The sequence below is a fragment of the Streptomyces roseus genome, from assembly GCF_001044425.1.
GTDB lineage: Bacteria > Actinomycetota > Actinomycetes > Streptomycetales > Streptomycetaceae > Streptomyces > Streptomyces roseus.
Genome location: NZ_LFML01000039.1, coordinates 1 through 55,044 on the forward strand (window position 1 = coordinate 1; position 55,044 = coordinate 55,044).

Below are 55,044 nucleotides of genomic sequence, written 5' to 3' on the forward strand. Positions count from 1 at the left end.
GGGGCCGGGGCGGCGGCCGGAGCGGCACCGGCGGCGCCGATGACGGCCAGGACGGCGCCGACCTCGGCGGTCTCGTCCTCGTTGATCCGGATCTCCAGCAGGGTGCCGGCGACCGGAGCGGGGATCTCGGTGTCGACCTTGTCCGTGGAGACCTCGAGCAGCGGCTCGTCGGCCTCGACGGACTCGCCGACCTGCTTCAGCCAGCGGGTGACGGTGCCCTCGGTGACGCTCTCGCCCAGGGCGGGGAGGACGACGTCGGTGCCCTCGGCCGAACCGCCGCCGGCGGCCGCGTCAGCGGTCGGCGCCGGGGCCTCGGCACCGGCCGGGACCTCGGGGGACGGGGTGGCCTGCGGTGCCTCGGCGGCCGGAGCCGCGGGGGCCTCGGCGGCCGGAACCTCGGCGGCGACCGTCTCGGCCTCGGCGGCAGCCGGCGCGCCGGAGCCGTCGTCGATGACGGCCAGCTCGGCGCCGACCTCGACGGTCTCGTCCTCGGCGACCTTGATGGACGCCAGGACGCCGGAGACGGGGGAGGGGATCTCGGTGTCGACCTTGTCGGTCGAGACCTCGAGCAGCGGCTCGTCGGCCTCGACGCGCTCGCCCTCGGCCTTCAGCCAGCGGGTGACAGTTCCCTCGGTGACGCTCTCGCCGAGCGCCGGAAGGGTTACGGAAACCGACATGGTTTCAGTTGCTCCTTACGAAAGTGCGGAAGTGGTCGTCGCGCCCGTGACTGTGGATTAGTCGTGGGAGTGAAGCGGCTTGCCGGCCAGGGCCAGGTGGGCCTCGCCGAGCGCTTCGTTCTGGGTCGGGTGCGCGTGGATGAGCTGCGCGACCTCGGCCGGCAGGGCTTCCCAGTTGTAGATCAGCTGGGCCTCGCCGACCTGCTCGCCCATCCGGTCACCGACCATGTGGACGCCGACCACGGCACCGTCCTTGACCTGGACGAGCTTGATCTCGCCCGCGGTCTTCAGGATCTTGCTCTTGCCGTTGCCCGCCAGGTTGTACTTCAGGGCCACGACCTTGTCCGCGCCGTAGATCTCCTTGGCCTTGGCCTCGGTGATGCCGACCGAGGCGACCTCGGGGTGGCAGTACGTGACGCGCGGAACACCGTCGTAGTCGATCGGGACGGTCTTCAGACCGGCCAGGCGCTCCGCGACGAGGATGCCCTCGGCGAAGCCGACGTGCGCGAGCTGCAGGGTCGGGACGAGGTCGCCGACGGCCGAGATCGTCGGCACGTTGGTCTGCATGTACTCGTCGACCAGGACGTAGCCGCGGTCCATCGCGACGCCCTGCTCCTCGTAGCCCAGGCCCTGGGAGACCGGGCCGCGGCCGACGGCGACCAGCAGCACCTCGGCCTCGAAGGTCTTGCCGTCCGCGAGGGTGACCCGGACACCGTTCTCGGTGTACTCGGCCTTGTCGAAGAAGGTGCCGAGGTTGAACTTGATGCCGCGCTTGCGGAACGCCCGCTCCAGCAGCTTCGAGCTGTTCTCGTCCTCGACCGGGACGAGGTGCTTGAGGCCCTCGATCACGGTGATGTCGGAGCCGAAGGACTTCCACGCCGAGGCGAACTCGACGCCGATGACGCCGCCGCCCAGGACGATGGCCGACTCGGGGACGCGGTCCAGGACCAGCGCGTGGTCCGAGGAGATGATGCGGTTGCCGTCGATGTTCAGGCCCGGCAGCGACTTCGGCACGGAGCCGGTCGCCAGCAGGACGTGGCGGCCCTGGATGCGCTGGCCGTTCACGTCGACGGAGGTCGGCGAGGAAAGGCGGCCCTCACCCTCGATGTACGTCACCTTGCGGGAGGCGACCAGGCCCTGCAGGCCCTTGTAGAGCCCCGAGATGACCTCGTCCTTGTACTTCTGCACACCCGCGATGTCGATGCCCTCGAAGGTGGCCTTCACGCCGAACTGGGCGGCTTCGCGCGCCTGGTCCGCGATCTCGCCCGCGTGGAGCAGCGCCTTCGTGGGGATGCAGCCGTTGTGCAGGCAGGTGCCGCCGAGCTTGTTCTTCTCGATCAGGGCAACGTCCAGACCCAGCTGGGATGCGCGCAGAGCCGCGGCGTAACCGCCACTGCCACCGCCGAGGATCACTAGGTCGAAAACGGTGCTGGCGTCGTTCGCCACGTCACGTCCTCCATGCATGTGCGCCGGGCACCGGTCCTCTGTGACCGGGCGGCGGCTGGTAATCGGCCGCTAGTTGTTCGGCCCTGTGGTGGGGGCCCTGTCCTGCCGAGAACCCATCTTCGCATTTGTCGGGGGAACGCGGGACGCCGGGCCCAGGATGTGGCAGGTCGTTCTGCCCGGAGCAAGGGTTACCAGTGCGTAGAAACCTACGGATTTCGTTGTCGGTGAACATGCCTCAAGCCTTGGTCGAGTATCCGGCCAAGGCTTGAGGCAGATCACAGTCGCCGCTCCGCGGCTGTGTCAGGGTCGCGTCAGCCCAGGTCGCCGGTGGCCGTGCGCTCGGCCAGCCGCACCAGGGTGCGCACGGCGGAGCCGGTGCCGCCCTTGGGGGTGTAGCCGTACGGGGCGCCCTCGTGGAAGGCCGGGCCCGCGATGTCGAGGTGCGCCCAGGTGATGCCCTCGCCGACGAACTCCTGGAGGAAGAGGCCGGCCACCAGGCCGCCGCCCATCCGGACACCCATGTTGGCGATGTCGGCGGTGGGGGAGTCCATGGTCTTGCGCAGGTCCTCGGGGAGCGGCATCGGCCACGAGGCCTCGCCGACCTCCTCGGCGATCTCGTGGATCGAGGTGCGGAAGGCGTCGTCGTTCGCCATGATCCCGAAGGTGCGGTCGCCCAGCGCCAGCACCATCGCGCCGGTCAGGGTGGCGACGTCGACGATCGCGTCCGGGTTCTCCTCGGAGGCCTTGGTCAGGGCGTCGCCCAGGACCAGGCGGCCCTCGGCGTCGGTGTTCAGGACCTCGACGGTCTTGCCGCTGTACATGCGCAGCACGTCGCCGGGCTTGGTGGCCGAGCCGGACGGCATGTTCTCGGCGAGCGCGAGCCAGCCGGTGACGTTGATCGGGAGGCCCAGCTTGGCCACGGCGACGACGGAGGCGAACACGGCGGCGGCGCCGGACATGTCGCACTTCATCGTCTCGTTGTGGCCGGCCGGCTTGAGGGAGATGCCGCCCGAGTCGTAGGTGATGCCCTTGCCGACGAAGGCGAGGTGCTTCTCCGCGTCGGGGTGGGTGTAGGCGATCTTGACCAGGCGCGGCGGGTTCTCCGAGCCCTTGCCGACGCCCATGATCCCGCCGTAGCCGCCCTTGGTCAGCGCCTTCTCGTCCAGGACCTGGACCTTGATCCCGTGCTCCTTGGCGGTCGCGGACGCGACGGCGGCGAAGGCCTCGGGGGTGAGGTCGTTCGGCGGGGTGTTGATCAGGTCGCGGGCGACGTTGACCTCGGTCGCGACGACCGAGGCGCGCTCGGCGGCGGCCTTGTGCTCCTTGTCGCGCGGCTTGGCGCCCAGCAGGACCACCTCGGCGAGCGGCCGCTTGGGGCCGCCGTTCTTCTCGGCACCCTTGCCGGCCTTCTTCTCGCCGCCCTGGTAGACGGTGAAGGCGTACGCGCCCAGCAGCGCGCCCTCGGCGACGGCGGTGACGGCGGAGGCGTCCTCCAGCGGGAGCGCGAAGGCGGCCTTCTTGGCGCCGTGCAGCGCGCGGGCGGCGGCGCCGGCGGCGCGGCGCAGGGCCTCCTCGTCGAACGACTCGTCCTTCTCGGGGACCGGGCCCAGCCCGACCGCCAGCACGACCGGGACCTTCAGGCCGTCCGGCGCCGGCAGCTTGGTGGTCTCGCCTTCGGCGCCCGAGGCACCGAGTGCGTCGAGCACGGCGGCGAGCTTTCCGTCGTACGCCTTGTCCACGGCCTCGGCGCCCGCGGCGACGACCGGGCCCTTGGGGCCCTTGGCCACGCCGACCACGAGGGCGTCGGCGCGCAGCGTCGCCGCGCCGGCAGTGCTGAGAGTCAGAGCAGTCACGGTGGTGAAGTCTCGCTTCCGTTTGTGTTGTGGGCCGAGTGGGTGGTCGGCCATCCGCAGCGATCGTATTCCGGCCCGGCGCCCGCCAGAAATGAGCCTACGCGTACGGGCTCGCCCGCACGCCAATCGAAGGTTTGGCAAGTTGTTCGATCAAGACGCCGGGAGATTCACCCATCCGTGGTTTCCGCACCAGGTTTGCCCCTTCGACCTGACGAGGTCCGAGAGACTCGACCCACTCTCGCAAGGGGACGCGGGGTCCCTTTGCATGATTTCCACAGAGCCTCCTCGGCCCGGCCGACCGCCACAGGGCCGTAGTCGAGTGATGCCTGCGGGGGGAAAGGCCGAAATGGTCAACAAGAACCGGATGAACAGGGCTGCCGCCGCGATGGGGGTGGCAGCGCTGATCTCCGTGGCACTGCCCGCCGCGACCGCGCACGCGGCCGTGACACCGCGCATCGACCTGAAGGTGCTCGTCGTCGACGACGGCGGCAGCTCGGTCGACGCCATCACCTCGGAGCTCCGGGACACCGGAGTCCCGTACACCCGGGTGCTCCTGGGCAGCACGGGCCGCCCGGTGATCAACGCCGGGTTCCTCGCCGACACCGTCGACGGCCGGCCGCGCGCCAAGTACCAGGGCGTCGTGCTGCCGAACGAGAACCCGTTCGGCGAGGGCTCGGCCGAGATGGCCGCGCTCAGCGCGTACGAGACGGCGTACGGGATCCGCCAGGTCGACGCGTACACCTGGGCCCACCCGGGCGTCGGGCTGGAGTACACCGACAACGGCGGCTACAGCGGGCAGCTCGACGGCACGCAGGCCGCCGTCACCGCCGCCGGCAAGGCGGGCCCCTTCAACTACCTCGGCGGCCAGGTCGCCTTCGAGGACAACTCCGCCCTGGTCCCCGAGAGCTACGGGTTCATGGGCAAGCCGAGGGCCGGCTACACCAGCTACCTCGACGCACCCGTCGCCGGCGGACGGGCCTCGCTCGTCGGCGAGTACGCCCACGACGGGCGCAGCGAACTCGTCGTCACCTTCGGCTACAACCAGTACCAGCAGCAGTTCCGGCTGCTCGCCCGCGGCATCGTCGACTGGCTCACCCAGGGGATCCACCTCGGCCAGGAGCGCAACTACTTCGCGGTCCACGTCGACGACGTCTTCGCCCCGGACGCCCGCTGGAGCAAGGAGCTCAACTGCACGCCCGGCGACTACGCCTGCCCGGGCGGCGAGGGCAAGGAGAGCACCATCCGGATGTCCGCCGCCGACGCCCAGTACGCGGCGCAGTGGCAGACGGCCAAGAACTTCAAACTCGACCTCCTCTTCAACGCGGGAGCGGGCGAGGAGTGGAAGGCCCAGAACGGCGGAACGGACGCCCTCACCGCGCAGCTCATCGCCGACCGGGCCACATACCGCTGGATGAACCACACGTACTCGCACCCCTTCCTCGGCTGCGTCCAGAACACCGCCGTCGTCCCGTGGACCTGTACGAAGAACGCGGCGGGCGCCGTCAACTGGATGAGCCGGGCCGACATCTCCGCCCAGATCCGCGACAACAACAACTGGGCCGCCTCCAAGGGCATCACCACCGACCGCACCGAACTCGTCACCGGCGAGCACTCCGGGCTCAAGACCCTGCCGCAGCAGCCCCAGGACAACCCCAACCTGGCGGGCGCCCTCGCCGACAACGGGGTCAAGTGGGCGGGCAGCGACAGCTCGCGCGAGCCCGCGCAGCGCGCCGTCGGCTCCGCCCTGACCGTCCCCCGCTACCCGATGAACGTGTACTACAACACGGGCACCAACGCGGAGATGGCCGACGAGTACAACTGGATCTACACCAGCCGCGCCGCCGGCGGCAGCGGGGTCTGCGAGGACAACCCCGCCACCTCCACCTGCCTCCCGGCGCCGCTCGACACCGCCACCGGCTACCTGGACTACATCGTCCCCGCCGAGGCGCGCACGGCCCTGCGCCACGTCCTGGCCAACGACCCGCGCCCGCACTACGTCCACCAGTCCAACCTCGCCGAGGACCGAACCCTCTACCCGGTGCTCAACCAGGTCCTCGACACCTACCGCACGCTCTACGCGCCCAGCGCCCCGATCGTGAACCAGAGCATGAAGGACACCGGCGTCGAGCTCAGCCGCCGCGCCGCCTGGGACAAGGCCGTCGCCGACAACCAGGTCACCGCCTACCGCATCGGCAAGGACGTCACCGTCAAGGCACCCTCCGGCGTCCTCGCCCCGGTGACCGCACCCACCGGCACCAAGAAGCAGCTCCTGCTGGGCGCCGCAGACTTCGGCACCGCCTACGCGGGCACCCGCTCGGCGTGGACCTCGCCCGAGCTGATGCAGAGCGCGGTCACGCTCAAGCTGCCCAGCTGACCCGCCTTCAGGCCGACCGCGGCCGGCTTCGACACCCGGTACCACCTGCGCCGGCGCTCCACCACACGGGCGCCGGCCCCTTTTCCGTCCTGGGGGGACACAGCACATGAGTCATGGGCGTCACGTCACCATGCTCACCGAAGGCACCTATCCGCACGTCCACGGGGGAGTCAGCACCTGGTGCGACCAGCTGGTACGCGGGATGCCGGAGGTCGACTTCAACGTCATAGCCCTGACCGGCTCCGGGCGCGAGCCGGTCACCTGGGAGCTGCCCCGCAACGTCTACCGGCACACCGCCGTCCCGCTCTGGGGGCCGGTTCCCGGCCGCGGCCGCCGCTCGGCCCTGCGGGGCAAGGCCCACCGCCGGTTCACGGCAACGTACGAAACCTTCCTGCTCTCCCTGCTCGATCCCACCCATGGCGGCTTCAGTGAAGCCCTGCACGAACTCGCCGTCCTGGCCCGGGCCGGCCGCCTCGCCCCGGCCCTGCGCTCCGAAACGGTCCTGCGCCTGCTGATGGACGTGTGGACCCGGCCCGGCTTCCCCACCGCCGCGGCCGAGCCCACCGTCCACGACGCGCTCACCGCCACCGACCTGATCGAGCACGCGCTGCGGCCGCTGGCCGTGCGCATCCCGCCCGACAGCGTCGCGCACGCGGTCAGCAGCGGACTCGCCACCCTGCCGGCGCTCGCCGCCAAGTACCTCGACAAGGTGCCCTTCCTCCTCACCGAGCACGGCATCTACCTGCGCGAGCGCTACCTCGGCTACCGCACCGCCGCGCAGCGCTGGCCCGTCAAGGCCCTGCTGCTCGGCTTCTACCGGGAGCTCAACACCGAGGGCTACCGGCAGGCCGACCTCATCACCCCGTGCAACCAGTACAACCGCCGCTGGGAGGAGCGCGGCGGCGCCGCCCCCGACCGCATCCGCACGGTCTACAACGGCGTCGACCCGTACGCCTTCCCCGACGCGGGACCCGAACCCGAGGTGCCCACCCTCAGCTGGTGCGGGCGCATCGACCCGATCAAGGACCTCGAAACCCTCATCCGGGCCTACGCGTTCATGCGCGAGGAGCTGCCCGCCCTGCGGCTGCGCCTGTTCGGCCCGGTCCCGGCCGGCTGCGAGGAGTACAGGATCCGCCTGGAGGAGCTCGGCGCCGAACTCGGCGTGGCCGACGGGATCTCCTACGAGGGTCGCGTCTCGGACGTCGCCCAGGCCTACGCGGCGGGGAGCCTCGTCATGCTCTCCAGCATCAGCGAGGGCTTCCCGTTCAGCATCATCGAGGCCATGTCCTGCGGGCGCACCACCGTCTCCACCGACGTCGGCGGGGTGCGCGAGGCGGTCGGCGACACCGGGCTCGTGGTCCCGCCGCGCGAACCGCAGACGATGGCCGGCGCCGCCCTCGCCCTGCTCCGCGACCCCGAACGCCGCGCCGAACTGGGCCGCCGCTCCCGCAAACGGGTCGTCGAGAAGTTCACCCTCCACCAGTCCGTGGACGGCTTCCGCCACATCTACCGCGAACTCGCCGGCCAGCCCGTCCTGCCGGTCCGCCCCGGCGACGACTGGACGCAGCGGCTCGCCGACCCCTGGTACCGCGAACTCGCCGCCGACGGGAGCCTGTGGTGAGCGGATCCCTGTGGCTGCGCGTCCCCGGCGGGGACACCCTCCCCGCCATCCCCCGGCCCCGTCACGGCGGGCCGGGGGACCCCGGCCCGGCCGGCGACCCGATGGACCAACTCGCCGAACGCCTCGACACCTTGATCGCGGCGGCCGTCCACCCCGACGAGATCGCCGCCGTGCTCGAATCCGACGGGATGACCGACGAGCACATCCGCCTCACCTACGGGCGCCACGACTCCTTCGGCCTCGCCGAGGAGCTGTACGCCCGGGTGCCCCGCGCCTTCCCGGAACCGGAGCACGTCCCCGACCCCTGGAAGGTCTCCCTCACCGCCTGCCTGCTGCGCGGGGTGGTCTTCGCGCTGCCCGGCCTCGCCTACGTCCTGGGCGCCCCCCTGCTGGAGGGCCCCAAGGACCGGCTCGGGCTCCCCGCCGGGACGCTGACCCTGCTCGCCGGGGCGCTCATCGGCTGGGTGTGGGACCAGACCCTGTCCCACCGCGCCTACACCTGGCTGGGCCTCGGAGACCGGGCCGCCGCCGGGCGGACCCTGCTCGCCGGGGCCCCCGTGGGGGCCCTGCTCGGCATCGCCGCCGCGCTGACCGTGCCCGGCGGGCCGCCGTTCAGCTACGCCTTCGCCGCCGGCCAGGCCCTGTACGTCGGCGCCGCCACCGTACTGCTGGTCCTCGGCCGGGAGCGGGTGCTGCTCGCCGCGCTCGGCCCGATGGCCGCGGGGGCGGTGCTCGCGCTCTTCACCGAGGTGCCCGTGCCCGTACGGGTGGGCCTGCTCGCGGCGTCGCTGCTGGCCGCCTGCGCCCTCGCCGTACGGGAGCTGCCGGTGGCCGAGGGCCTGCGGACGGGGGTGCGCCGGATCCGGGGCTGGGGCGGACACCGGGCCGGGGAGGGCCCGGTGCGCTGGCGGATGCTGCGGGGCGCGGAGGAGGAGTACGGGCCGCGCGGACCCCGGATCGGGGACTCCGTGCCGTACGGGATGTTCGGCCTCGGCACCGGCCTGCTGGTGCTCTACGCCGCCCTGGGGGAGGTGCTCGCCGGAGGGCCCGCCGAGGCCGTCGCCGCCCCCTCGGCGGTGGCGCTCACCCTCAGCATGGGTCCCGCCGAATGGCTGCTCCACCGGTTCCGCAGCGGCAGCCTGTCCGGGCTGCGGGCGGCCCGCTCGCCCCGGCAGTTCTGGCTGCGGATGCTCGGGACGCTGGGCCGCTGCCTCGCCGCCTACCTGGCGGTACTGCTGGCCCTCGGGCTGGCCGGCACCCTGCTGTGGCCCGGAGCCCCCGGGCTGAGCGGGATCCGGGCCGCGACCCTGCTGCTGCTCGGCGCCGTGATGTGGACCGGGCTGCTCCTCCAGTCCTTCGGGGCGGTCCGGCCCGCGGCCGTGGTCTGCGCCTCGGCGGCGCTGGCGCAGAGCGTGGCGCTGCTGCTGGGGTGGGGGCAGCCGCGGCTGGTCCAGCTGGTGGTGGCGGGCGCGGCCGCGGCCGCGCTGGGCGCGCTCGTCTGCCTGCTGCTGGGCCGCGCGACGGCCCACCGCTGAGCCGATCGCCCCACCCAGACCACCCGACCCCGTACGAGAAGAAGGTCCCGATGCTGCTGGTGCCCCTCTACGAGCACCCCGCCGACCGGCCCGAGGACTGGGAGCGGCTCATCCGCTGCGCCGGCCGGCTGCACTCCGTGGTGCTCAATCCCGCCAGCGGGCCGGGCGAGGCCCCCGACCCGCGGTTCGCCGCCGTGGCGCAGCGGCTGCGCGACGCCGGGGTCCCCGTCCTCGGGTACACCGACACCGACTACGGGCGGCGCCCGCACCCCGCGGTGGTGCAGGACCTGCTGCGCCACCGCGACTGGTACGGCGCCGACGGGGCCTTCCTCGACCAGGCCTCCGCCGACCCGGCCCTGCTCCCGCACTACGGGCGGCTGGGGATCGCCGCCCGGGCCGCGGGCGCCCGTACCCTCGTCCTCAACCACGGGGTCCACCCGCACCCCGGCTACGCCGAACTCGCCGATCTGCTGGTCACTTTCGAGGGCCCCTGGGACGCCTACCGGGACGCGTCGGTGCCGGAGTGGACGGCCGACCACCCCGCCCAGCGGTTCTGCCACCTCGTGTACGCGGTCCCGCCGGGCGCGCCCGCCGCCGAGCTCGCCCGGCAGCGGGGGGCCGGGGTGCACTGCGCGGTCCCCGGGACCGGTGCCCACCCGTGGGGGTCCCTCCCGTACGCGCTGGAGGCCGCCGGATGAGCCGCCGGCCGCGCGGCGCGGTGCGCGGCGGGCGCGCCCTGTCGCTCGCCGTACTGCTCCTGCTGGCCGCCTGCACCACCCAGGGGCCGGACGAGCCGGACGACGTGGCGCCCGCCCCGCCGCCGGGGCAGCGCTGGCGGCCCGCGCCCGAGGTCAGCTGGCAGTGGCAGCTCAGCGGGAAGCTGGACACCTCCGTGAAGGCTGCGGTGTACGACGTCGACGGGTTCAACACCACCAAGGAGCAGGTCTCCGCGCTGGAGGAGGCCGGCCGGCGCACCATCTGCTACCTGTCCACCGGCGCCTGGGAGGAGTTCCGCCCGGACGCCGGGGACTTCCCCGAGGAGCTGCTCGGCGAGGGGAACGGCTGGGAGGGCGAGCGCTGGCTGGACATCCGCCGGCGCGCCGAGCTGGAGCCGCTGATGGCGAAGCGCTTCGACATGTGCCGGGAGAAGGGGTTCGACGCGGTGGAGCCGGACAACATGGACGGCTACCGCAACTCGACCGGCTTCCCGCTCACCGCCGAGGACCAGCTGGCGTACAACCGGCTCATCGCGAAGCTGGCCCACGACCGGGGCATGGCGGTCGGGCTGAAGAACGACCTCGACCAGATCCCGCAGCTGGTGGGGGAATTCGACTTCGCGGTCAACGAGCAGTGCGCCGAGTACGAGGAGTGCGAGCGGCTCACCCCGTTCATCGCGGCGGGCAAGGCCGTCTTCCACGTGGAGTACGAGGGGCGGATCGAGCAGTGGTGCGGGCAGTCGCAGGAGCTGAGGCTCAGCTCGCTGCAGAAGAAGTACGAACTGGACGCCTGGCGGCAGTTCTGCCCGCCCGGGGACTGAGGGTCAGGTGACGGGCAGGACGGCGTGCACCCGGTAGCCGCCGCCGAACCGCGGTCCGGCGAAGCAGGAGCCGCCCAGGGCCGTGGCCCGCTCGCGCATGCCGAGCAGCCCGTGGCCGCCGCCCTCGCCCCCGTCCTCCCCGGCCGCCGGGGCCCCGCCGTCGTCCAGCACCGTCACCTCCACGCAGGCGCCGACCCGCACCACGCTGACCTCGGCCCGCACCTCGGGCCCGGCGTGCTTGCGCACGTTGGTCAGCGCCTCCTGGATCACCCGGTACGCCGCCAGGTCCACGGCGGCCGGCAGCGCGTCCCGCTCCCCGCCCAGTTCGACCATCACCTTCACCGGCAGGCCGGCGTGCCGGAAGGTGTCCACCAGCTCGTCCAGTACGCCGAGCCCCGGCGCAGGCTCGGTCGGCGCCTCCGGATCACCGGACTGCCGCAGCAGCCCGACCGTGGCCCGCAGCTCGTTCAGCGCCGAACGGCTCGCGTCCCGTACGTGGGCCAGGGCTTCCTTGGCCTGGTCGGGACGCTTGTCCATGACGTGCGCGGCCACCCCCGCCTGCACGTTGACCAGGGCGATGTGGTGGGCCACCACGTCGTGCAGGTCCCGGGCGATCCGCAGGCGCTCCTCGGCGACCCGGCGGCGCGCCTCCTCCTCACGGGTCCGCTCGGCCCGCTCCGCCCGCTCCCGTATCGCGCCGATGAAGGCCCGCCGGCTGCGCACGGCGTCGCCGGCGGCGGCGGCCATCCCGGTCCAGGCGAAGATGGCGATGTTCTCCTGGGCGTACCAGGGCGGGGGACCGGCGAGCATGGCCACGCCCGTCAGCCCCGTCATCGTGAGCAGGCCGACCCGCCAGGTGGTCGGCCGGTCGGTGCGGGAGGCCAGCGTGTACAGGGCGATCACCGTGGACATGGCGACGGGCGCCCGGGGTTCGCCGGTGGTCAGCTCCAGCAGGCAGAGCGCGCCGGTCACGGCGAGGACGGCGCGCGTGTGCCGGCGCCGGAACACCAGCGCGGCCGCGCCCAGCACCATCAGCAGCAGGGAGAGCGGCTCGGGGGTGCGGGTCACGAAGGTGGGCCCGTGCGGGCCGTGCGGACCGGCGAAGGAACCGACGACCATGGCGACGAGCACCCCGAGCGCGACGACGGCATCGGTGGCCAGCGGATGGGACCGCATCCAGTGCCGGGTGGGGGCGAGCGGCCCCAGGTCTGTCGTCACCCCGATACGGTACGGCCTGCCCGCCGCGGGGCGGGCGGACCCGTCAGGTGCCGGGACGCTGCGGGGGCAGCGGGGGCGCCGGGGGCGGGCGCCGGCCGAGGGGGACGCGGGAGCGTTCCGGGCCCCATTTGGCGCGGACCACGCACACCGCCATGACGGCGGCGATGGCCGCGAGGTGTTCCTTGCCGGCCAGGTTGTCCTTGACCAGCACCTCGCCGATCATCACCGCGATCACGATCGCGCCGGTCAGGTACGCCCGGTAGCGCCAGCACACGTAGATCGCGAGGCCGACCACCGCCGCCGACGGGCCGGTGTCGTTGACGATGCGGTCCGACACCGGCAGGCCGAAGGGGTGGTCGGGTCCGAGCGAGAGGCCGATCCGCGCGTACGTGGTCCCGGCGAGGGTGGCGACGTAGCCGATGACCAGCGTGCGCCACCAGCCGATGCAGATCTCCGAGATCCCGAAGACCAGCAGGATCTGGGCGAGCGCCCCCCACACGGGCAGGTCGAGGGCGGGGACGAACAGCGACAGCGGGGTGCGCAGCAGGGCCAGCCACAGCGGGTCGGCGGCCTTGACCGACCCGAGGTTCTGGACGGGCTGGAACCCCCAGGACGTGTTCTGGACGATCTGGAAGACCGAGGTCAGGCAGACGGCCCCCAAGGTCATCGGGGCCGCCCGCCACGTGTCGCGGACCAGGGCGTCCCGGACGGTCCAGAACAGGGGCCCCCACTCGCGGCGGGCGAACCGCCGCAGGGGGGTGGTCGTCCAAGCCGTCAACGATTGGTCTCCAGATGTCTGCGGTTCAGCCACTTCGGCAGCCCGGGAGCCTCCAGGAAGCCCTCGGCCCGGCCCGCCGCGATACCGATCCGCAGGAGGTCGGAGCTCTTCTCGAAGAGCATGAACCGCGGTTCCCAGATCGGCCGGTATTTGGCGTTGGCCCGGTAGAGGGACTCGATCTGCCACCAGCGGGAGAAGAAGCTCAGCAGCGAGCGCCACATGCGCAGCACCGGACCCGCGCCGAGCTTGGACCCCCGCTCGAAGACGGAACGGAACATCGCGAAGTTGAGCGAGACCTGTGTGACGCCGATCTCTTTGGAGCGTTCGAGGAGTTCGATGACCATGAACTCCATCAGGCCGTTCTCGGAATTGCGGTCGCGGCGCATCAGGTCCAGCGACAGGCCCTTGGCGCCCCACGGCACGAAGGAGAGCACGGCGCGCAGATCGCCGTTGGCGTCGGTGCACTCCAGCATCACGCACTGGCCGTCGCCCGGATCGCCCAGCCGGCCCAGCGCCATCGAGAACCCGCGCTCGGTCGCGCCGTCGCGCCAGTCGTCGGCGAGGGCGAGGAGCACGTCCATCTCGTCGAAGGGGATGTCGGCGTGGCGGCGGATGCGGACGGTGTACCCGGCGCGCTTGACGCGGTTGTAGGCCTGGCGGACGGTCCGCATGGCGCGGCCCTCCAGCGTGAACTCGTCGGTCTCGACGATGGCCTCGTCGCCCAGTTCCAGCGCGTCCAGCCCGTGGCGCGCGTAGATCTGCCCGGCCTCCTCGCTCGCGCCCATCACGGCCGGCACCCAGCCGTGCTCGCGGGCCTCGGCCAGCCAGGGCTCGATGGCGCCGGGCCAGGCCTCGGGGTCGCCGATCGGGTCGCCGGAGGCCAGCGAGACCCCGCCGACGACGCGGTACGTGACGGCCGCCTTGCCGGTGGGGGACCAGATGACGGACTTCTCGCGGCGCAGCGCGAAGTAGCCGAGCGAGTCGCGATCGCCCTGCTTGGCCAGCAGCGCGCGCAGCCTCTCCTCGTCCTCGGGGGTGAGGGGGTCGACGGCGCGGCGCGAGCGGAAGGCGGCGAGCAGGACGGCGATCAGGAGCAGCGTCGACATCACGTTGATGACGATGTCCACCCAGCCGGGCGTGGTGATCGCGGCGTAGTCGCGGGCGTTGGGCTCCAGGGTGATCAGCCGCATCACCCCGTACCGCCAGCGGGCCAGGAACGTGGCCTCGGCGGCGTCCGGGTCGGTGTTGGCGGCGCCGACGATCAGCGCGGCCAGCAGCGAGGTGAACAGCAGGCCGACGGCGGCCACCGCGGTGGCCAGCTTGGGGTTGGAGCGGTCGCCCTTGGCGTAGAACTCGCGGCGGCCGAGCAGCAGGGCGCCGACGAAGGCCGCGGTCAGGGCGAGGGAGATCCAGTTCTGGGTGTGGTCGCGGAACTCCGGGTAGCAGAGGTTGAAGTCACCGCTGGTGCACGGGGCGAAGGCCGCCGTGGCGAAGGCCATCAGCAGCATGCCGCCGAGCACCAGGTTCAGGATCCACGCGGCCCGCTTGCGGCGGCCCATGGTGACCGCGAGCAGCAGCGAGAACATGCCGGAGGCGAAGCCCGCCGTGAGCAGGTACGGGGTGTAGAAATCGGCGGTGTTGTGCCGGCGCAGGTCCTGGCCGAGCGAAAGCCACACCGCGCTGAGGAAGTTCACGAAGGTGACGGCACGCAGGTACCAGACCGCGAACGCGGCGCTGCGCCGTGAGCGGGCCGATCCCCGGCCGGTCTCCCGGCCGCCCCCTTCGTCCTTCCTCTCTTCTTTCCTGCTGCTCGTGTCCTTGCCGGATCCCTGTGCTGCCTTGGCAGCCTGTGTGGTCCGGTCGATGTCGGCGCTGGTCACGCGGGCCTCTCCCATGAAACGCGATCATATGGGGCGCCGCCGACCGGCCGCTCAGCCCTGCGTCTCCAGCGGCTCCGGCGGCACCTTCGACTCCTGCGGCTCCTGCGCCGCCCGCTCCGGGAGGTCCGCCGCGAGTGCGGCGGCCGCCTGGACCAGGGGCAGGGCCAGCAGCGCCCCGGTTCCCTCTCCCACTGTGACGCCGTGGTCGAGCACGGGGTTGAGCGCCATCCGGTCCAGGGCCTTCGCCTGGCCCGGCTCGCCGCTGGCCTGCCCGGCCAGCCACCAGTCGGGCGCCCGGAACGCCGCGCGCTGGGCCACGAGCCCGCACGCTGCGGAAACGACCCCGTCGAGGATGACCGGCGTACGGCGCACCGCGCACTGGAGCAGGAAGCCTGTGATGGCCGCCACGTCCGCGCCGCCGACCGCCGCGAGCAGGGCGACCTGGTCGCCGAGGACCGGGCGGGCCCGGCGCAGCGCGTCGCGGATCGCCGCGCACTTGCGCATCCAGGTCAGGTCGTCAATGGGCCGGCCACCGCGTCCCGTGACCACGGAGGCATCGGTTCCGCACAGGGCGGCGACGAGCGTCGCCGCGACCGTGGTTCCACCGACGCTCAAGTCCCCGAGGACCACGAGGTCGGTGCCGGAGTCGGCCTCCTCGTCGGCGATCCGCATCCCGAGCCGCAGGGCGGCGTCGGCCTCCTCGCGGGTGAGCGCGTCCTCGACGTCGATGCGCCCGCTGCCGCGGCGCACCCGGTGGCGGACCACGTCCTCGGGCAGCAGGGCGGGCTCGCAGTCCAGGCCGGCGTCCACGACCCGTACGCCCGCGCCCAGGCGGGCGGCCAGGATCGAGACCGGGCTGTTCCCGTCGAGCACCGAGCGCACCAGCTCGTGCGCGTCGCCGGCGGTCCGTGCGGAGACCCCCGCGGCGGCGATCCCGTGGTCGGCGGCGAACAGCACGACGCGGGGCCGCTCGATCGGGCGGACGGGCACCCGCCCCTGCGCGGCGGCGAGCCATTCGGCCAGCTCGTCGAGGCGCCCCAGGGCCCCGGCCGGCACGGCCAGCCGCTCACGGCGTTCCTCGGCGTCACGCCGGACGCCCCCGTCGGGGCGCTCGATCAGATCGGAGAAGTCGTCGAGATTCAGCGTGGTCATCTGCCAGAGCGTACAGCGGGTGAGGCCCTCCCCAAGCCCCGTCCCGCGACCTCGCCGGACGGGGCGCGCGGTCAGTCCTTCAGGACCACCGCCTGCCCTGCCGTCACCAGCAGGACGTGCTCGCACTCGCCCGCCACCAGGCTGTTCAGGCGCCCCAGTTCATCGCGGAAACGCCGCCCGGAGGCCGTCGCGGGGACGACGCCGGAGCCCACCTCGTTGCTGACCGCCACCACCGTCCGGCGGGTCGCGCGCACCGCCGCCACCAGCTCCGCCACCCGCTCCCGCAGCTCGCTCTGCCCCCGCCCCGCCCAGACCGCGTCGTCCCAGGCCCCCGCCCGGTCCATCGCGTCCGTCAGCCACAGCGCCAGACAGTCGACGAGCAGCGGCGGCCCTCCCTCCACCAGCAGGGGGGCCAGTTCACAGGTCTCCACCGTCCGCCAGCTCGCCGGCCGCCGCTCCCGGTGCAGGCCGACCCGCGCCGCCCACTCCGCGTCCCCGTCCCGGGTGCCGCCGGTGGCCACGTACTCCACCTCGGGGAAGCAGGCCAGCCGCCGCTCCGCCTCGACGGACTTCCCCGAGCGCGCCCCGCCGAGCACCAGGGTCCGGCGCGGCAGGTCCGGCACCGCGTGGTACTCCCCGACCGTCACCGTCGTCCCGTCCGGCACCGCCCTCGCCCCCGCCGCCGCGCACCGGCGCTCCAGCTCCCGGCCCGGAGGCACGTCGTGGTCCAGGTGCACCGCGATCACGTCCGTGGTCGGCCCGGCTGCGCCGGTCGCCCGCAGCCGGGCCAGCGCCTCCGGCCGGCCCAGCACGTCCGCGAGGACCATGTCGTACGGCCGCTGCCCCGAGGTGCCGTTCGTCCCGGCCGGCGCCCCGCCGGGCGGCAGGTACAGCAGCCGGCTCCCGTCCGGGCCGGTCACCTCGTACCCGGTGCCCGGCGAGTCCATCGGCACCGCCCGCACCCGGTGCCCGCTGATCACCGCGAGCTCCCGCCCGTCCGGCACCCGTCCGGCGGCCGGCAGTCCCGGGGGCAGCTCGACCGGCGGCCCGTCGTGTGGATGGGTGAGCAGGACCTGCCGTACGCCGGCCAGCGAATGCCCCGCGCGGGCGCCGGCCAGCACCGCCCCGGGGGTCAGGTCGAGCAGCAGCGCACCGTCGACGAGCAGCGATGTCGCGGCGCGCGACCGGGAGCCTACGGAGACCGCGCAGGCCGCGCAGGGACAGCCGGGGCGGGGCAGTCCTTCGGGTGTGCCGGTGCCGAGCAGAGTGAGTTCCACAGGAAGATCCTCCCGCGTCCCCGAGACTGCTGCGCGCCCGGCTACTCTGCGGGCAGACTCAAGGGGAGCAGCGTGCGGGAACGTGCGAGCAGCGGACGAGCAACGGAGGCGGACATGGCGTGGACGTGGCGGTTCGAGACGGCCGACGGCACCGAGACGAGCCCGGCGGTCGAGCCGGAGGAGTTCACCACGCAGGGCGACGCGGAGTCCTGGATCGGCGAGGTGTGGAAGGAGCTGCTGGAAGGCGGCGCCGAGACGGTGAAGCTGTCCGACGACAACGGCACCGAGCTGTACGCGATGAGCCTGCGCTCGGCGCTGGACGCCTGAGCGGCGACCGCTGACGCGAGGAGCCCGGACCCGTACGGGTCCGGGCTCCTCGCGCGTCGCGGCGGGGCGGGTCAGCCGCGTACGCCGCACAGGTGCAGCAGCGCGGCGACCCCGCGGTACGGGTCGGTCCGCCCGGCGCGGTCCTCGGCGGCCAGCAGCCGCTCCAGCTCGTCGTCCGGGGGCAGCCCGTCGCCGGCCTCGGTGCCGTCGGTGAAGACGCGGACGCCGTACCAGGACGACAGCGGGGCGCCGATCCCGGACAGCGTGGCCGTGAGCCCGGAGAGCCGGTCGGCCCGTACGTCCAGACCCAGCCGGTTCGTGTAGTCGACGGTGTCGAAGGCGGCCAGAGCGGCCGACCAGTCGCCGTCCAGCCCCGGCCGCATGGCGAGGGCGTCGCCGTTGCGCACCAGCAGGGACAGCAGCCCGCCCGGCGCCAGCATCCGGGCCAGCCCGGCCAGCATCGCGTCGGGCTCGGGGACGTACATCAGCACGCCGTGGCAGAGCACCACGTCGAAACTGCCCGGCAGGAAGTGCGCGCCGGTCTCCCGGCCGTCGCCCTCCCGCAGCTCGACCCGGTCCCGGATCCCGGCGGGCTCGGCCGCGAGCGCCTCGCGGGCGACGGCGAGCATCGCGGGATCCTGTTCGAGTCCGGTGACCTTGTGCCCGGCGCGTGCCAGACGCAGCGCCTGGGTGCCCTGGCCCATGCCGACGTCGAGAACGCGCAGCCGCTGCCCGACCGGGAAGCGGTGCGCGATCTGTTCGTCGACCTGCCGGCCCACGAGTTCCTGGCGGACGGCGTTGCGCAGTCCGCCCAGTCCCTCCAGCCACAGCCTGGCGCCCCCCGCGAAGCCGTCTCCCGACGCTCCGGGCTTCCCTCCGGTCAGGGCCGTTCCCCGCGCTTGACCTGCGGCTTCGGAAGGCGGAGCCGGCGCATCTGGAGGGTGCGCATCAGGCCGTAGGCCACCGCGCCGCGGCGCGGCTCGTCGGGGAAGCGGCCGGCGAGGGCCTTGTTCAGCCGGAAGCCGAGCGCGACGGAGTCGACGAGGATCAGGGCGATCACGGCGAGCCACAGCAGCAGGGCGATGTTCTGGATGGACGGCACCCGCACCATGCTCAGCACCAGGATGACCACGGCCAGCGGCAGGAACATCTCGGCGACGGAGAAGCGGGAGTCCACGTAGTCGCGGACGTACTTGCGCACGGGGCCCTTGTCACGGGCCGGCAGATAACGCTGGTCGCCGTTGGCGAGGGCCTCGCGCTGCCTGGCCATCTCTTCACGACGGCGCTCGCGGGCGCGCTTTGCATCCTCCTTGCGATTGCCGGTCGATGCCACGACGGCCTTGCGCTGCGACTGGGCCACAGCACGCTTCGGCGTCGGGCGGCCCTTCGGGGCCTGCGGGTGACGGGGCTGCGAGAGGTCGGCGCTCACCTTGTCGGTGGGCGCGGCCTTCTCTTCCTTGGAGGAACGGCTACCAAACACAAAACCCAAGCCTACGTGGTCGTGGCCGGGTACCCCACTTCGCCGGGGAACGATCCGGCAACGGCGGGCGTCTTCCCCTGTGCAGGGTTCTCGCGGCGGGCGCGCTCGGGGGAGCACCTACTCCCTGCGCCTGACACGGGCAGGGGTGGAGTCGTCCTGGAGGAGGAGCGCATCCGCACCGGAACAGTGCGGTAATGGAGACAGGGCCCGTACTGTGGGCTCTGTCGGTGACCTGGAGCACAGTCCGTCTAGAAGGGGGCGCGCGAAGCCCATGAGCGGTGTCATGAAGCGTATGGGGATGATCTTCCGCGCGAAGGCGAACAAGGCCCTGGACCGGGCCGAGGACCCGCGCGAGACCCTCGACTACTCGTACCAGAAGCAGCTGGAGCTGCTGCAGAAGGTGCGCCGCGGCGTCGCCGATGTGGCGACCTCCCGCAAGCGCCTGGAGCTGCAGCTCAACCAGCTCCAGGGGCAGTCCGCCAAGCTGGAGGACCAGGGCCGCAAGGCGCTCGCGCTGGGCCGTGAGGACCTGGCCCGCGAGGCGCTGTCGCGGCGTGCCTCGCTCCAGCAGCAGGTCAGCGACCTGGAGGTGCAGCACCAGACCCTCCAGGGCGAGGAGGAGAAGCTGACGCTGGCCGCGCAGCGCCTGCAGGCCAAGGTGGACGCCTTCCGTACGAAGAAGGAGACCATCAAGGCCACGTACACGGCGGCGCAGGCCCAGACCCGGATCGCGGAGTCCTTCTCCGGCATCTCCGAGGAGATGAGCGACGTCGGCCTGGCCATCCAGCGGGCCGAGGACAAGACGGCCCAGCTCCAGGCCCGCGCCGGGGCCATCGACGAGCTGCTGGCCTCCGGCGCCCTCGACGACCGCAGCGGCCTCGGCTCCAAGGACGACATCCAGGCCGAGCTGGACCGCCTCTCGGGCGGTTCGGACGTGGAGCTGGAGCTCCAGCGGATGAAGGCCGAGCTGGCCGGCGGCCCCTCCGCGCAGCAGCAGGCCATCGAGGGCGGTGCCCAGGGCGGCGCCCAGCAGTCCCCCCAGACCCAGCACCGCTTCGACAAGCAGTAGGACGGGGCCCGTCATGATTGTCCGCATCATGGGGGAAGGGCAGGTGAAGGTGGCCGACGGCCACTTCGCCGAGCTCAACAAGCTGGATGACGACCTGCTCGCGGAGATGGAGAGGGGCGACGAGGAGGGCTTCCGGCGGACGCTGGGCGCGCTGCTCGACGCCGTGCGGCGGCTCGGCTCGCCGCTGCCGGACGACGCCCTGGAGCCGTCGGAGCTGATCCTGCCCGCGCCGGACGCCTCGCTCGACGAGGTCCGGGAGATGCTCAGCGACGACGGGCTGATCCCGGGCTGAGTGCCTGCGGCCGCCCACGCGCGGGCCGGCGCCCGGCCCGCCCCCTTCGCGGGGGCGGGCCGGGCGCCGCCGTGTTCCCGCGGCCCGCCGTCAGTGCTTCGTCGGCTTCGAGACCCGTGCCCGCTCCGGGTCCGGGGTGCCGCCGATGAAGTTCTCGAACTTGCGGCGCGGGGCCGCCCAGCGCCGGTCGTGGCGGAAGGCGCGCAGTCTGGCCTTGGCGCGGGCCCGCGGGCGTTTGGCGTAGAACCTCTTCGCGTACGGGGAGCCGGGCCGGGCCAGCCGGACCGCCCCGATCAGCGCCACGAACGGGATGACCATGCCGAAGAGCGCGGTGCGGGCCTTGCCCTTCCACAGGGCGATCAGGGCCAGGAAGAAGTTGGTGGCGGTGTTCATGATGATGAGACCGCGGCTCTGGCGCTCCTCGGAGGTCAGGTCGTTGACCCCTAAGGGCAGGAAACCGCCCAGGACCAGCGCCACCAGTGCGGCCGTCAGCACCACGATCTCCACGCTCTTGCGGCCCTGCTCGCTCCAGTAGACGTCGTCGAGGTGCAGGATCAGCGCGAACTCGTCCAGCACCAGGCCCGCGCCCAGTCCGAAGATCACGGCGGAGAGCATGGCGCCGAACCCGCGCCCGCCGCTGCCGACCGCCCCGAACCCGCCGATGATCACGAGGATGACCCCGGGCACCACGTGGTGGACGTGCACGCCGCCTGGGGTGATGTTCTTGAACGGTCCCCGTCCCGCCCGGATCATCCGCGTGATCACGCGGGTGATCAGGAACGACAGGACGAAGGAGAGCAGGGCGAGGAGCAGCGGCAGTTTGCCCGGCTCGACGATGTTCCGGTACCACCAGTGACCCATACCGCCGGCTCCCCTGTTGTGGCAGCTCCCGATTCTTCCCGTATGCGGCAATTTACCGCCCACGGTGAGCGGGTAGCGTTCGCGCCGATGAAAGATTCGTTCGACGACCAGCCCTCCGAGCAGCCCGAGCCGCCGCTGACGCCGCCCGACGAACGCGCCTCGCTGCGCGACGGCGTGCGCTTCGCGTTCGGCACGCTCACCGTGCTGCCCGCCCGCATCACCCGCTGGGACCGGCCCGCGGCCCGCACCGGCATGGCCTGCGCCCCGCTCGCCGGGCTCGTCGTGGGCGTACTCGCGGCCACGCCCGGGGTGCTCCTGCTGGTGCTGGGCGGCGGTCCGCTGCTCGCCGCGGCCGTCACCGTCGCCGTACCGGCCGCCCTGACGCGGGGGCTGCACCTCGACGGGCTCGCCGACACGGCCGACGGGCTGGGCAGCGCGAAGCCCGCCGGGGAGGCGCTGCGCATCATGAAGCAGTCCGACATCGGCCCCTTCGGGGTGGTGGCACTGCTGCTGGTGCTGCTGGTCCAGGCCGGTGCGCTGGCGGACCTCTACGCCGAGAGCTGGGTCCACGGGGCCCTCGCGACGGTCATCGCGGCCGTCACCGCCCGGCTGGCCATGACCCTGGCCGCCCGCGACGGCGTACCGCCGGCCCGTCCCGAGGGGCTGGGGGCGGCGGTCGCCGGGGTGCTCCCCACGGGCTCGGCCGCCGGGATCGCCGCACTGGTGGCCGCCTCGGCCGGGGCCGCCGCCCTGCCGGTGGGGCCGGGCGCCGCCGTCCAGTGCGCGGGCGCGGTCCTGATCGCCCTGGCGGCGGCGGAGTCCCTGCTGCGCCGGTGCGTACGCCGCTTCGACGGGGTCACCGGCGACGTGTTCGGCGCCCTCGCCGAGGTCGCGGCGACCACGGCCCTCGTGGTCCTGGCCCTGGGCTGAACCCCCGGGGCCGCGTCCGCGTAGGGTGCGGGGCGTGGAAGAGACGCCGACGCCCATCAGGGTGCTGCTCGCCGACGACCAGGCGCTGCTGCGCAGCGCGTTCAGGGTGCTGGTCGACTCCGAGCCCGACATGGAGGTCGTCGCAGAGGCCTCCGACGGCGCGCAGGCCTGCGCGCTCGCCCGCCTGACCCGGCCCGACGTGGTCCTCATGGACATCCGGATGCCCGGCACGGACGGGCTCGCCGCCACCCGCACGATCAGCGCCGATCCCGAACTGGCCGCCGTCCGCGTCGTCATGCTGACGACCTTCGAGGTCGACGAGTACGTCGTGCAGTCCCTGCGGGCCGGCGCCTCCGGCTTCCTCGGCAAGGGCGCCGAGCCCGACGAGCTCCTCAACGCCATCCGCGTCGCCGCCGCCGGGGAGGCGCTCCTGTCCCCGGCCGCCACCAAGGGGCTCATCGCCACCTTCCTCGCCCAGGGCGGCGGAGCCGACCCCGGCGCCCCCGCCGCGCACGCCGAACGGCTCGCCGCGCTGACCGTCCGCGAGCGCGAGGTCCTCGTCCACGTCGCCGCGGGCCTGTCCAACGACGAGATCGCCGGACGGCTCGAAGTCAGCCCGCTCACCGTCAAGACCCACGTGAACCGGGCCATGGCCAAGCTGGGCGCCCGCGACCGGGCCCAACTGGTGGTCATCGCCTACGAATCGGGCCTGGTGCGGCCCCGGGTCGACTGAGCGGAGCTCGGCCGGCGGCGCGGGCGGCGGAGTACGGCCGCGTACTGCGGGCGCGGTATGCGGCACATAAAGAGGCGGCACCTGGGAGCGACGCAGCGCCGCCTGCGCGTACGGAAGGCTGAAGGCCCGCGGCCTTCAGGCCCAGCCCCGCGCACGCCACTGCAGAGAGATCCCACCCATGTCCTGGCTGTCCCGCTTCAGCCTGGCCCAAAGAGCGCTGATCGGCCTCGTGTCGATCACCGCACTGCTCTTCGGCGCCATAGCCATCCCGCAGCTCAAGCAGCAGCTGCTGCCGTCCATCGAACTGCCGATGGTGTCCGTGCTCGCGCCGTACCAGGGCGCCTCGCCCGACGTGGTGGAGAAGCAGGTCATCGAGCCGATCGAGGCCACCCTCAAGGGCGTCGACGGCATCACCGGCATCACCTCCACCGCCAGCGAGGGCAACGCCCTCATCATGGCCAAGTTCGACTACGGCGACAGCGGCACCAAGCAGCTCGTCGCCGACGTCCAGCAGGCCGTGAACCGGGCCCGCGTACGGCTGCCCGCCGAGGTGGACCCGCAGGTCGTGGCCGGCTCCACCGACGACATCCCGACCGTCGTCCTGGCCGTCACCTCGGACAAGGACCAGCAGGCCCTCGCCGACCAGCTCAGCCGCTCCGTCGTCCCCGTCCTGGAGGACATCGAGGGCGTCGGCCAGGTCAGCGTCGACGGGGTCCAGGACCTCCAGGTCGCCGTCACCCCCGACAGCGCCAAGCTGGCGGCGGCCGGCCTCGACGGCGCCGCGCTCGCCCAGGCCCTCCAGGCGGGCGGCGCGACCGTCCCCGCCGGTTCCTTCGACGAGGCCGGCAAGAACCGGACCGTCCGCGTCGGCGGCGGCTACACCTCCCTCGCCCAGCTTCAGGAACTGCGCCTCGGAGGCGGCCCCGGCAAGCCGGCCGTGCGCCTGGCCGACGTAGCCGCCGTCACGCAGGAGCCCGCCAAGGCCGTCTCCCTGACCCGGACCAACGGCAGGCCGAGCCTCGCCCTCGTCCTCACCATGGACAAGGACGGCAGCGCCGTCGCGATCTCCGACGCCGTCCGGGACAAGCTGCCCGAGCTGCGCTCCGCGCTCGGCGCCGGCGCCGAGCTGACCGTCGTCAGCGATCAGGGCCCGCCCGTCGCCAAGTCCATCTCCAGCCTCACCACCGAGGGCCTGCTCGGCCTGCTCTTCGCGGTGATCGTGATCCTGGTCTTCCTGGCCTCGCTGCGCTCGACGCTGGTCACCGCGGTCTCCATCCCGCTGTCCGTGGTCCTCGCGCTGATCGTGCTGTGGACGCGCGACCTCTCCCTCAACATGCTGACCCTGGGCGCCCTCACCATCGCCATCGGCCGCGTCGTCGACGACTCGATCGTGGTCCTGGAGAACATCAAGCGCCACCTCGGATACGGCGAGGAGCGCGAGGCCGCCATCATCGCGGCGGTCAAGGAGGTCGCCGGCGCGGTCACCTCCTCCACGCTCACCACCGTCGCCGTCTTCCTGCCGATCGCTTTCGTCGGCGGCATGGTCGGCGAGTTCTTCGGCCCGTTCTCCCTCACCGTCACCGCGGCCCTGCTGGCCTCGCTGATCGTCTCCCTGACGGTCGTACCGGTGCTGTCGTACTGGTTCCTGCGCGCGCCCGAGGGCGCTGCCGAAAATCCGCAGAAGGCGCGGCGCGAGGCCGAGGAGAAGGAGGCCAGGAGCCGGCTCCAGGGCTTCTACGTACGGGCCCTGGGCCTGGTCACGCGCCGCCGGATCGCCACCCTCGTCGTCGCGGTCGTCGTGCTCATCGCCACCTTCGGGATGACCCCGCTGCTGAAGACCAACTTCTTCGACCAGGGGGAGCAGAGCGTCCTGACGGTCAAGCAGCAGCTGCCCCCGGGCACCTCGCTGGCCGCCTCCGACGAGGCGAGCCGCAAGGTCGAGAAGGCCCTGACCGAGGTCAAGGGCGTCAAGGACTACCAGGTCACGGTCGGCTCCTCCGGCTTCCTGGCCGCCTTCGGCGGCGGTACGGGCTCCAACCAGGCCTCCTACCAGGTCACCTTGGAGGACGCCGGCGACTCCGAGGGCGTCAAGCAGCGCATCGAGGACGCCCTCGGCAAGCTCGACGGCATCGGCGACACCGCCATCTCGGCGGGCGGCGGCTTCGGCAGCCAGAACCTGAGCGTCGTCGTCAAGGCCGGCCAGGCGGACGTCCTCGCCAAGGCCGCCGAGCCGGTCCGGGCCGAGGTGGCCACCCTCGACCACGTCACCGACGTACAGAGCGACCTCTCCCAGTCCGTCCCCCGGATCTCGGTGACCGCCACCCCGAAGGCCGCCGAGGCGGGCCTGAACCAGGCCGCCCTCGGCGCGATCGTCGCCCAGGCCGTACGGGGCACCCCGGCGGGCAAGGCCGTACTGGACAACACCGAGCGGGACGTGGTCATCAAGTCCGCGCACCCGGCCACCACCCTGGCCGAGCTCCAGGCGCTCCCGGTCGGCCCGGTCAAGCTCGGCGACGTGGCCGAGGTCAAGGAGGTCCCCGGCCCGGTCTCTATGACCCGGATCGACGGCGCCCGCGCCGCGACCGTCACCGCGAAGCCGGTCGGCGACAACACCGGCGCGATCGGCGCCGAGCTCCAGACGAAGATCAAGGCGCTGGACCTGCCCGAGGGGGCCACGGCCACCATAGGCGGCGTCTCCTCGGACCAGGACGACGCGTTCGCCTCCCTGGGCCTGGCCATGCTCGCCGCCGTCGCGATCGTCTTCATGCTGCTGGTGGCCACGTTCCGCTCGCTCGTCCAGCCGCTGGTCCTGCTGGTCTCCATCCCGTTCGCGGCGACCGGCGCGCTCGGCCTGCTCCTGGTGACCGGCACCCCGCTGGGCGTCCCGGCGATGATCGGCATGCTGATGCTCATCGGCATCGTCGTGACCAACGCGATCGTCCTGATCGACCTGGTCAACCAGTACCGGGCCCAGGGCCTCGGCGTGGTCGAAGCCGTCATCGAGGGCGGACGCCACCGGCTGCGCCCGATCCTCATGACGGCCCTCGCGACGATCTTCGCGCTGCTCCCGATGGCGCTCGGCGTCACCGGCGGGGGCGGGTTCATCTCGCAGCCGCTCGCCGTGGTGGTGATCGGCGGGCTGGTCAGCTCGACCCTGCTGACCCTGCTCCTGGTGCCGACCCTCTACACGATGATCGAGCTCCGCAAGGAGCGCCGCCGCGCGAAGCGCGAGGCCAGGCGCACGGCCCGCCTGACGGTGGTGCCGGCCCCGGACGGGGCCTTCGACGAGGAGCCCCCGGCCAAGGTCTGACGTAAGGCACGGCAGACACCGAAGGGCCGCCCCCTCGAACGAGGGGCGGCCCTTCGGGCGTACGGCGGGGGCTACGGGAGGGCGAGCATGCGCTCCAGTGCCAGCTTCGCGAAGCTCTCGGTCTCCTTGTCGACCTGGATCTGGTTGACGAGGGTGCCCTCGGCCAGGGACTCCAGGGTCCACACCAGGTGGGGGAGGTCGATGCGGTTCATCGTCGAGCAGAAGCAGACCGTCTTGTCGAGGAAGACGACCTCCTTGTCCTGTGCGGCGAATCGATTCGCCAGACGGCGGACGAGGTTCAGCTCGGTGCCGATGGCCCACTTGGAGCCGGCCGGGGCCGCCTCCAGCGCCTTGATGATGTACTCCGTCGAGCCGACGTAGTCCGCGGCCGCCACGACCTCGTGCTTGCACTCGGGGTGGACGAGGACGTTCACGCCGGGGATGCGGGCGCGCACGTCGTTGACCGAGTCGACCGAGAACCGGCCGTGCACCGAGCAGTGCCCGCGCCACAGGATCATCTTGGCGTCGCGTAGCTGCTGGGCGGTCAGGCCGCCGTTCGGCTTGTGCGGGTTGTAGAGCACGCAGTCGTCCAGGGACATGCCCATGTCGCGGACGGCGGTGTTGCGGCCCAGGTGCTGGTCCGGCAGGAAGAGCACCTTCTCGCCCTGCTCGAAGGCCCACTCCAGGGCCTTCTTGGCGTTGGAGGAGGTGCAGATCGTGCCGCCGTGCTTGCCGGTGAACGCCTTGATGTCGGCGGAGGAGTTCATGTACGAGACGGGGACCGTCGCACCGGCCACGCCGGCCTCGGTCAGCACGTCCCAGCACTCGGCGACCTGCTCGGCGGTGGCCATGTCGGCCATCGAGCAGCCGGCGGCCAGGTCCGGAAGGACGACCTTCTGGTCGTCCGAGGTCAGGATGTCTGCGGACTCCGCCATGAAGTGGACGCCGCAGAAGACGATGTACTCGGCCTCCGGCCTGGCGGCCGCGTCCTTGGCCAGCTTGAAGGAGTCGCCGGTGACGTCGGCGAACTCGATCACCTCGTCGCGCTGGTAGTGGTGGCCGAGGATGAAGACCTTGTCCCCGAGCTTCTCCTTCGCCGCGCGGGCGCGCGCGACCAGGTCCGGGTCCGACGGCGACGGCAGGTCGCCGGGGCACTCCACCCCGCGCTCGCTCTTGGGGTCGGCCTCGCGGCCGAGCAGCAGCAGGGCGAGGGGCGTCGGCTGGACGTCCAAAGGCTGGGCGGTGGTCACGACACGCACCCTTTCTGTTCCGCGACAAGGGCTTCCGAAGAGGGGCTTCCGAAGCAGGGTTCGACTTCTCGTCTATTTGACGTTATCTATCATAGCTCCTTCACGTCACTTTGACGATGCCGATAGTGTCGATGTGACGAATTCGCCCGCGGGGAAGCGCCGGGTCCGTCAGGTCCACCTCCCGACGAGGGTGTGCGAGCATGGAAATCTGAAACATGCGTCGGGTCCGGAATGAATCCCCGGCCCCGCTCGTTGCCATCGACGGCAAGAGTCCGACGTTTCCCCGCCTTGGGTGGGGAGCCGCCCACTTCGGGAGTGAATGCAGATGTCCGTACAGGACGACAAGACCACTGTGAGCGACGGCATCCTCCTGTCCGACGCCGCCGCCGAGAAGGTCAGGACCCTCCTGGAGCAGGAAGGCCGCGATGACCTGGCGCTCCGCGTCGCCGTCCAGCCCGGCGGCTGCTCCGGCCTGCGCTACCAGCTCTTCTTCGACGAGCGCTCCCTCGACGGCGATGTCGTCAAGGACTTCGACGGCGTGAAGGTCGTCACGGACCGGATGAGCTCCCCGTACCTGCACGGTGCCTCGATCGACTTCGTCGACACCATCGAGAAGCAGGGCTTCACCATCGACAACCCGAACGCCACGGGCTCCTGCGCCTGCGGCGACTCCTTCAGCTAAACCCGAAGCGAGTACGGACACACGGGAGGCCCCCGGCGCCATCGGCGCCGGGGGCCTCTCGTCGTGCGGCCGGGTTACTGCCGGGGGAGCGGCTTGCCCGACGTGGCGTCGATCACCTTGCGCTCGCCGAGCGGCTGCTGGAGGGTCGCCGACACCGTCATGTCCTGGGCGATCATGATGCAGGACCGCCCCGGCTCGTTCGGGGTGTCCGTGATCCGCACCGTCACCGATCCGGCCTCCTCCCGGGCCTCCAGGGCGTACGTGCTGCACACTCCGCCCCAGAAGTTCACGGTCAGCTTCCGGTCGGCCTCCTGGTACGAGAACCCCGGCACGGTTCGCGCCCCCTTGGGGGCCGGCGGCGTCCCCGCGGCGTCCTGACCGGCTGGCTGGACCACGGTGCGGCCGGGCCCGCCGTTGCTCCCCGCCACCTCGAACAGCCAGGCCGGGACCAGCCCGCGCGCCCCGTCCACGGTCCCCGGGGCCAGCCCGAGCACCGCGCCCTTCACCGTCTCGGTCCGCGGCGGCTTCATCGGCCGCGGCTCCGGGTTGCAGGGCGGCGTGTCCCCGGGGCCGACCGGGTTGTCCGGGGACAGCGGGACCGCGCTCGCGCAGCCGCTGGGCCCCGGGTCCGTACCGCCGGACCCGCCCGAGGCCCGGTTCAGCCGGGCCAGCGCCTCCACGGCCCCGACCACCGGCTGCTCCGCCGCGCGCACGGGCGCCTTCAGCTCACCGCTGCCCGCCACCACCTGGGAGTCCCCGCCCACGCTGATCTTCGTGGTCCAGCCCTGGGTGGGCAGCCCGCCGATCACCGGGTCCGCCGTCACCACCCGTACGGAGCCCTGCGTGAGCCGGGCGTCCAGCTTGGCCCCGCCCTGACCGAGCGCCGCGAGCACCGGGGCGGCGGCGGCCTTGGCCGCCTCCTCGCTCACCGGGGTGCCGCCCTTGGCCTCCGCGGCGCCGCCGGCGCCGCCGTCCGCCTGGGGGAGGGTGGCCGGGCCGCAGGTGTCCTTGCCGCGCTTGCAGTCGTCACCGGCGCCGCCCGCGCCCTGGCCGCCCGTCCCCTGGAAGCGGGAGAAGTTCCACGTGCCGGGAGCCTTGTGGTTCACCGTGAGCCGGGGCCCGGAACCGTCGCCGCCCTCCCCGGCCTGCCAGGTCTCCCCGGTGAGCCGCGGGGTCCCCGGGAGGCCGAGGGCCGTCGCGAGGCGGCCCGCCTCCTCCGCGCTCACCTCACCGCTCGCGGCGAAGGCGGGCGCCGTCGCCGCGGGGGCGTCGGGGAGCTTCACGTCGGCCCGGTAGGTGACCCCGCCGCCGTGCGGGTCCGGCTCGCCGGGGGCGATGCCCGGCCCCGAGGGGCTCGGCGCCACGCGGGGCGCCGAGGCCGCGCTGTCGCCCGTACGCGCGCCGCTCCCGCCGTCGTCGGAGGCCGCGGCCGCCCAGTACGCCGTACCGCCGCCCGCGATCAGGACGGCGGCCGCGATCGAGCCGATGGCCCAGGCCGGCCGCCGCCGTGTGCCGCGTGATGTGTCGGGTTGTTCGCTGGTCACCGCTTGCTCCTTCGCCCTCGCCGCGTTGGCTGACGGGGCTGTGACGGAACAGCGGGCGAACCGGTTCCGCCCCTGGGCCGTGTCTTTCGGATCATGGCGGGCCCGGATCCGAAAGACACCGCCTAGTCCCCGTACTCGGCCGTCGAGGCGATCAGGCGGGCGGAGGCCGGCGGGACGCTGATCCCGTGGATCTGCGAGGGCGCCACCCGGTCCGGCCGGGGGTCCGCCGCGACCGCCCAGTGCGGGGCCATCCTGGCGCAGTCGCCCAGCAGCCGCGCGAAGCCGGGCCGCGCCGCGTCGGCGCCCTTCTCGGCACCTTCATTCGGCATGCCCGCGTACCCGAAACCATCGGTGTAGGTCATGGGGCACGGTAGGCACGGTGCGGCGGGGGAGGAAAGACCTACTACGGGGGAGTTTCGTGCGGTCGGCGACCGGTCGGCGACCGGGGTAGTTTTGACTGTCCCCCTCGCCGTCCTCCGCAGGAGCGTCCACGCCGTGCGTATCGCAGTCACCGGCTCCATCGCCACCGACCACCTCATGACCTTCCCCGGCCGCTTCGCCGACCAGCTGGTCGCGGACCAGCTGCACACGGTCTCCCTCTCCTTCCTCGTCGACAACCTCGACGTCCGGCGGGGCGGCGTCGGCCCGAACATCTGCTTCGGCATGGGCCAGCTCGGCACCCGCCCGATCCTGGTCGGCGCGGCCGGCTACGACTTCGACGAGTACCGCGCGTGGCTGGAGCGGCACGGCGTCGACACCGACTCGGTGCGCATCTCCGAGGTGCTGCACACCGCGCGCTTCGTGTGCACCACGGACGCCGACCACAACCAGATCGGCTCCTTCTACACGGGCGCCATGAGCGAGGCCCGCCTCATCGAGCTGAAGGCGGTCGCGGACCGGGTGGGCGGGCTCGACCTCGTCCTCATCGGCGCCGACGACCCCGAGGCGATGCTGCGCCACACGGAGGAGTGCCGCACGCGCGGGATCCCGTTCGCGGCGGACTTCTCGCAGCAGATCGCCCGGATGGACGGCGAGAACATCCGCACCCTGATGGAGGGCGCGACCTACCTCTTCTCGAACGAGTACGAGAAGGGCCTGATCGAGTCGAAGTCGGGCTGGACGGACGCGGAGATCCTGGCGAAGGTCGGCACGCGCGTGACCACTCTGGGCTCCCGGGGCGTGCGCATCGAGCGGGTCGGCGAGGAGCCGATCGTGGTCGGCTGCCCGGAGGAGACGGCGAAGGTGGACCCGACGGGCGTCGGCGACGCCTTCCGCGCGGGCTTCCTCACCGGCCTCGGCTGGGGCGTGGGCCTGGAGCGGTCGGCGCAGATCGGCTGCATGCTGGCCACGCTCGTGATCGAGACGCTGGGCACGCAGGAGTACACCCTGGCCCGCGCCCACTTCATGGAGCGCTTCACCAAGGCGTACGGCGAGGACGCGGCCGCCGAGGTCCGCGCCCACCTGGCGGCGTAACCCTCCCGGGCACGGACGCCGGCGGGCCGGGACTCACACCCGTCGGCGGACCGTGTACGCGACCCCCGCCGCGCGCGGGGCCTCGCCCACGTACGCGTGGCCGCGCATCGCGCACCAGGCCGGGATGTCCAGGCGGGCCACCTCGTCGTCCGACAGGACGGTGACGGTGCCGCCGACCGGGACCGTACCGATCGCGCGGGCCAGCTCGATCACCGGCTGGGGGCAGCGCAGGCCCAGCGCGTCGATCTCCAGCGCGTCCGACACCGGCGGCGCCCCGGCGGCCGGTTCGACCACGCCGAGCGTGGCGCGGACCCCCGCCACCACCCCCGGCAGGACCTCCAGGAAGCCGTTCACCTCCTGCGCCGTCGTCCCCCGGGGCAGGGAGACCCGTACGTTGCCCTCCGACAGCACGCCCATGGCCCGGAGCACATGACTCGGGGTCAGCGTGGAGCTGGTGCAGGAGGAGCCGGAGGAGACGGAGTAGCCCGCCCGGTCCAGCTCGTGCAGCAACGTCTCGCCGTCGACGTACAGGCAGGAGAAGGTGACCAGGTGCGGCAGCCGCCGCTCCGGGTCCCCGACCACCTCCACGTCCGGCACCAGCCGGGCCACCCGCCGCCGGATGCGGTCCACCAGGACCCGCAGCCGGGCCGCCTCCGCTTCGGCCTCGGCCCGTACGGCCCGCAGCGAGGCCGCCGCCGCCACGACGGCCGGGAGGTTCACGAAGCCGGGGGAGCGGCCGGACTCCCTCTCGTCCGCGGGGAATTGGGGAGAGAAGCGGACCCCCTTGCGGACGGCCAGCAGTCCGACTCCCGCCGGACCGCCCCATTTGTGCGCACTGGCGGTCAGCACCGACCAGCCACCCTCCACGGGACCCCAGCCCAGCGACTGGGCCGCGTCCACCAGCAGCGGCACCCCGGCCGCCGCGCAGACCTCGGCCACCTCCGCCACCGGCTGGACGGTGCCCACCTCGTGGTTGGCCGACTGGAGGCAGGCCAGGGCCGTCGACGGGCCGAGTGCGCCGGCGTACCCGGACGGGGAGACCGCGCCCGCGCGGTCCACCGGGACCCGCGTCACCATCCCCCCGGCGGCCTCGTGCGCGTCCGCCGCGTGGAGTACAGAACTGTGTTCGACCTCCGATACGACCAGATGACCGCCGACACGCCGGCGCCCGGCGAGCGCCCCCGCGACCCCCGTGTGAACCGCGTGCGTCCCCGAAGGAGTGAACACGAGCTCGTCGGGGCGACAGCCCACGGCCTCCGCCGCCGCCTCCCGCGCGGCGTCCAGCAGCAGCCGGGCGCGCCGGCCCTCCCGGTAGAGCCGGGCGGGATCCGCCCAGCCCTCGTCCAGGGAGGCCTGCAACGCCTGCCGGGCCACGGGGTGCAGGGGAGCGGCGGACGCGGTGTCGAAGTAGGGCATCCGGCCACGCTAACCGGCGGCCGGGAGTCTTCGAGGTCAGGGGCCGTCAGATGGCCTCCGGAGGGCTCCGTTCAGGGGGTGTTGGGCCGTCCCCCGTACGGCGGATCCATCCCTTCGGGGGCAGTAGCGGCGCGTTGGGCACCCTCCCCGCGCGACCCCAAATAGCGTCCAGTAGGGTTTGGTCCGCATAAACATCCAAACCCCTGCCTGCGTCAGGGCCGGCGACCGACCCGAATACGGCCGCGGCCGGCCGCGCGGGCCGAGACTCTCGGGAAGGCGCTACGTGAGTCCCTACGGCTCCGACCGCTCGCCGCGGCGCCCGATGCGGCGGAAGCTGCTGCAGGCGCTGACTGCGGGCGCGGTCCTGGCGACCGCCACTGGTTGCTCGTACAACTGGCAAGACTTCCCCCGGCTCGGAATGCCCTATCCGGTCACGGAGGAGGCGCCTCGCATCCTGTCCCTGTGGCAGGGGTCGTGGGCAGCTGCCCTCATCACGGGCATCCTGGTCTGGGGCCTGATCATCTGGAGCGTCATCTTCCACCGGCGCAGCCGGACGAAGGTGGAGGTCCCCCCGCAGACCCGGTACAACATGCCCATCGAGGCGCTGTACACCGTGGTCCCGCTCATCATCGTCTCGGTGCTCTTCTACTTCACCGCGCGTGACGAGTCGAAGCTGCTCGCGCTGAGCCCCAAGCCGGCGCACACGATCAACGTGGTCGGCTTCCAGTGGAGCTGGGGCTTCAACTACGTCGAGAACGTCGACGGAGACGCGGCGACCCCGAAGGGCGGCGAGGTCCCCAAGCAGCTCGCCAACATCCCGGACCGCTTCACCAAGGAATTCCCCGCGGGCGCCGAGGGCGTCTACGAGAAGGGCGTTCCCGGCGACCGGAACCTGGAGACGGGCAACCCGGGGCCGACCCTCTGGCTCCCCAAGGGCGAGAAGGTCCGCTTCATCCTGTCGTCGAACGACGTCATCCACTCCTTCTGGGTGGTCCCGTTCCTCTTCAAGCAGGACGTGATCCCGGGCCACACCAACGTCTTCGAGGTCACCCCCTCCGAAGAGGGCGTCTTCGTGGGCAAGTGCGCCGAGCTCTGCGGTGTCGACCACTCCCGGATGCTCTTCAACGTCAAGGTCGTCTCGCCCGAGGCCTACCGGGCGCACCTCAAGGAACTGGCCGAGAAGGGGCAGACCGGCTTCCTCCCGGCCGGCATCAAGCAGACTGACCCGGCCCGGAATGCGGAGACGAACAAACTGTGAGCATCCTCAACGAACCTCAGGGTGCCGCCGCCGACTCGTATGAAAACGAGCTGCCGGTGCGGCGCAAGCAGCCGGGCAATGTCGTCGTGAAGTGGCTGACCACTACCGACCACAAGACCATCGGCACGATGTACCTGGTCACCTCGTTCGCGTTCTTCCTCATCGGCGGTCTGCTGGCGCTCCTCATGCGCGCCGAGCTGGCTCGTCCGGGTACGCAGATCATTTCGAACGAGCAGTTCAACCAGGCGTTCACCATGCATGGCACGATCATGCTGCTGATGTTCGCCACCCCGCTCTTCGCGGGCTTCGCGAACTGGATCATGCCGCTGCAGATCGGCGCGCCCGACGTGGCGTTCCCGCGGCTGAACATGTTCGCGTACTGGCTGTACCTCTTCGGCTCGACCATCGCGGTGGCCGGCTTCGTGACGCCGAACGGCGCCGCCGACTTCGGCTGGTTCGCCTACTCCCCGCTGTCGGACGCGGTCCGCTCGCCGGGCATCGGCGCCGACATGTGGATCATGGGTCTGGCCTTCTCCGGCTTCGGCACGATCCTCGGCTCGGTCAACTTCATCACCACGATCATCTGCATGCGCGCTCCCGGCATGACGATGTTCCGCATGCCGATCTTCACCTGGAACGTGCTGCTGACCGGTGTCCTGGTCCTGCTCGCCTTCCCGGTCCTGGCCGCCGCGCTCTTCGCGCTGGAGGCCGACCGCAAGTTCGGCGCCCACGTATTCGACGCCTCCAACGGCGGAGCATTGCTCTGGCAACACCTCTTCTGGTTCTTCGGACACCCAGAGGTGTACATCATCGCCCTGCCGTTCTTCGGAATCGTGTCCGAGATCATCCCGGTCTTCTCCCGCAAGCCGATGTTCGGTTACATCGGTCTGATCGGTGCGACGATCGCGATCGCCGGCCTCTCCGTGACCGTGTGGGCCCACCACATGTACGTCACCGGCGGTGTGCTGCTGCCGTTCTTCTCCTTCATGACCTTCCTGATCGCGGTACCGACCGGTGTGAAGTTCTTCAACTGGATCGGCACCATGTGGAAGGGCTCGCTGTCCTTCGAGACCCCGATGCTCTGGACGATCGGCTTCCTGGTCACCTTCACCTTCGGTGGTCTGACCGGCGTCATCCTGGCCTCGCCCCCGATGGACTTCCACGTCTCCGACTCGTACTTCGTCGTCGCGCACTTCCACTACGTCGTCTTCGGCACCGTGGTGTTCGCGATGTTCGCCGGCTTCCACTTCTGGTGGCCGAAGTTCACGGGCAAGATGCTGGACGAGCGCCTCGGCAAGATCACCTTCTGGACGCTGTTCATCGGCTTCCACGGCACGTTCCTGGTGCAGCACTGGCTGGGCGCCGAGGGCATGCCGCGCCGTTACGCGGACTACCTCGCGGCCGACGGTTTCACCGCCCTGAACACGATCTCGACGATCAGCTCGTTCCTGCTGGGCATGTCGATGCTGCCGTTCATGTACAACGTCTGGAAGACGGCGAAGTACGGCAAGAAGGTCGAGGTCGACGACCCGTGGGGCTACGGCCGTTCGCTGGAGTGGGCGACGTCCTGCCCGCCGCCGCGGCACAACTTCCTCACCCTGCCGCGGATCCGTTCCGAGTCCCCGGCGTTCGACCTGCACCACCCTGAGATCGCAGCCCTCGACCACCTCGAGGACCACAGCGTCGCCGCCAAGGCCGTCACCGGTGGCAAGGAGGCCGGCAAGTGAAGATCCAGGGCAAGATGTTCCTCTGGCTCTCCTTCTTCATCCTGATCATGGCCGTCGTGTACGGCGTGTGGTCGAAGGAGCCCGTCGGAACCACCGCGCTCTTCCTGGCCTTCGGCCTGAGCGTCATGATCGGCTACTACCTGGCCTTCACGGCCAAGCGCGTGGACGAGATGGCCCAGGACAACCTGGAGGCCGACGTCGCCGACGAGGCGGGCGAGCTGGGGTTCTTCTCCCCGCACAGCTGGCAGCCGCTCTCGCTGGCCATCGGCGGTGCCTTCGCGTTCCTGGGCGTCGTCTTCGGCTGGTGGCTCATGTACTTCTCGGCCCCGATCATCCTGATCGGCCTGTGGGGCTGGGTGTACGAGTACTACCGCGGTGAGAACCAGAACCAGTAGGACCGCAGCAGAACAGGACCTGGGGCCCGGACACCTCCGATGGAGGAGTCCGGGCCCCTCGTTTGGAGTCACCCCACGCGCAGTAATGGTCATACCTTCATAGCGTTGACTCCATGAAGCACTCACCGCGTCTTTGGACGGTACTCAGCTGCTCCGTGCTGGTGGCGTCCCTCGGGGCCGGCGCCACCGCTTGCGGGCCCGGAGACAACCCGCTGTCAGCCCGCCCGTACGACGCGGGCGACCAGGTCGTCTTCAACCAGCCGCCCGACGGCCGGCCCGTCGACCCCGAGAAGCCCCTGGAGATCACCGCCAAGGGCACCGGCGGCAGCCGGATCACCGACGTGTCCGCCGTGGACTCCCAGGGCCGCCGGCTCGCGGGCGAGCTGAGCGCCAAGGGCGACCGGTGGCACAGCACCGCCCCGATGGCCGCCGGCGTCCAGTACACGGTCCTGGTGAACACCGAGGACGAGCGGGGCGCTCCGGGGCAGCGCAGGCTGACGTTCAAGACCACTCCGGCCGAGAAGGTCCTCAAGGTCGAATTCGGCCCGGACGAGGGCAAGTACGGCGTCGGACAGCCCCTCACGGCCGTACTCAACGAGCCCGTCACGGACAAGGCCGCCCGGGCGATCGTGGAGCGGGGCCTGGTCGTCAGCACGCCGCCGGGCGTCGAGGGCGCCTGGCACTGGGTGGACGACAAGAACCTGCACTTCCGCCCGAAGGATTACTGGCCCGCGCACTCCACGGTCTCCGTACGGAGCAATCTGGAGGGCATCAAGATCAACGACGAGCTCCACGGGGCCGCCGCCACGCCGTTGACGCTGGAGATCGGCGACCGGGTCGAGGTCACCACCGACGCCTCCTCGCACTACCTGACGTTCGAGCGCAACGGAGAAGTGATCAACACCATTCCGGTGACCACCGGAAAGCCCGGATTCTCCACCCGCAACGGGGTCAAGGTGGTGCTCGGCAAGCAGTACTTCGTCCAGATGCGCGGCGACACCGTCGGCATCGGCGGCAGCGAGTACTACAACCTGCCCGTCTACTACGCGACCCGTGTCACCTGGAGTGGTGAATACGTGCACGCCGCGCCGTGGTCCGTGGGCTCGCAGGGCTCCGAGAACGTCAGCCACGGCTGCACCGGCATGAGCACGAGCAACGCCGCCTGGTTCTACGAGAACATCACCGAGGGCGACATCGTCCGCGTGATCAACAGCATCGGCGACGACATGGAGCCGTTCGGCAACGGCTTCGGCGACTGGAACCTGGACTGGAAGGAGTGGCGCGACGGCAGCGCCCTCCTCAAGGGCACCCAGGAAGGCCGCAGTCCGGTCGACCAGGCCCGGCTGCGCCCGCAGGTCTGAGCCCGGCGGGCCCGCGCTCCGCGCGCGGGCCCCCGGCCCCGCAAGCCGCCCCGTACGCCCCGCCACCGGCGCGCCGAAGTCCGTCGTACGGATGACGGCGCGCCGGTGGCGACCGTGCCTCAGGCGGCCGAGGACAGCCGGGAGCGCACCAGGCCCGCCAGGGCGTCCGCGAACTCCACCGGATCGACCGGCAGGGTCACCGCGGCGTCCGCGCGGCTCCAGGTGGCCAGCCAGGCGTCCTGCGGACGCCCCATCAGGAGCAGCACCGGAGGGCACCGGAAGATCTCGTCCTTGATCTGCCGGCACACGCCCATGCCGCCGGCCGGGACCGCCTCGCCGTCCAGCACGCACACGTCGATCCCGCCCGCGTCCAGCTCGCTCAGGACGGCCGGGAGCGTGGCGCATTCCACGAACTCGACCGGCGGCAGGTCCGCGGCCGGCCTGCGCCCGGCCGCCAGCCGCACCTGCTCGCGCGTGCCCGCGTCGTCGCTGTAGACCAGAACCCGTGCAGTCGACCGCATTTCGTTCCTCCACGGTGCCGTGAATCACGTTGATGTTGCGCGGGATGCTACTCCGTCCGACCCGGTGTCAACATCGGTTCGCACAGCCTCGCCGCCGAAGGTCCGGGGGCCGATCTGATGGGCCGTTCGGGCCTTGCACACCCCCCTGACACTCCGAACGGCACCCCCCGGGGTGAGGGCGGGATAAGCGACCGACATAATGTCGGTCGTGGCGACAGCAACGACAGTAGATACCGGGCACGCGCACCCGACGGTCAACCGGCCGAACCTCGTCAGCGTCGGAACCATCATCTGGTTGAGTTCCGAGCTGATGTTCTTCGCGGCCCTCTTCGCGATGTACTTCACCCTGCGATCCGTGACAGGTGCCGAGTACTGGACAGAGCAGGCTTCGGCCTTGAATCTGCCCTTCTCGGCGACGAACACGACGATCCTGGTGCTTTCCTCCCTCACCTGCCAGCTCGGCGTATTCGCCGCAGAGCGCGGTGACGTGAAGAAGCTCCGGTCGTGGTTCATGATCACATTCGTCATGGGTGCGATCTTCATTGGCGGCCAGGTGTTCGAGTACACCGAGCTGGTCAAGCACGAGGGCATGTCTCTCAAGTCAGGTCCGTACGGCTCGGTGTTCTACCTGACCACCGGCTTCCACGGTCTGCACGTGACAGGCGGTCTCATTGCCTTCCTGCTGGTCCTCGGCCGGACGTACGCGGCCAAGAGGTTCACCCACGAACAGGCCACGTCGGCCATCGTCGTGTCCTACTACTGGCACTTCGTCGATGTCGTCTGGATCGGCCTCTTCGCGACGATCTACCTGATCAAGTAGCGAACACGTCACCGGGCCAGACCCGGCACTCCATCCAGAAACACCGACGCAGAAGATCCTGACACCGGGGTAATCCGTGAAAAAGCTCTCCGCACGACGACGCCATCCGCTGGCGGCGGTCGTCGTTCTACTCCTCGCGCTGGCGGCCACTGGGGGGCTGTACGCCGCCTTCGCCCCCGCGGGCAAGGCGCAGGCCGATGAAACCGCCCAGTCCCTCGCCATCGAGGAGGGCAAGAAGCTCTACGCCGTGGGTTGCGCAAGCTGCCACGGAACCGGCGGTCAGGGTTCCACTGACGGCCCCAGCCTGGTCGGCGTCGGCTCCGCGGCCGTCGACTTCCAGGTGAGCACGGGCCGCATGCCCGCCCAGCAGCCCGGCGTGCAGGTGCCGAAGAAGCCGGTCATCTACGACCAGGCCCAGATCGACCAGCTCGCCGCGTACATCGCCTCCCTGGGCGCCGGCCCCGCCGTGCCGACCGAGAAGCAGTACGACCCGGCGGGCGCCAACATCGCCAGGGGTGGTGAGCTCTTCCGCAACAACTGCGCGCAGTGCCACAACTTCACCGGCGAAGGCGGCGCGCTGACGAACGGCAAGTACGCCCCGAACCTCGAGGGCGTCGAGCCGAAGCACATCTACGAGGCCATGCTCACCGGCCCGCAGAACATGCCCTCCTTCCCGGACAGCACCATGCCGACGAAGGAGAAGAAGGACATCATCGCGTACCTCCAGCACGTGAACGGCGATAAGTCGACCAGCCCCGGTGGTCTCAAGCTCGGTGGCCTCGGCCCCGTCTCCGAGGGTCTGTTCGGCTGGATCTTCGGCCTGGGTGCGCTGATCGCTGTCGCCGTCTGGGTCGCGGCCCACACCGCTAAGGCCAAGAAGTCATGAGTAGCCAAGACATTCCCGAAGAGAAGCACCTGCCGAGCGAGCAGGGCGACGCGCACCACGGTGGCGTAACCGTCGCGGACGATCCGTTCGCCGACCCGGGCCTGCCGGTCCACAAGCCCCGTATCCAGGACATCGACGAGCGGGCCGCGAAGCGCTCCGAGCGCACCGTGGCGATGCTGTTCACGCTGTCGATGCTGGCCACGATCGGCTTCATCGCCTCGTACGTGACCTTCCCGGTCGACAAGATCGTCTACATCTTCCCGATCGGGAAGGTGAGCGCGCTGAACTTCGCGCTCGGTCTGACCCTGGGCACGGCCCTCTTCTGCATCGGCGCGGGCGCGGTCCACTGGGCCCGCACCCTGATGTCCGACGTCGAGGTCGCCGACGAGCGCCACGAGATCGCGGCCCCGCCGGAGCTCAAGGCGAAGGTCATGCAGGACTTCGCGGACGGCGCCCAGGAGTCGGGCATCGCCCGGCGTCCGCTGATCCGCAACACCATGCTGGGCGCGCTGTCGATGCTGCCGCTCTCCGCTCTCATGATCATGCGCGACCTGGGCCCGCTGCCCGAGAAGAAGCTGCGCAAGACCGTGTGGAGCCGGGGCAAGCTGCTCATCAACGACAACACGAACGAGCCGCTGCGTCCCGAGGACGTGCTGGTCGGTTCGCTGACCTTCGCCAGGCCCGAGGGCCTGGAGGAGGACCAGCACGACTTCCAGACGCAGATCGCCAAGGCCGCCCTGATGATCGTCCGCATCAAGCCGGAGGACATCAAGGACAAGCAGGAACTCGAGTGGTCCCACGAGGGCATCGTGGCCTACTCGAAGATCTGCACCCACGTCGGCTGCCCGATCAGCCTGTACGAGCAGCAGACCCACCACGTGCTCTGCCCGTGCCACCAGTCCACCTTCGACCTCTCCGACGGCGCCCGAGTCATCTTCGGTCCGGCCGGCCACGCGCTTCCGCAGCTGCGGATCGGCGTGAACGGTGAAGGCTTCCTCGAAGCGCTCGGCGACTTCGACGAGCCCGTCGGTCCTGCATTCTGGGAGCGCGGATGAGCACTGCCACCGACACGAAGCGCCCGGCGCCCTCCAAGGGCGAACGGGTGGCCGACTGGGCCGACGGACGCCTGGGCATCTACAGCCTGGCCAAGTCCAACATGCGCAAGATCTTCCCGGACCACTGGTCCTTCATGCTGGGTGAGATCTGCCTCTACAGCTTCATCATCATCATCCTCACGGGTGTGTACCTGACGCTGTTCTTCCACCCGAGCATGAACGAGGTCGTGTACCACGGCTCGTACGTGCCGATGCAGGGCGTCCAGATGTCCGAGGCCTTCGCCTCGACCCTGGACATCAGCTTCGACGTCCGCGGTGGCCTGCTGATCCGTCAGATCCACCACTGGGCGGCGCTGATCTTCGTCGCGGCGATGCTCGTGCACATGATGCGCGTGTTCTTCACCGGCGCGTTCCGCAAGCCGCGCGAGGTCAACTGGATCTTCGGCTTCCTGCTGCTGGTCCTCGGCATGTTCACCGGTTTCACCGGTTACTCCCTGCCGGACGACCTGCTCTCGGGCACCGGTGTCCGCTTCATGGAGGGCGCGATCCTGTCCGTGCCGATCGTCGGCACGTACCTGTCGTTCTTCCTCTTCGGCGGCGAGTTCCCCGGCGGCGACTTCGTCGCACGGTTCTACTCGATCCACATCCTGCTGCTGCCCGGCATCATGATGGGCCTGCTGGTGGCCCACCTGATCCTGGTCTTCTACCACAAGCACACCCAGTTCGCGGGTCCCGGCAAGACGAACAACAACGTCGTCGGCATGCCGCTGCTGCCGGTCTACATGGCCAAGGCCGGAGGCTTCTTCTTCCTGGTCTTCGGTGTCATCGCGGCCATCGCGGCGATCGCCTCGATCAACCCGATCTGGGCGCTCGGCCCCTACCGGCCGGACCACGTGTCCACCGGTGCGCAGCCCGACTGGTACATGGGCTTCTCCGAGGGCCTCATCCGTGCGATGCCCGGCTGGGAGATCAACCTCTGGGGCCACACGCTCGTCCTGGGCGTGTTCATCCCGCTGGTGATCTTCCCGCTGGTGCTGGCCACGATCGCGGTGTACCCGTTCATCGAGTCCTGGGTCACCGGGGACAAGCGCGAGCACCACATCCTGGACCGCCCGCGCAACGTCCCGACCCGTACGGCCTTCGGTGTGGCCTGGCTGACGTGGTACGTCATCCTGCTCATCGCCGGTGGAAACGACATGTTCGCGCAGTACTTCCACCTGTCGATCAACAACATCACGTGGTTCGCCCGCGTCGGGTTCTTCGTCGGTCCGGTCATCGCGTTCATCATCACCAAGCGGATCTGCCTCGGCCTTCAGCGCCGGGACCGGGACAAGGTGCTGCACGGTCGCGAGACCGGCATCATCAAGCGCCTGCCGCACGGTGAGTTCGTCGAGGTCCACGAGCCGCTGACGCAGGGCCAGCTGCACAAGCTGACCGCGCACGAGCAGTACAAGCCGGTCGAGATCGGCCCGACGGTCGACGAGAACGGCGTCGAGCGCAAGGTCGGCCGCATGGAGAAGCTCCGCGCGAAGCTCAGCAAGGGCTACTACGCGGGGGACAACCAGATTCCGAAGCCCACGGTGGAGGAGTACAAGGAGATCCAGAGCGGCCACGGCCACCACTGATCCCGCATGAAGGACTGATCCAGGTCGGTCCGGCGTCGCCACGGCAAGAGCCCCGTCCAGTGTCCGGACGGGGCTCTTTGCCGTCCCCGGGGCTGGATAGGGTGGACTCCTCAGTGTCGACCGATGCAGGAGCAGACCATGCGCGGACAGAGTCAGGCTGACGCCGGCGGGGTGCCGGCCCTCCCCAAGACTCCGTCCGGGGGTGCCCCCACGTGGCCCGGCGTCCTCGACGCCCTGCTGAGCGGCCAGGACCTGCGCGCCGACGAGACGGCCTGGGCCATGGACCGGATCATGCGCGGCGAGGCCACCGACGCCCAGATCGCCGGCTTCGCGGTGGCGCTGCGGGCCAAGGGCGAGACCGTCGCGGAGATCAACGGCCTCGTGCGGTCGATGTACGACCACGCCAACCTGATCGAGGTGCCGGGCCGGACGGTGGACATCGTCGGCACGGGAGGCGACGGGGCCAAGACGGTGAACATCTCGACGATGGCCTCGATCGTGGTGGCCGGTACGGGCGCCAAGGTGGTCAAGCACGGCAACCGGGCCGCCTCCTCCGCGAGCGGTTCCTCGGACGTGCTGGAGAAGCTCGGCGTCAACCTCGACCTCACCCCGGCGCGGGTGGTCGAGGTCGCGGAGGAAGCCGGCATCACCTTCTGCTTCGCGGTGAAGTTCCACCCCGCGCTGCGGCACGTGGCGGCGGCCCGCAAGGAGCTGGGCATCCGGACCACGTTCAACTTCCTCGGCCCGCTGACCAATCCGGCGCGGGTACGGGCGCAGGCCACGGGCGTCGCGGACGCGCGGGTGGCGCCCATCGTCGCGGGCGTGCTGGCGGAGCGGGGCTCCTCGGCGCTGGTGTTCCGCGGTGACGACGGCCTGGACGAGCTGACCACGACGGCGACCTCCCGGGTGTGGTGGGTCCGCGACGGCCGGGTGGACGAGCAGCCGTTCGACCCGCGCGACGTGGGCATCCCGCTGGTCGAGGTCTCGGCGCTGCGGGGCGCGGACGCCTCGTACAACGCGGACGTCGCCCGCCGGCTGCTGGCCGGCGAGAGCGGCCCGGTGCGCGAGGCGGTGCTGCTGAACGCGGCGGCGGCCCTGGTGGCCCTGGAGCCGGGCGCGGGCTCCCTGGAGGACCGGATCCGCGCCGCGATCGCCCGCGCCGCGGAGTCCATCGACTCGGGCGCGGCCCGGGCGGCCCTGGACCGCTGGGTTTCCGCCAGCAACGCGTAGCGGTCCGCCGAGCGGCGTTCTGAGCGGTCTGCCCGAGCGATCCGCCGGGCGGCCGGTCCTTTCCGGCCAAGGCCCCGGTCCACGATGCGGACCGGGGTCTTGCGCTCGGGGGATCTTGTGGCAGGATGCTCACCAGGTCACGAGTGACAGCGTTTTGGCCCCGGCTTGCTGTCCGGCAACCCTCCTTCCGTGGCGGGGTGCCCCGGGTGATGACCAGGTCGCAGGCAGAAAGGCCTGCGGCAAGCGCGGATCCCTCGACACCAGGGGTCCTGGTCTCTCGAGGAGCTTTTCCGTGAGCAAGCGAATGCGATAGGGCGTCTCCGCCCCTTCTTCACCCTCCGTGCGGTCCCCAGCGATCCGCGCGTCGAGGCCACTCCCGTACCTGTGGCACATGTGCGTCCGCACACGTCTGCGCACCCGTGCGCTGCGCCCGTTCCGCGACGGCGTGCGGCGCGCACCCGGGTACGGGCCGTCCGAAGCCATTCAGCCTGTCCTGCCGGGAGATACCGCCATGTCCACGTACCCGAACGCCGCCGCCACCACCGTGTCCGACTGCGCCGACCCCGCCTGCACCGCCCCGCTTCCGGTCCTCGGCCGGGACGTCACCGTCCCGCTCGTCACCGGCGGCGAGGTCACGTACGCGGCCCTCGACTACGCCGCCAGCGCCCCGGCGCTCCAGCGGGTCTGGGACGACGTCGCCGCCTACGCCCCGTACTACGGCAGCGTCCACCGCGGCGCGGGCTACCTCTCCCAGCTGTCCACGGACCTCTTCGAGCAGAGCCGGGCGACGGTCGCCGAGTTCCTCGACTGCCGGCCCTCCGATCAGGTGATCTTCACCCGGTCCACCACCGACTCGCTGAACCTGCTCGCCGCCGCGCTGCCGGCCGGCTGCCAGGTGTTCGTGTTCGAGACCGAGCACCACGCCTCCCTCCTGCCGTGGGGGGACGCGCAGGTCACCTACCTCGACGCGCCGCGCACCCCGGCCCAGGCCGTGGAGATCCTGGAGCGGGCGCTGGCCGGGCGGGACCCCCAGGGCCCCGCCCTGGTGTGCGTGACCGGCGCCTCCAACGTCACCGGTGAGCTGTGGCCGGTGAAGGAGCTCGCCGCCGCGGCGCACGCCCACGGGGCGCGGATCGTCCTGGACGCCGCCCAGCTGGCCCCGCACCACCCCGTCTCCGTGCAGGAGCTGGACGTGGACTGGGTGGCCTTCTCCGGGCACAAGCTGTACGCGCCGTTCGGCTCGGGCGTGCTGGCCGGCCGGGCGGACTGGCTCCAGCAGGCCGAGCCGTACCTGGCCGGCGGCGGCGCCTCCCGGAAGGTCGCCCGCCGCGAGGACGGCGGCGTGGACGTCGAATGGCACACCACGGCGGCCCGCCACGAGGCCGGCTCCCCGAACGTGATCGGCGTGTACTCGATCGCCTCCGCCTGCAAGGCCCTGGCCGAGGCGGGCTTCGAGGACCTCGTGGCCCGCGAGCGCCACCTGATCGCCAAGGTCCGCGCGGGCCTGGCGCAGGTGCCGGCGGTGCGGATCCTCTCCCTCTTCGGGGACGACGCGCCGAGGGTCGGCGTCATCTCCTTCGTGGTCGAGGGCTGGAACAGCTCGCACTTCGCGGCCGCGCTGTCGGCGGAGTACGGGATCGGCGTCCGCGACGGCCTGTTCTGCGCCCATCCGCTGGTGCGCACCCTGCTGGGCAGCGAGCCGCAGGCCCAGGGCGAATGCGGGGCGCCCGAGGCGGCCCCGGGCGACCTCTCCCTGAACGCGATCCGCGTCAGCTTCGGCGCCGGCACCCCGGACGAGCACGTGGACCGCTTCGTCGGCGCCGTGCGGGAACTGGTCTCCTCCGGAGCGAAGTGGCAGTACCGCACCGAGGACGGCCGCTGCGTCCCGGCCGTATGAGACCGGGGGCGGCAGGCGGCCTACGCGTCGAGGCCGATCGCGAAGGCCGCTTCGAGGTCGTGCTGGGAGTAGGTGCGGAAGGCCACGTGCGTGTCCGTCGCCTCGACGCCGGGGATCTTGCTGATGCGGCCCGGGATGATGTCCGCGAGGTTCTCGTGGCGGGCCACGCGGACCAGGGCGATCAGGTCGTACGTGCCGGTGACGGAGTAGACCTCGCTGACGCTGTCCAGCGCGGCGATCGACTCGGCGATCTCGGGGATGCGGTCCACGCTGGTCTTGATGAGCACGATCGCGGTGATCACGGCTGGCTGTCTCCCTCGGTGGCCGTCGCTGGTCGCTTCACTCTAGTCGCACGCCGATAGCGCACCCACGCGTAGGCGAAGCCGAGCGAGAAGCCCACCAGGTGGGCCAGGTACGCCACCCCCGGGCCGCTGCCCGCGCGGTGCGCGGCCACCCACTGGAGGGCGAACCAGAACAGCAGGACCATCCAGGCAGGGAAGCGCAGCGGCAGGAACAGCAGGAACGGGAACAGGCTCGTCACCCGTGCGCGCGGGAACAGGCACAGGAAGGCCCCCAGCACCGCGGAGATCGCGCCCGAGGCGCCCACCAGCGTCTGCGCGGAGGAGGCGTTGGCCGCCGCGTACGCCGCCAGCGCCAGGTAGCCCGTACAGACGTAGAACACCAGGAACTCCTGCCGCCCCATCCGCTCCTGCGTCATCACGCCGAAGACGTACAGGAACAGCATGTTGCCGAGCAGGTGCAGCCAGCTGCCGTGTACGAAGAGGGCGGTGAGCGGCGTCAGCAGGGCCCGCGCGGAGCCGGTGAAGAGCTCGTCCGGTACGACGCCCCAGTGCCGGAAGTACGCGGTCCCCGTCTCCAGTAACCGCTCGCCGGTCCCGTACGAGGGATTCAGCCCCGAGGCGGGGCCGAAGAGGAACACCACGCAGCAGCCGGCGATCAGCGCGTGGACGACCACCGGGCCCCGGGCGGTCTCCTGGAGGACCTGCCACCTTACGATCAGGCGATCGAGCATGACCCAGACGGACCCGCCGAGAGGACCGGCAGGCCGTAGGGTTACGTGCTGCGGTCCGCCGATTGACGCGGACGGCGGCTTTAATTGAATGAGCTACGAAGGAGAGAGCGGCCTGATGACGGTTCCCCTGCCGACCGACACCACCCGGTGGCGCTGCACGCTGTGCGGCAACCTCACGCGTTTCGACGTCACTCGTTCGTCGAAGGTCGTGGAGTACGTCCACCTGGATCTCGCCGGGGAGCCCAAGGTCGAGGAGCGCGAGGTGGTCAATGAGACCATCGAATCGGTCCGCTGCCGCTGGTGCAACGCGGTGGACCAGATCGAGCTCGTGGACAGGCCGGGCGCGGACTCCTGACGGAGCCCCGCCCACAGGTGAATGACGGTAGGGGTGACGGATTGTGGAGCCAGCAAGCGGCGCTGAGCCGGCCGACGCGGCCGGCGACGCCGCCGAGGTGCTCGACCGCCCGCTGCCGGAGGGCGTGCGGCGCCGGGTCGTCGCGCTCGTCTCGGACGCCTTCGGCGCGCTGACGGTCGCGGACCTCCCGGCGCAACTGCGCCAGTACGCCCGGTTCACCCCGACCCGGCGCGCCAAGTTCGCGGGCAACGCCATGGCCGCGGCGGTGGAGGCGGACGCCGTCTTCCGGGGGCGCGTCGCCGAGAAGCTGCGCGAGGCACAGGCCGAGCTGGCCGGTGCCCTGGAGTCCGGCGCCCCGCCCGCCGCCGCGGACCCGCTGGACGTGGCGGCCGCCGCATACGTCCTGCGCCCGGTCGGCTGGGTGAAGCTGGTGGCCGCCGCCGGCGAGGAGGCGCAGCGGGCCGACGCCGAGCGGGTCGGCGAGGAGACCCGGCGCGAACTGGACCGGCTGCGCGAGGAGCTGGCCCAGGCGCGCGACGCGCAGCGCCTGGGCGGCGAGACGGTGCGGACAGAGCTGGACGCGGCGCGCAAGGAAGCGGAATCGCTTCAGCGCAAGCTGCGCAGCGCGCAGAGCGACGTGAAGCGGGGCGAGGCGGCCCTGCGCAAGGTCACCGCCGAGATCGACGGGATCAGGGGCGAGGCGGCCGCGCAGGTGGCCGCCGCCGAGAGCGAGACCAGGCGCCTCAAATCCCGTCTCGCAGAGGTGGAGACGGCGCTGGAGACCTCCCGCCGGGCCACCCGCGAGGGCCGCAGCGTGGAGGACATGCGGCTGCGGCTGCTGCTGGACACCGTCCTGGACGCCGCCCAGGGTCTGCGCCGCGAGCTGGCGCTGCCGCCCGTCTCCACGCGGCCGGCCGACACCGTGGAGGCGGTGGAGCCGGGCCGGATGACCCCGAAGGACATCGCGGCGCGCGCCCTGTCGGAGACCGATCCGGCGCTGCTGGACCAGTTGTTGGCGCTGCCGCAGGCCCATCTGGTGGTCGACGGGTACAACGTGACCAAGACCGGCTATCCGACGATGCCGCTGGAGAAGCAGCGGCTGCGGCTGCTGGGCGGGCTGTCGATGCTGGCCGCCCAGACGGGCGCGGAGATGACGTGCGTCTTCGACGGCGCGGAGCTCGCGGCCCCGGTGCTGCTCGCGCCGCCGCGCGGGGTGCGGGTGCTGTTCTCCAAGCCGGGCGTGACGGCGGACGAGCTCATCCGCCAGCTGGTGCGCGCGGAGCCCCCCGGCCGGCCGGTGGTCGTGGTCTCCACGGACCGCGAGGTGGCCGACGGCGTGGCGAAGGCCGGCGCCCGGCCCGTGGCGTCCGCTTTGTTGCTGAAGCGGCTTTCGCGCGTTTCGTAACTCCTCGGTGCAATGCCCGATTTGGCAGGGGCTATAGGGAACGTACCGTCAAGTGCCCTGCACGGAGCGTGGGCTGTAGGTAAAGAAGCTGGTCGGCGGCGAAGTTTTTTGCCGACAGGATTTGAAGTGATCACAGCGAGGTCACTAGGGTCGGGTCAAACCTTCGTGCGGTAGGTCACTCATTCGGGGTGCCGGCGGAGGTGTCGCCGAGTCACGTTCTCTTCGGCGGTTCCAGGAAGAAGGAGCTCGTCTCCGTGGCGTCCCACCGTCGACCCAAGCAGCCGACCCGCACGCGTGTGACCGTGCTGACCGCCACGGCCGCCGCGGCCGTCGCCCTCTCCGCACACGGCGCCTCCGCCGCTCCGGCACAGCCGAACAAGGACGAGGTCAAGGCCAAGGTCGACGCCCTCTACGAAGAGGCGGAGCAGGCCACAGAGAAGTTCAACGGGGCCAAGGAGCGCCAGGACACCCTGGAGAAGGAGATAGGCCAGCTCCAGGACCAGGTCGCCCGCGGCCAGGACGAGCTCAACCAGCTGCGCAGCACGCTGGGTTCGATGGCCAGCGCCCAGTACCGCACCGGCGGCATGGACCAGTCCGTCGCCCTCTTCCTCTCCGGTGACCCCGAGACCTACCTCGACAAGGCCTCCACCTTGGAGCAGTTGAGCGGCAAGCAGGTCGAGGCGGTCCAGAAGATCCAGGCCAAGCAGCGCTCGCTCGCGCAGCAGCGGCAGGAGGCCGCCGGCAAGCTGGCGGACCTCGACGCCACCCGCAAGGAGCTCGGCGAGAAGAAGAAGGCCTCGCAGGACAAGCTCACCGAGGCCCAGGCCCTCCTCAACACCCTGACCGCGCAGGACCGCGCGGCGCTCAAGGACGAGGCGAAGAAGGCGGGCGGCAGCGCGGCCGAACAGGCCGAGCTCAGCAACGTCAAGGGATCCGGCCGGGCCGCGGACGCGCTGCGGGCCGCCGTGACCAAGAACGGCATGGCCTACGTCCGCGGCGGTACCGGCCCGACCGCCTTCGACTGCTCCGGCCTCACGCAGTGGGCCTACCGGCAGGCGGGCATCGGCATCGGCCGCACCACCTTCGACCAGGTCAACGACGGTGCGAGGATCAGCCTGAGCGCGCTCCAGCCCGGCGACCTGGTCTTCTACGGGAACCTTCAGCACGTGGGCCTGTACGCGGGCAACGGCAAGGTGTTCCACGCCGCCAACCCGACCGCAGGCGTCCTGTACGGATCCCTCTCGGAGTTCGAGCGCAAGGGCGGGTTCGGCGTCCGCGTCAGCTGACCTCGCCCCGCGTCCCCCGCGCCGCGCCGCACACCGCCCATCCGGGCGAATTCCGCGGCCCCGCTGTGACCGCACGCCCCACCGGTGACCTGCGTCTCCGGTGGGGCGTCGTCGTGTCCGCCCGCGGGGGGTCGTTGGCCGGTGCGTGGCGGCGCGGTTACTGTCTGCCAGCGCGGAACCCGGCACACGGCCGTCCACGGGGGCGGATCCGGTCCCGCGCAGCGGAAGGGAGCGGTTCCCATGGCGTCCCATCGTCGGCCAGGACTCGGCAGCCTCGACAGGAACTCCAAGGTCACCGTCCTGACCGTCGCCGCGGCCACCGCCACGGCCGCGGCAGCCCTGACGGGCGCGACGGCCACCGCGGCGCCCACCCTGCCGCAGGAGCCGGCGGGCGGTGCCCGCGCCCAGGTCGACCGGCTCTTCGAGGAGGCCGAACAGGCCACCGAGCGCTACAACCGCGCGGGCGAGCGGGCCGAGAAGCTGCGCACCGAGATCGACCGGGCCCAGGACGCGCTCGCCCGCGGCCAGGACCGCATCAACACCATGCGCGGCCTCCTCGGCACCTTCGCCGGAGCCCAGTACCGCTCCGGCGGCATCGACCCCACCGTCGAGCTGATGCTGTCCGGGAACCCGGACGAATACCTCGACCGGGCCTCCCAGCTCAACCGGCTGACGGACCGGCAGACCTGGCAGCTCGACGAACTGCGCCAAGAGCAGCGGCGGCTGGCCCAGCAGCGCCACGAGGCCGCCGGGAAGCTCGCCGAACTCGACGCCGTCCGGGCCGACGTGGCCCGCCAGAAGCGCGCCGTCACGGCCAAGCTGGCCGCCGCCCGCCGGCTCCTGGGCGCCATGCCCAGCCAGGAGCGGGCCGAGTTCGAGCGGGCCTCGCGCTCCGGCGGGCGCTCCGACGGCCTGCCCGAGCCGAACGCGCCCGGCCCCTCCTCGTCCCGCGCCGCGACCGCCGTGATGGCCGCCCGGGCCGCGCTCGGGCGCCCGTACATCTGGGGCTCCACCGGGCCCTCAGGCTTCGACTGCTCCGGGCTGATGGTGTGGTCGTACCGGCAGGCGGGCGTCTCCCTGCCGCGCACCTCGCAGGCCCAGCGGTACGCGGGCCGCCAGGTCCCGCTCTCGCAGGCGCAGCCGGGCGACCTGGTCACCTACCGCTCCGACGCCAGCCACGTCGGCATGTACGTCGGCAACGGCCAGGTGATCCACGCGCCGTACCCGGGGGCGCGGGTGCGCTACGACCCGGTCGGGATGATGCCCGTCTCCTCCGTGACCCGTCCCTGACCCCTGCGCCGCGCGGGGCGTGCGTACGATCGTCGGATGCCCCCGGTTCCCCGGCCCCTCCCCGTACGCGTCCTGCCGCTCCTGCCGCTCCTGCTGTGCGTGCTGCTCGCGGCGTGCGGGGCGCCCGCGGTACGCGACCGGGCCGAGGGCGACGTCCGGGAGGCCGTCGCCGCCTGGTCGCTGACCCCGCCCGCGCAGCTCGCCGGGATCCCGCTGGAGGGATGGGCGTACGAGGTCACCGCGGTCCGCAGGGACGGCGACCGGGCCACCGCCCGCGCCGCCCTGCGCTACCGGCTCACCGGCTACGACGCCGCCCCGGCCGACTCGGCGCGCGAGGTGCTGCTGAGCCGGGACGGCGCGGACGGCGGGCGGTGGCACGTCACCGGCGACCGGCCGGCGCCGGGCGCGCTGCCGCAGCTGTGGGACCAGGGGCCGGTGGAGGTGGTCCGGGGCGCGCACGCGCTGGTGCTCGGCGTCGGCCGCCCGGCGCGGGACCTCTCCGACATCGCGGCGGAGGCCGAGCGGGCCGTGCCCGCGGCGAGCGCCGCCTGGCCGGGCACATGGGCGGGCCGGGTGGTGGTGCTGGTGCCGGGCTCCCTGGAGCGGATGGCGGAGCTGCTGGGGCGGCCGGCCGCCGAGTACCGGGGCATGGGGGCCGTCACGACGGGCCGTGCGGGCGCCGCGAAGGCCCCCGCCGACCGGGTCGTCGTCAATCCGGAGGGCTGGGCGGAGCTCAGCGCGGCGGGCCGGGGCATCGTCTTGACCCACGAGGTCACGCACGTGGCCACCCGGGCCGCGACCACCGCCAGGACCCCGCTGTGGCTGTCGGAGGGCTTCGCGGACTGGGCGGCGTACCGCGGCGGCGCCGTCACCGCGCAGCAGGCCGCCCCGGCGCTGGGCCGGGCGGTCCGCGGCGGGCAACTGCCCGCGACGCTCCCCGGCGACGCGGAGTTCGCCTTCGGCGGCGACCCGCAGGCGCTGGCCCGCGCGTACGAGGGCGCCTGGCTGGCCTGCCGGCTCATCGCCGCCAAGTGGGGCGACGCCACGCTGGTGCGCCTGTACGAACGGGCGGGCCGCGAGCCCCTGGCGACGGCCCTGGCGGACACCATCGGCGGGGATCCGCCCGGCCTGACCCTGGCCTGGCAGGCGAGTCTGCGCCAGGAGCTGGGCGCGCCGTAGGGGCGTGCGGCGGCTGGGGCGGGGCCGCGCGGGGGCGTCCGGTACTGTCGGCAGGCGATGCACAAGACCCTGATCGTGACCAACGACTTCCCGCCGCGACCGGGCGGCATCCAGGCCTTCCTGCACAACATGGCACTGCGGCTGGATCCCGACCGGATCGTCGTCTACGCCTCCACGTGGAAGCACGGCGCCGAAGGCCGCGAGGCCACCGCCGCCTTCGACGCCGAGCAGCCCTTCCCGGTGGTCCGCGACCGTACGACCATGCTGCTGCCCACCCCGCGGGTGACCCGGCGGGCCGTCGGACTGCTGCGCGAGCACGGCTGCGAGTCGGTGTGGTTCGGGGCGGCGGCCCCGCTGGGGCTGATGGGCCCCGCGCTGCGCCGCGCCGGGGCCTCGCGGATCGTGGCGACCACCCACGGGCACGAGGCCGGCTGGGCCCAGCTGCCGGCGGCGCGGCAGCTGCTGCGCCGGATCGGCGAGGGCACGGAAACGCTGACGTACCTCGGCGAGTACACGCGCTCGCGGATCGCCTCGGCCCTGACGGACCGGGCCGCGGCGCGCATGGTGCAGCTCCCGCCGGGAGTGGACGAGAAGACCTTCCACCCCGGGTCGGGCGGGGCCGGGGTCCGGGCCCGGCTGGGGCTGACGGACCGGCCGGTGGTGGCCTGCGTCTCGCGGCTGGTCCCGCGCAAGGGCCAGGACACCCTGATCGAGGCGATGCCGCGGATCCTGGCCGCGGTGCCGGACGCCGTGCTGCTGGTGGTCGGCGGGGGCCCGTACGAGGCGGACCTGCGGGAGCTGGCCGTCTCCACGGGGGTCGCGGACTCGGTGGTCTTCACGGGCGCCGTTCCGTGGGCCGAACTGCCCGCGCACTACGGCGCCGGGGACGTCTTCGCGATGCCGTGCCGGACCCGGCGGGGCGGACTGGACGTGGAGGGCCTCGGCATCGTCTACCTGGAGGCCTCGGCGACGGGCCTGCCGGTGGTCGCCGGCGACTCGGGCGGGGCCCCGGACGCGGTGCTGGAGGGCGAGACGGGCTGGGTGGTCCGCGGAGGCGTCCCCGAGGACGCGGCGGACCGCGTGATCGCGCTGCTCCGCGACCCGGAGCTGCGCCGCCGCATGGGGGAGCGGGGCCGCGCCTGGGTCGAGGAGAAGTGGCGCTGGGACCTGCTGGCCGAGCGCCTGCGCGCCCTGTTGTGACCGCCGGGGCCGCAGGGCCGTGATCCTCCGCCACACCTGACTGTTCCTCAGATGTCTGTCAGCGCCGCCTCTGGGTGGACGGCCCGATTCCGCCCATGATGCGGCCATGACACCTCAGCTGACGCGCCGTCACTTCCTGGGCATCGGCGCCCTCCAGACCGCCGCGGCCCTCGGCTTCACCCGTATCGGGCTCCAGTCGGCGGCAGCCGCCGAGCCTCCGGCAGCCCAGTACGCCCCCGCCATCGTCGTGGGTTCCGGCTACGGCTCGGCCGTGGCCGCCCTCCGGCTCGGCCGGGCCGGGGTCCGGACCGTCGTCCTCGAAATGGGACGCCTCTGGAACACCCCGGGCCCGGACGGCAAGGTCTTCCCCTCCACCTCCGCGCCCGACCAGCGCTCCATGTGGTTCCGCACCCGCACCGAGGCCCCGCTCGCCCAGTTCCTCTGGCTCGACGTCGTCAACCGGGACATCAGCCCCTACCCCGGAGTGCTCGACCGCGTGAACCACGGCGACATGTCCGTGTACGTCGGCCGCGGCGTCGGCGGCGGTTCCCTCGTCAACGGCGGGATGGCCCCCACCCCCCGGCGCTCGTACTTCACCGAGGTGCTGCCCCGGGTCGACGCCGACGAGATGTACGGCACCTACTACCCGCGCGCCCGCGCCATGCTCGGCGTGGGCGACATCGACCCTGCCTGGTTCGAGTCCACGGAGTGGTACCGCTTCGCCCGGATCTCCCGCAAGCACGCCCACAACACCGGCCTGAAGACCACCTTCGTGCCCAACGTGTACGACTTCGCGTACATGCAGCGCGAGGCCGCCGGCACCGCCACCCGCTCCGCGCTCGCCGGCGAGGTCATCTACGGCAACAACTTCGGCAAGAAGAGCGTCGACAAGACCTACCTCGCGGCCGCGATCGGCACCGGCAACGTCACCATCGAGACCATGCAGCGCGTCGTCGGCGTGCGTCAGGACCCGGCCGGCGGCTACGTGGTCACCGTGCAGACCAGCGATCTGACGGGGAAGGTCACCCAGGTCAGGGAACTCGGCTGCGCACAGCTCTTCCTCGGCGCCGGCAGTCTCGGCACCACCGAGATCCTGCTGCGCGCCCGGGAGCGGGGCACCCTGCCCGGGCTGAGCGACAAGGTCGGGCTCGGCTGGGGCCACAACGGCAACATCATGACCGCCCGGGCCAACCACCTGTGGGACACGGTCGGCTGCAACCAGGCCACCATGCCCGCCCTGGGCATCGACGACTGGGACAACGCCGCCAATCCGGTGTTCGCCGAGATCGCCCCGCTGCCGATGGGCTTCGAGCACTGGATCTCGATGTACCTGGCCATCACCAAGAACCCCGAGCGCGGGCACTTCACGTACGACGCGGCCACCGACTCGGCGCGGCTCAACTGGCGCCGCGACCAGAACACCCCGTCGGTCCAGGCCGCCAAGAACCTCTTCGACCGGATCAACCGGGCCAATTTCACGATCTACCGGTACGACCTGTTCGGCGACAACAGGAACTTCGCCGACAACTTCACGTACCACCCGCTCGGCGGCTGCGTCCTCGGCGACGCGACCGACGACTTCGGGCGCGTCAAGGGCCACCGGGGGCTGTACGTCGTCGACGGCTCCCTGATCCCGGGCTCGCTCGGGGTGAACCCGTTCGTCACCATCACCGCGCTCGCCGAGCGGAACATGGAGCGGATCCTCGCGCAGGACCCGCGCTAGACGAGTAAGTCCGAAGTGCTCGGGTCAGTGGTCGTAGGCGATCAGCGAGCGGGTGGTGGGTGTTCCCGTGTGCCGGTTGTGCC

At 71.9% G+C, this 55,044-nt stretch carries 48 protein-coding genes and 1 riboswitch; of the genes, 30 read left to right on the top strand and 18 right to left on the bottom strand.

Annotation, left to right across the window (positions count from 1 at the left end):
- The 3 genes from ACS04_RS10325 to ACS04_RS10335 all read right to left on the bottom strand — a co-directional run.
- Nucleotides 1–677 (bottom strand): biotin/lipoyl-containing protein (locus ACS04_RS10325; protein ID WP_048476256.1); only part of this gene is annotated, 677 nt, incomplete at its 3' end.
- A 57-nt stretch (nucleotides 678–734) separates the two neighbouring features.
- Entirely contained in the window at nucleotides 735–2,123 is a 1,389-nt protein-coding gene (gene lpdA / locus ACS04_RS10330; protein ID WP_048476257.1) for a dihydrolipoyl dehydrogenase, read from the bottom strand.
- Between the two features lie 311 nt (nucleotides 2,124–2,434).
- A complete protein-coding gene (locus ACS04_RS10335) occupies nucleotides 2,435–3,976 on the bottom strand; it encodes a leucyl aminopeptidase (protein ID WP_048476258.1) in 1,542 nt (513 codons plus the stop codon).
- Nucleotides 3,977–4,322: 346 nt separating this feature from the next.
- Here ACS04_RS10335 and ACS04_RS10340 point away from each other — a divergent pair, with 346 nt between their 5' ends.
- The 5 genes from ACS04_RS10340 (at nucleotide 4,323) to ACS04_RS10360 (ending at nucleotide 11,043) form a co-directional block, all read left to right on the top strand.
- The gene (locus ACS04_RS10340; protein ID WP_048476259.1) at nucleotides 4,323–6,350 is read left to right on the top strand and encodes a hypothetical protein; all 2,028 of its coding nucleotides are present in this window, start codon (nucleotides 4,323–4,325) and stop codon (nucleotides 6,348–6,350) included.
- A gap of 106 nt (nucleotides 6,351–6,456) precedes the next feature.
- On the top strand, nucleotides 6,457–7,971 hold the full coding sequence (gene pelF, locus ACS04_RS10345; protein ID WP_048476260.1) for a GT4 family glycosyltransferase PelF: 1,515 nt from the start codon (nucleotides 6,457–6,459) through the stop codon (nucleotides 7,969–7,971).
- Nucleotides 7,968–9,506, top strand: coding sequence for a hypothetical protein (locus ACS04_RS10350; protein WP_048476261.1), 1,539 nt, complete (start codon nucleotides 7,968–7,970; stop codon nucleotides 9,504–9,506). The genes pelF and ACS04_RS10350 overlap by 4 nt, the downstream gene beginning before the upstream one ends.
- Nucleotides 9,507–9,556: 50 nt before the next feature.
- Nucleotides 9,557–10,204 carry a spherulation-specific family 4 protein gene (locus tag ACS04_RS10355; protein WP_048476262.1) on the top strand — a complete coding sequence of 216 codons (648 nt, stop codon included), beginning with the start codon at nucleotides 9,557–9,559 and terminating at the stop codon, nucleotides 10,202–10,204.
- Complete coding sequence (locus ACS04_RS10360) at nucleotides 10,201–11,043, top strand: endo alpha-1,4 polygalactosaminidase (protein WP_048476263.1); 843 nt, start codon at nucleotides 10,201–10,203, stop codon at nucleotides 11,041–11,043. Before ACS04_RS10355 ends, ACS04_RS10360 begins: the two co-directional genes overlap by 4 nt.
- A gap of 3 nt (nucleotides 11,044–11,046) precedes the next feature.
- Here ACS04_RS10360 and ACS04_RS10365 read toward each other — a convergent pair whose 3' ends face one another.
- From ACS04_RS10365 to ACS04_RS10385, 5 genes are all read right to left on the bottom strand, one after another.
- A complete protein-coding gene (locus ACS04_RS10365) occupies nucleotides 11,047–12,219 on the bottom strand; it encodes a sensor histidine kinase (protein ID WP_048476264.1) in 1,173 nt (390 codons plus the stop codon).
- Nucleotides 12,220–12,304: 85 nt separating this feature from the next.
- Nucleotides 12,305–13,039: a hypothetical protein gene (locus ACS04_RS38865; protein ID WP_048476265.1), complete on the bottom strand. Its 735-nt coding sequence runs from the start codon at nucleotides 13,037–13,039 to the stop codon at nucleotides 12,305–12,307.
- A complete protein-coding gene (locus ACS04_RS10375; protein WP_048476266.1) occupies nucleotides 13,036–14,934 on the bottom strand; it encodes a phosphatidylglycerol lysyltransferase domain-containing protein in 1,899 nt (632 codons plus the stop codon). Before ACS04_RS10375 ends, ACS04_RS38865 begins: the two co-directional genes overlap by 4 nt.
- Before the next feature lie 36 nt (nucleotides 14,935–14,970).
- Nucleotides 14,971–16,071, bottom strand: a complete 1,101-nt coding sequence (gene cobT, locus ACS04_RS10380) for a nicotinate-nucleotide--dimethylbenzimidazole phosphoribosyltransferase (RefSeq protein WP_048476267.1) — start codon at nucleotides 16,069–16,071, stop codon at nucleotides 14,971–14,973.
- Between the two features lie 71 nt (nucleotides 16,072–16,142).
- Nucleotides 16,143–17,348 (bottom strand): bifunctional adenosylcobinamide kinase/adenosylcobinamide-phosphate guanylyltransferase, encoded by a 1,206-nt coding sequence (locus ACS04_RS10385; RefSeq protein WP_048476268.1) that lies wholly within the window; start codon nucleotides 17,346–17,348, stop codon nucleotides 16,143–16,145.
- Nucleotides 17,349–17,462: 114 nt separating this feature from the next.
- Here ACS04_RS10385 and ACS04_RS10390 point away from each other — a divergent pair, with 114 nt between their 5' ends.
- Nucleotides 17,463–17,675 carry a hypothetical protein gene (locus ACS04_RS10390; RefSeq protein WP_048476269.1) on the top strand — a complete coding sequence of 71 codons (213 nt, stop codon included), beginning with the start codon at nucleotides 17,463–17,465 and terminating at the stop codon, nucleotides 17,673–17,675.
- A gap of 71 nt (nucleotides 17,676–17,746) precedes the next feature.
- Here the strand turns inward: ACS04_RS10390 and ACS04_RS10395 are convergent, their stop codons facing one another.
- Nucleotides 17,747–18,505 carry a class I SAM-dependent methyltransferase gene (locus ACS04_RS10395; RefSeq protein WP_078864615.1) on the bottom strand — a complete coding sequence of 253 codons (759 nt, stop codon included), beginning with the start codon at nucleotides 18,503–18,505 and terminating at the stop codon, nucleotides 17,747–17,749.
- A 50-nt stretch (nucleotides 18,506–18,555) separates the two neighbouring features.
- Nucleotides 18,556–19,164, bottom strand: coding sequence for a DUF3043 domain-containing protein (locus ACS04_RS10400; RefSeq protein WP_107438580.1), 609 nt, complete (start codon nucleotides 19,162–19,164; stop codon nucleotides 18,556–18,558).
- Nucleotides 19,165–19,426: 262 nt separating this feature from the next.
- Here ACS04_RS10400 and ACS04_RS10405 point away from each other — a divergent pair, with 262 nt between their 5' ends.
- Nucleotides 19,427–20,224 (top strand): PspA/IM30 family protein, encoded by a 798-nt coding sequence (locus ACS04_RS10405; RefSeq protein ID WP_078864613.1) that lies wholly within the window; start codon nucleotides 19,427–19,429, stop codon nucleotides 20,222–20,224.
- A gap of 13 nt (nucleotides 20,225–20,237) precedes the next feature.
- Nucleotides 20,238–20,516, top strand: coding sequence for a PspA-associated protein PspAA (gene pspAA, locus ACS04_RS10410; RefSeq protein ID WP_048476273.1), 279 nt, complete (start codon nucleotides 20,238–20,240; stop codon nucleotides 20,514–20,516).
- 90 nt (nucleotides 20,517–20,606) lie between these two features.
- Here pspAA and ACS04_RS10415 read toward each other — a convergent pair whose 3' ends face one another.
- Nucleotides 20,607–21,377 carry a hypothetical protein gene (locus tag ACS04_RS10415; RefSeq protein ID WP_048476274.1) on the bottom strand — a complete coding sequence of 257 codons (771 nt, stop codon included), beginning with the start codon at nucleotides 21,375–21,377 and terminating at the stop codon, nucleotides 20,607–20,609.
- A gap of 87 nt (nucleotides 21,378–21,464) precedes the next feature.
- On the opposite strand from ACS04_RS10415, the gene ACS04_RS10420 reads away from it, so the two are divergent.
- The 3 genes from ACS04_RS10420 to ACS04_RS10430 all read left to right on the top strand — a co-directional run bounded on the left by ACS04_RS10420 (nucleotide 21,465) and on the right by ACS04_RS10430 (nucleotide 26,350).
- A complete protein-coding gene (locus ACS04_RS10420) occupies nucleotides 21,465–22,307 on the top strand; it encodes an adenosylcobinamide-GDP ribazoletransferase (RefSeq protein WP_107438581.1) in 843 nt (280 codons plus the stop codon).
- 34 nt (nucleotides 22,308–22,341) lie between these two features.
- On the top strand, nucleotides 22,342–23,040 hold the full coding sequence (locus tag ACS04_RS10425; RefSeq protein ID WP_048476275.1) for a response regulator: 699 nt from the start codon (nucleotides 22,342–22,344) through the stop codon (nucleotides 23,038–23,040).
- A 178-nt stretch (nucleotides 23,041–23,218) separates the two neighbouring features.
- Complete coding sequence (locus ACS04_RS10430; RefSeq protein WP_048476276.1) at nucleotides 23,219–26,350, top strand: efflux RND transporter permease subunit; 3,132 nt, start codon at nucleotides 23,219–23,221, stop codon at nucleotides 26,348–26,350.
- A gap of 71 nt (nucleotides 26,351–26,421) precedes the next feature.
- Here ACS04_RS10430 and nadA read toward each other — a convergent pair whose 3' ends face one another.
- Complete coding sequence (nadA, locus tag ACS04_RS10435) at nucleotides 26,422–27,609, bottom strand: quinolinate synthase NadA (RefSeq protein ID WP_048476277.1); 1,188 nt, start codon at nucleotides 27,607–27,609, stop codon at nucleotides 26,422–26,424.
- 316 nt (nucleotides 27,610–27,925) lie between these two features.
- Here nadA and erpA point away from each other — a divergent pair, with 316 nt between their 5' ends.
- Entirely contained in the window at nucleotides 27,926–28,282 is a 357-nt protein-coding gene (erpA, locus tag ACS04_RS10440; protein WP_030010511.1) for an iron-sulfur cluster insertion protein ErpA, read from the top strand.
- 74 nt (nucleotides 28,283–28,356) lie between these two features.
- On the opposite strand, the gene ACS04_RS10445 is transcribed toward erpA, so the two are convergent.
- A complete protein-coding gene (locus tag ACS04_RS10445; RefSeq protein ID WP_048476278.1) occupies nucleotides 28,357–29,826 on the bottom strand; it encodes a hypothetical protein in 1,470 nt (489 codons plus the stop codon).
- 122 nt (nucleotides 29,827–29,948) lie between these two features.
- On the bottom strand, nucleotides 29,949–30,155 hold the full coding sequence (locus ACS04_RS10450) for a hypothetical protein (protein ID WP_048476298.1): 207 nt from the start codon (nucleotides 30,153–30,155) through the stop codon (nucleotides 29,949–29,951).
- 166 nt (nucleotides 30,156–30,321) lie between these two features.
- Here ACS04_RS10450 and ACS04_RS10455 point away from each other — a divergent pair, with 166 nt between their 5' ends.
- Nucleotides 30,322–31,299, top strand: coding sequence for a carbohydrate kinase family protein (locus ACS04_RS10455; RefSeq protein ID WP_048476279.1), 978 nt, complete (start codon nucleotides 30,322–30,324; stop codon nucleotides 31,297–31,299).
- 33 nt (nucleotides 31,300–31,332) lie between these two features.
- On the opposite strand, the gene ACS04_RS10460 is transcribed toward ACS04_RS10455, so the two are convergent.
- Nucleotides 31,333–32,715, bottom strand: coding sequence for a cysteine desulfurase/sulfurtransferase TusA family protein (locus ACS04_RS10460; protein WP_048476280.1), 1,383 nt, complete (start codon nucleotides 32,713–32,715; stop codon nucleotides 31,333–31,335).
- A 283-nt stretch (nucleotides 32,716–32,998) separates the two neighbouring features.
- Here ACS04_RS10460 and ctaC point away from each other — a divergent pair, with 283 nt between their 5' ends.
- The 4 genes from ctaC (at nucleotide 32,999) to ACS04_RS10480 (ending at nucleotide 37,456) form a co-directional block, all read left to right on the top strand.
- Nucleotides 32,999–33,973 (top strand): aa3-type cytochrome oxidase subunit II, encoded by a 975-nt coding sequence (ctaC, locus tag ACS04_RS10465; RefSeq protein WP_048476281.1) that lies wholly within the window; start codon nucleotides 32,999–33,001, stop codon nucleotides 33,971–33,973.
- A complete protein-coding gene (gene ctaD / locus ACS04_RS10470) occupies nucleotides 33,970–35,700 on the top strand; it encodes an aa3-type cytochrome oxidase subunit I (RefSeq protein WP_048476282.1) in 1,731 nt (576 codons plus the stop codon). The genes ctaC and ctaD overlap by 4 nt, the downstream gene beginning before the upstream one ends.
- A complete protein-coding gene (locus tag ACS04_RS10475) occupies nucleotides 35,697–36,095 on the top strand; it encodes a cytochrome c oxidase subunit 4 (protein ID WP_048476283.1) in 399 nt (132 codons plus the stop codon). Before ctaD ends, ACS04_RS10475 begins: the two co-directional genes overlap by 4 nt.
- 113 nt (nucleotides 36,096–36,208) lie before the next feature.
- The gene (locus ACS04_RS10480; protein WP_048476284.1) at nucleotides 36,209–37,456 is read left to right on the top strand and encodes a L,D-transpeptidase; all 1,248 of its coding nucleotides are present in this window, start codon (nucleotides 36,209–36,211) and stop codon (nucleotides 37,454–37,456) included.
- 119 nt (nucleotides 37,457–37,575) lie between these two features.
- Here ACS04_RS10480 and ACS04_RS10485 read toward each other — a convergent pair whose 3' ends face one another.
- Entirely contained in the window at nucleotides 37,576–37,977 is a 402-nt protein-coding gene (locus ACS04_RS10485) for a DNA-binding transcriptional response regulator (RefSeq protein WP_048476285.1), read from the bottom strand.
- 199 nt (nucleotides 37,978–38,176) lie between these two features.
- On the opposite strand from ACS04_RS10485, the gene ctaE reads away from it, so the two are divergent.
- From ctaE to ACS04_RS10515, 6 genes are all read left to right on the top strand, one after another.
- Entirely contained in the window at nucleotides 38,177–38,797 is a 621-nt protein-coding gene (ctaE, locus tag ACS04_RS10490) for an aa3-type cytochrome oxidase subunit III (protein WP_048476286.1), read from the top strand.
- Between the two features lie 76 nt (nucleotides 38,798–38,873).
- Nucleotides 38,874–39,683, top strand: a complete 810-nt coding sequence (qcrC, locus tag ACS04_RS10495) for a cytochrome bc1 complex diheme cytochrome c subunit (RefSeq protein ID WP_048476287.1) — start codon at nucleotides 38,874–38,876, stop codon at nucleotides 39,681–39,683.
- The gene (gene qcrA / locus ACS04_RS10500; RefSeq protein WP_048476288.1) at nucleotides 39,680–40,738 is read left to right on the top strand and encodes a cytochrome bc1 complex Rieske iron-sulfur subunit; all 1,059 of its coding nucleotides are present in this window, start codon (nucleotides 39,680–39,682) and stop codon (nucleotides 40,736–40,738) included. The genes qcrC and qcrA overlap by 4 nt, the downstream gene beginning before the upstream one ends.
- Nucleotides 40,735–42,363, top strand: coding sequence for a cytochrome bc1 complex cytochrome b subunit (gene qcrB / locus ACS04_RS10505; RefSeq protein ID WP_048476289.1), 1,629 nt, complete (start codon nucleotides 40,735–40,737; stop codon nucleotides 42,361–42,363). The genes qcrA and qcrB overlap by 4 nt, the downstream gene beginning before the upstream one ends.
- Nucleotides 42,364–42,501: 138 nt before the next feature.
- The gene (trpD, locus tag ACS04_RS10510; protein ID WP_048476299.1) at nucleotides 42,502–43,593 is read left to right on the top strand and encodes an anthranilate phosphoribosyltransferase; all 1,092 of its coding nucleotides are present in this window, start codon (nucleotides 42,502–42,504) and stop codon (nucleotides 43,591–43,593) included.
- A 135-nt stretch (nucleotides 43,594–43,728) separates the two neighbouring features.
- Nucleotides 43,729–43,845, top strand: a riboswitch (SAM riboswitch).
- Nucleotides 43,846–44,104: 259 nt separating this feature from the next.
- Nucleotides 44,105–45,490: an aminotransferase class V-fold PLP-dependent enzyme gene (locus ACS04_RS10515; protein ID WP_048476290.1), complete on the top strand. Its 1,386-nt coding sequence runs from the start codon at nucleotides 44,105–44,107 to the stop codon at nucleotides 45,488–45,490.
- 20 nt (nucleotides 45,491–45,510) lie between these two features.
- On the opposite strand, the gene ACS04_RS10520 is transcribed toward ACS04_RS10515, so the two are convergent.
- Both ACS04_RS10520 and ACS04_RS10525 read right to left on the bottom strand, forming a co-directional pair.
- Nucleotides 45,511–45,792, bottom strand: a complete 282-nt coding sequence (locus ACS04_RS10520) for an Lrp/AsnC family transcriptional regulator (RefSeq protein WP_008738815.1) — start codon at nucleotides 45,790–45,792, stop codon at nucleotides 45,511–45,513.
- Complete coding sequence (locus ACS04_RS10525; protein WP_048476291.1) at nucleotides 45,789–46,523, bottom strand: rhomboid family intramembrane serine protease; 735 nt, start codon at nucleotides 46,521–46,523, stop codon at nucleotides 45,789–45,791. Before ACS04_RS10525 ends, ACS04_RS10520 begins: the two co-directional genes overlap by 4 nt.
- Before the next feature lie 115 nt (nucleotides 46,524–46,638).
- On the opposite strand from ACS04_RS10525, the gene ACS04_RS10530 reads away from it, so the two are divergent.
- The 7 genes from ACS04_RS10530 (at nucleotide 46,639) to ACS04_RS10560 (ending at nucleotide 54,961) form a co-directional block, all read left to right on the top strand.
- Nucleotides 46,639–46,878 carry a hypothetical protein gene (locus tag ACS04_RS10530; protein WP_008738811.1) on the top strand — a complete coding sequence of 80 codons (240 nt, stop codon included), beginning with the start codon at nucleotides 46,639–46,641 and terminating at the stop codon, nucleotides 46,876–46,878.
- Nucleotides 46,879–46,918: 40 nt separating this feature from the next.
- Nucleotides 46,919–48,283 carry an NYN domain-containing protein gene (locus ACS04_RS10535; RefSeq protein ID WP_048476292.1) on the top strand — a complete coding sequence of 455 codons (1,365 nt, stop codon included), beginning with the start codon at nucleotides 46,919–46,921 and terminating at the stop codon, nucleotides 48,281–48,283.
- Between the two features lie 254 nt (nucleotides 48,284–48,537).
- Nucleotides 48,538–49,569: a C40 family peptidase gene (locus tag ACS04_RS10540; protein WP_048476300.1), complete on the top strand. Its 1,032-nt coding sequence runs from the start codon at nucleotides 48,538–48,540 to the stop codon at nucleotides 49,567–49,569.
- A gap of 240 nt (nucleotides 49,570–49,809) precedes the next feature.
- Entirely contained in the window at nucleotides 49,810–50,859 is a 1,050-nt protein-coding gene (locus ACS04_RS10545) for a C40 family peptidase (protein WP_048476293.1), read from the top strand.
- Between the two features lie 36 nt (nucleotides 50,860–50,895).
- Nucleotides 50,896–52,038 carry a hypothetical protein gene (locus ACS04_RS10550; RefSeq protein ID WP_048476294.1) on the top strand — a complete coding sequence of 381 codons (1,143 nt, stop codon included), beginning with the start codon at nucleotides 50,896–50,898 and terminating at the stop codon, nucleotides 52,036–52,038.
- Nucleotides 52,039–52,095: 57 nt separating this feature from the next.
- Nucleotides 52,096–53,238: a glycosyltransferase family 4 protein gene (locus ACS04_RS10555; protein ID WP_048476295.1), complete on the top strand. Its 1,143-nt coding sequence runs from the start codon at nucleotides 52,096–52,098 to the stop codon at nucleotides 53,236–53,238.
- Nucleotides 53,239–53,344: 106 nt separating this feature from the next.
- Entirely contained in the window at nucleotides 53,345–54,961 is a 1,617-nt protein-coding gene (locus ACS04_RS10560; protein WP_048476296.1) for a GMC oxidoreductase, read from the top strand.
- The last annotated feature ends 83 nt before the right edge of the window (nucleotides 54,962–55,044 follow it).

Bases quoted from the DNA above. Each gene is read 5' to 3' on its own strand.
- ACS04_RS10360 (WP_048476263.1), top strand. From the start codon at position 10,201: ATGAGCCGCCGGCCGCGCGGCGCGGTGCGCGGCGGGCGCGCCCTGTCG.
- ACS04_RS10525 (WP_048476291.1), bottom strand. From the start codon at position 46,523: ATGCTCGATCGCCTGATCGTAAGGTGGCAGGTCCTCCAGGAGACCGCC.
- ACS04_RS10550 (WP_048476294.1), top strand. From the start codon at position 50,896: ATGCCCCCGGTTCCCCGGCCCCTCCCCGTACGCGTCCTGCCGCTCCTG.
- ACS04_RS10430 (WP_048476276.1), top strand. From the start codon at position 23,219: ATGTCCTGGCTGTCCCGCTTCAGCCTGGCCCAAAGAGCGCTGATCGGC.
- ACS04_RS10415 (WP_048476274.1), bottom strand. From the start codon at position 21,377: ATGGGTCACTGGTGGTACCGGAACATCGTCGAGCCGGGCAAACTGCCG.
- trpD (WP_048476299.1), top strand. From the start codon at position 42,502: ATGCGCGGACAGAGTCAGGCTGACGCCGGCGGGGTGCCGGCCCTCCCC.
- ACS04_RS10485 (WP_048476285.1), bottom strand. From the start codon at position 37,977: ATGCGGTCGACTGCACGGGTTCTGGTCTACAGCGACGACGCGGGCACG.
- ACS04_RS10555 (WP_048476295.1), top strand. From the start codon at position 52,096: ATGCACAAGACCCTGATCGTGACCAACGACTTCCCGCCGCGACCGGGC.
- ACS04_RS10460 (WP_048476280.1), bottom strand. From the start codon at position 32,715: ATGCCCTACTTCGACACCGCGTCCGCCGCTCCCCTGCACCCCGTGGCC.
- ACS04_RS10560 (WP_048476296.1), top strand. From the start codon at position 53,345: ATGACACCTCAGCTGACGCGCCGTCACTTCCTGGGCATCGGCGCCCTC.
- ACS04_RS10480 (WP_048476284.1), top strand. From the start codon at position 36,209: ATGAAGCACTCACCGCGTCTTTGGACGGTACTCAGCTGCTCCGTGCTG.
- ACS04_RS10515 (WP_048476290.1), top strand. From the start codon at position 44,105: ATGTCCACGTACCCGAACGCCGCCGCCACCACCGTGTCCGACTGCGCC.
- ACS04_RS10405 (WP_078864613.1), top strand. From the start codon at position 19,427: ATGAGCGGTGTCATGAAGCGTATGGGGATGATCTTCCGCGCGAAGGCG.
- qcrA (WP_048476288.1), top strand. From the start codon at position 39,680: ATGAGTAGCCAAGACATTCCCGAAGAGAAGCACCTGCCGAGCGAGCAG.
- ACS04_RS10365 (WP_048476264.1), bottom strand. From the start codon at position 12,219: ATGCGGTCCCATCCGCTGGCCACCGATGCCGTCGTCGCGCTCGGGGTG.
- ACS04_RS10420 (WP_107438581.1), top strand. From the start codon at position 21,465: ATGAAAGATTCGTTCGACGACCAGCCCTCCGAGCAGCCCGAGCCGCCG.
- erpA (WP_030010511.1), top strand. From the start codon at position 27,926: ATGTCCGTACAGGACGACAAGACCACTGTGAGCGACGGCATCCTCCTG.
- ACS04_RS10355 (WP_048476262.1), top strand. From the start codon at position 9,557: ATGCTGCTGGTGCCCCTCTACGAGCACCCCGCCGACCGGCCCGAGGAC.
- pspAA (WP_048476273.1), top strand. From the start codon at position 20,238: ATGATTGTCCGCATCATGGGGGAAGGGCAGGTGAAGGTGGCCGACGGC.
- cobT (WP_048476267.1), bottom strand. From the start codon at position 16,071: ATGACCACGCTGAATCTCGACGACTTCTCCGATCTGATCGAGCGCCCC.
- pelF (WP_048476260.1), top strand. From the start codon at position 6,457: ATGAGTCATGGGCGTCACGTCACCATGCTCACCGAAGGCACCTATCCG.
- ACS04_RS10545 (WP_048476293.1), top strand. From the start codon at position 49,810: ATGGCGTCCCATCGTCGGCCAGGACTCGGCAGCCTCGACAGGAACTCC.
- ACS04_RS10375 (WP_048476266.1), bottom strand. From the start codon at position 14,934: ATGGGAGAGGCCCGCGTGACCAGCGCCGACATCGACCGGACCACACAG.
- ACS04_RS10530 (WP_008738811.1), top strand. From the start codon at position 46,639: ATGACGGTTCCCCTGCCGACCGACACCACCCGGTGGCGCTGCACGCTG.
- ctaE (WP_048476286.1), top strand. From the start codon at position 38,177: ATGTCGGTCGTGGCGACAGCAACGACAGTAGATACCGGGCACGCGCAC.
- ACS04_RS10390 (WP_048476269.1), top strand. From the start codon at position 17,463: ATGGCGTGGACGTGGCGGTTCGAGACGGCCGACGGCACCGAGACGAGC.
- qcrB (WP_048476289.1), top strand. From the start codon at position 40,735: ATGAGCACTGCCACCGACACGAAGCGCCCGGCGCCCTCCAAGGGCGAA.
- ACS04_RS10450 (WP_048476298.1), bottom strand. From the start codon at position 30,155: ATGCCGAATGAAGGTGCCGAGAAGGGCGCCGACGCGGCGCGGCCCGGC.
- ACS04_RS10340 (WP_048476259.1), top strand. From the start codon at position 4,323: ATGGTCAACAAGAACCGGATGAACAGGGCTGCCGCCGCGATGGGGGTG.